The sequence below is a fragment of the Myxococcus sp. CA023 genome (assembly GCF_010998615.1).
GTDB lineage: Bacteria > Myxococcota > Myxococcia > Myxococcales > Myxococcaceae > Myxococcus.
Genome location: NZ_JAAEAH010000031.1, coordinates 1 through 57,671 on the forward strand (window position 1 = coordinate 1; position 57,671 = coordinate 57,671).

The window sequence follows — 57,671 nt, forward strand, 5'->3', positions numbered from 1 at the left end:
GCCTGGGGCGGCGTCTGGGGGGCCGCCTGGGGGCCGCTGAGGGTATGCACGGCGCGGCGTAGCGAATCCTCCAGGTCGCGGGCCGGCGGGGCCACGGCGGACAGCATCTGGTTGGCGCTGCGCGCGTGGCGGCTCTGACTCTCCGCGGCCAGCTTGAGCTGGGTGAGGGCCTCGCTGACCAGCCGGCGGGCGTCCTCCAGCTTCTGCCGGGCCTGATAGTAGGCCACGTCCACCATGTGCTTCTGGAGCGTCAGGCGCTGCTCCTCGGTGATGCCGGAGAGCTTCTCCGCGCGCCGGAGGTAGTAGAGGCCCTGGTCGACCCGGGCAGGCTCGTCCGACGCGATGCGCGGGCGGGCCAGGCCCTCCAGGACGGGGAACAGGGCCTGGTCCAGCTCGTCCCGGTCGGTGAACTTGCGCGTCAGGAGGGCCGAGACGTCCTGGCCTTCAATGGCGACGGGGGCATAGGCGTCCGCCAGCCTCGGGTCCCCGGTCCGGTAGGGGACCGCGCCCATGGGGGCGTTGCGGCCCTTCATCACCACCAGTTGCCCGTCATGGAGGGCCAGGGTGAAGGTGCGCGCGTTGAGCTGGGAGAGGAGGAAGACGACCACGCCGCCCAGGCCCAGGATGAGAGTGAAGATGAGGAGCCGCGTGAAGGTACGCCGCGCCCGATAGCCGAATCCCTGTTGTGCCGTTCCGTTCATGTCGCCTGCCCTCCTGACGTGCGAGCGCGAGGCCCATTTCCAGCCCCGGCGCTTAACTTGGGGCGCGCCTGCCCGGGGGTATACTCCCACTCCCGAACACACCGATGCACCACACATTCCGCCGCTTGGGGCCCAGCGAGCTGCTGCCCCGCTACATTTTCGCGGAGAGCCTCTTCGCACGTCGACGGGTCCTGGAAGTCGATGCGGTCGCCTCCACCGGGGGCGAGAGCGCACGCTTCCTCGTGGAGAGAGGTGCGCGCGCGGTCGTGTCGTGCGACAGGGATGTAGCGGCGGTCGAGGCCGCGCAGAAGGCGCACGGCGGTCCCGCCTTGCGCTTCCGGGCCAACATCTACGACGACTTCGAGTCGGGCAGCTTCGATGTGGTGCTGGTCGCGGACCTGGCGCCGTACGTGAAGGCGCCGGAGCTGCTGGCGGAGCTGGCGCGGCTGGTGACGAAGCAGGGCTTCCTCGTGGGCGGCCTGCGCAATGTCGCGGGGCTCGCGTTGCCCCAGTTGCTGGAGGCCGAGGAGGGCGTGCCGCCCACCTATGGTCAACTGCTGGACGCCCTGTCGGTCCACTTCGCCAATGTGGAGGTGGCCACCCAGTCCCCGGTGTTGGGCTACCAGCTCGCCTTCGAGCGGGGCGAAGGGCTCCAGGTGGACGGCACCCTGGTGAATCACAGCGAGGCCGCCTACTTCCTGGTGGTGGCGGGGCAGGACCCGGCGCGCGTGGTGGATCCGACCTGGGTGCAGCTGCCTCCCGAGCCGCTGGCCTTCACTCGGGGCAAGCTTGATGAAGTGGTGGCGCGCGCGAAGTCCTGGGAGGAGCGCAGCGGCCGGCTGAAGGAGTCGCTGACGAAGCTCCGCGCGGAGCTGACGGACCGGGAGGCGGAGGCGGCGTCGCTGCGTCCCTCCTTGGAGACGGCCCGTGATGAGGTCGCCCGGCTCACCGCGCAGCTGGAGCAGGCGCGGGGGAGCCAGGAGGCACAGCGCGAGCGGGACGACCTGTCCGGGAAGCTGCGGCGCCGCGAGCTGGAGCTCCAGGTGGCGCAGGAGCGGCTGGCCGACGCGGACCGGCGGCTGGCGGCGCAGCGGCTGGAGGTGGAGGCCGCGCAGCGTGCTCAGGCGGACGCGGGCGTTCAGGTGCTGGCGGCCCAGGAGTCGCTCCGGCTGGAGCGTGCTCGTCGTGAGGAGACGGCGGCTTCTCTAGAGGAGGCCCGCGAGCGGCTGACGCAGGCGTATACGCAGGTGCGGGACCTCCAAGAGGAGCAGGCCACGCTGCGCATCGAGCGCGAGCGGGACCGGCTGGCGGCCGAGCGCGCCGTGGAGCAGTCCGAGGACCGTCGGCGTGCCGCGGAGGCCGCGCGTGAGCGGGAGCTGCGCATCGCGGAGCAGTACTCGGCGGCCCTGGCGGCCGTGGAGCACCTGAAGGCCGAGGCGGCTCGGGCGGCGGAGACGTCCCGGGACGCGGGCGCCGCCGTCTCCGTGAAGGATGCGGAGCTGGCGCGCACGGCTCGGGAGCTGGTGGACGCGCGGCAGCGGACGGCCTCGGCGGAGGGGGCTCGGAAGGACGCGGAGTCGCGGCTGGAGTCGCTTCAGGCGGAGGTCCGGGGCCTGGAGACGGAGCTGGCCGCCGCTCGCGAGTCGCAGTCCCGCCTGGGCCAGGAGGTGGAGGCCCTGACGCACGCGGAGGCTTCCGCGCGGGCCACGGCGCAGAAGTGGGAGGAGTCGCTTCATCACGCCTCGCAGCGGTTGGAGGCGCTGGAGGCGGAGCGCGCTCGGACCGAGGAGCGCCTGGGGCAGGCGCTGGAGTCGGAACGGGACGCGCTCCAGTCCCGGCTGACGTCGCTGGAGCGCGAGCTGGAGGACGAGCGGGCTCGGGCGACAGCGCTGGAGCAGCAGGTCCTTGATGAGGTCTCCGCGAAGGGCGAGGTCGAGGCCCGGTGGCAGGAGCTGGCGGAGGAGCGCGCGGCCCTGGTCCGGCGCGTGGTGGAGCTGGAGGCCGAGGCTTCCTCGCACGCTCGTACGGGACGGCAGTCCTCGGAGCGCGCGGCGGAGCTGGAGTCCGCGCTTCAGGCCGCCCGCGAGGAGCTGGAGTCCGCGCACCTGGAATGGCAGGTGTCGGAGGAGCAGCTCGGGCGCGTTCGCGGGGAACTGGACTCGGAGCGTGAGGCCCGGGCCGCGGTGGAGGAGGCGCTGCGGCTGGCGCGTGGGAAGCTGGAGAGCGCGGCGCAGCGGCTGACGGACGCCGAGGCCACGCTCTCGCGGACCCGTGAGGCGTTGGACGCGGAGGTTGCTCGGCGCACGGCGCTGGAGAACTCCCTGGCGGAGGTCCGGGACTCGCTGGACTCCGAGCAGGAGGGGCGGGCCCTTGCGTTGGAGGCGCTGCGTGCGCAGCTCGAGGCCGAGCAGGCGCGGCGCAGCGATGCCGAGGCGACGCTCGCTGAGACTCGGGCTGGACTGGATGAGGCTCGCCAGACGCTGACCCAGGTTCGGGACGCGCTTGCTTCCGAAGAGGAGCGGCGCGCTCGGTGGGAAGCGGCGCTCGGGGATGCGCAGGCGCTGCTCCAAGTGGAGGGGCAAGAGCGCGCGCGGTTGGAGGTGGCGCTCACTGCGGAGGCGGAGCGACGGGCTCAGGCGGAGGACTCGCTTGTAGTGGTTCAGGCTCGCCTGGATGAGGCGCTGGCGCTGCGCGCGCGGACCGAGGCGGAGCTGGTCTCGGCCCAGGAGGCGCTGGTTCGGCACGAGGCTCAGGGCCAGACGGAGCTCGCTTCCGAACGTGAGGAGCGTGAGCGGCTGGCCGCGGAGCTCACCGCGATGCGGGAGCGTGCCTTCGGCGCGGACGAGGTCGTCACCCGGCTCCAGGCCGAGGCGGCTTCCGAGCGCGAGGCGCGTGCCCAGGCGCAGGAGGCGCTCGCAGCGGAGCGTGAGGCGCTTGCCCAGGTTCGTGCGGACCTGGACGTCGAACGCCAGGGGCGCGGTGATGGCGAGGCCGAGCTGGCTCGCGTGCAGGGGTTGCTTGGGGGGGAGCAGCAGGCTCGCTCGGGGGCGGAGGCCGCGCTGGCTCAGCTCCGTGCGACGCTCGGGGCGGAACAGCAGTCGCTGGCCGATGCCGAAGCTTCCCTGGCCGAGGCGCGTGCTGCGCTGACTGCGGAACAGCAGACGCGCGCCGAGACCGAGGCCGTGCTGGCGCAGTCTCGCGAGGCGTTCGCGGCGGAACAGCAGGCTCGCGCGGAGACTGAGTCCGTTCTCGCACAGGCTCGCGCGGCATTTGAGGCGGAGCAGCAGGCTCGTGCCGAGCTTGAGACGGCCCTGTCGCAGTCGCGTGAGTCGCTGACGGCGGAACAGCAGACGCTTATCGAGCTTGAGACCGCACTGTCGCAGTCTCGTGAGACGCTCACAGGGGAGCAGCAGGCTCGCGCGGCCATCGAGGCCGCCCTGTCCCAGGCCCGTGAGGCACTTGCCGCGGAGCAGCAGGCTCGCGCTCAGGCTGAGTCTGCACTGGCGCAGTCGCGTGCGACGCTCGAAGCGGAGCAGCAGACTCGCGCCGATACCGGTGCCGCGCTTGGACAGACTCGCTCGGCACTGGAGTCCGAGCAGCAGGGGCGTGCCGAGGCCGAAGCCGCGTTGGCGCAGGTCCGCGCGGTGCTCGAAGCGGAGCAACGCACGCGAACCGATGCGGAGTCCGCGCTGCAAACGCTGCGCACGGAGACGTCCGAGCGCGACCAGGCCCGGCAGGAGCGACTGGCTGCCGCCGAACGTGTCATGGCCGAGCAGGAGCGCGCGCTCGAAGCGCAGCGCCTGGCGGCCGAGGCTCGCGAGCAGGAGCTTCGCGATACCGTGACGCGCCTGGAGTCGGAGCGGGCGTGGGCGGAGGACACCGCGAAGGAACAGCGCTCGGCGTTGGAGTCCCGGCTCTCGGAGGCGCGCGCGGCGCAGGAGTCGGACGCGGCGCGTGCGGTCGCGTTGGCTCAGTCCCTGGCGGACCTTGAGTCGGCCCGAAGCGCGGCGGATGCCCAGCTCGCCGAGCGTGCGGGAACCATCGGCGCGCTGGAGACGCAGGTCGCCCAGCTGCGTGAACAGGTCGCGGAGCGTGAGGCGGAGGCGGGCCGTGTTAGTGAGGCCGCCACCGAGGCTCGCGAGGCGCTGACCCGGCAGGAAGCCGCCGCGCAGGAGCGACTCTCCGCGGTCGAACGTGCGCTGGACGGCGCGCTTGCTCGGGCGGAGCGACAGCAGGGCGAAATCGAAGCGCTGACGGCGGAGCGAGACCGCGAACGGACGGCCTTGGCCGCGGCGCAGCAGGAACTGGCGCATCTGGGCGCCGCGCGGCAGGAGAGCATGCGTCTGGGGGCACAGCTCCAGCGCGCCATGGCGGCCCTGAACGAGCGGGGCATGCACATCGCTCGGCTCGATGCCGAGTTGGTGGATGCGCAGGACCGGCTCGCGGCGCAGCGGGAGAACGCCGAGTTGCTCATGGTGCAGCTCGAGACGGCGCGGCGCTTCGCGGGCAAGGCCACCGCGATGGAGAACTCGCTCGAAGCCGAGCGCGCCGCGCTGGAGACGCTGCGGACCGAGCTGGCCCGCGCGACCGAGGCCGCCGCCACGGAGCAGGCGAGGGCGAACGCGCTGGAGGCCCAGCTTACGGACTCCGCCGATGGACTGACGCGCGCCCGTAGCGAGTTGGAGGCCCAGCGCGCCGAACTCGAAGGGAAGGTCGCGGCCGCCGTCTCGCGTTCTGATGCTCAGCGCGCCGAACTCGAGGCGCAGCTCGCGGAAGCTGTCTCTCGTTTCGATGCGCTACGTGTGGAGGCGGCGCAGCAGTTCGCGGAGGCTGCTGTTCGCGCCGAGGCCGAACGCACGGCGCTGGAGGCCCGGCTGGCGGAAGTCGCGGTCCACGCCGATGCACAGCGCGGCGCGTTGGAGGCTCAGTTGGCGGACGCCGTGGCCAGCTCCGAGGCGCAGCGTGGCGAACTGGAGGCCCGGCTCGCGGAGGCCATGGCCCACGCCGAGGCACAGCGCGCCGAGTCGGTGACCCGGCTGGCGGACCTCAACGCTCGACTCGAAGCACAGCAAGCGGAGCTGGAATCGCGGCTCACCGATGCCTCCGCGCGGTTCAACGCGCAACTGGCGGAGGCCAGCGACCGCGCGGCCCAGCTCTCCGACACTGCTGACCGCGCCCAGGCGGACAGGGCCACACTGGAATCCCACGTCGCCGAGCTCACGTCCCAGCTCGATGTGCTCCGCGCCGACCTGACCGCCGCCACGGAGCGGGCGGCCACGCTTCAGTCTGCCCAGGAGCGCCTCGCCCGAGCGGACTCCGACCGCGAGCGCCTCCAGTCCGACCTGTCCGTCGCCCGCGCCGCCCGGGTCCGCCTTGAAGGCCGCGTCACCGCCCTGGAAGCCGCGTCCACCGACGCCGTCCGGATCCTCGACGCCGAGCGCGCCGAGCGCACCCGCCTGTCCCAGGCGCTCGAGGTGGCCACGCAGCAGCTCCAGCAGCACGACGGCAGCGCGGCCGGGCAGCTCGCATTGCTCCAGACCGAGCGCTCCCTGCTCGATGAACAGCTCCGGGGGCTCGAAACCCGGCTCCAGTCCCAGAAGGCCCGCGTGGACGCGTTGGAGGCGGAGCGCACCGAACTCCTGGCTACCGTGGAGTCCCTCAAGGTGTCCTCCCAGCCCGAAGACGTGCTGGAGATGGCTGCGGAGATGGAGCTCCTCCAGTCCCTGGTGGAGGACCTCCAGCAGAAGCTCGCGGACCGCGAGGCCGAACTGGCCGCGGCGCAGCGGCCGGCGTCCCGCGCGGACAGCTTCGCCCTGTTGGACGTGCCCGAGCCAGCCAGGAACGAGCTGGTCCCTCCATCCGGGACGGAGCAGGGCGCCAAGGCCCCGGCCCGGCGCCCCCGAGGCGCGGTGCCCGCGCTGGACCTGCCGCCCCAGAAGACGCCGCCGAAGCCGGACGAGCGCGGATAGCCGCTCGCGACTAGGATTGCGCCTGTGGAAGCTCGCGAGCGCATCTTCAAGTATCAGGGCCTGGGCAATGACTTCGTCGTGCTGGACCGGCGCGGCTCCGGCGAGGACATCGACGCCGCCACGTCGCGGTGGATGTGCGACCGGCGCCTGGGCATCGGCGGGGACGGGGTGCTGGCGCTGCTGCCCTCCGAGCGTGGCGTCGCCCGCATGGTCGTGCACAACGCCGACGGCAGCATCGCGGAGATGTGCGGCAACGGACTGCGCTGCGCGGTGAAGTTCCTGGTGGACGACTTGGGCCAGACGCCAGGCCACCTCGACGTGGAGACCGGGGCGGGCGTGCTCACCTGCTACCCCTCGTACGGCGAGGGCGGCGTGGTGGCCGTGGACATCTCCATGGGCCCCGCCCGGCTGGTCGCCCCCAACCTGCCTTCGGGCGTCACCGGCCAGCCCTTCCTGGATGCCTTCGTGCCGGGCCATCCGCCCCTGCGCGCCTACGCGGTGAGCATGGGCAATCCCCACATGGTCCTCCTGGACCAGCCGCTGGAGGATGCCTCGCGCCTGGGGCCCCTGCTGGAGCACCACCCGTCCTTCCCGGACCGCACCAACGTGGAGTTCGTCCGTGTGGACTCGGACGGCCTCACCGTGGTGGTCTGGGAGCGAGGCTGCGGCCTCACCCAGGCCTGTGGGACGGGCGCCTGCGCGTCCGCCGTGGCCGCCGTGCTGGCCAAACGGCTCCCGGCCGATGCCTGGCTGCGCGTCACCCTGCCAGGGGGAGACCTGCGCATCCGCGTCCCCGCCGACCTGTCCGACATCCGCCTCCGTGGACCGGTGGCCTTCGTCTTCGAGGGCGTTGTCGCGGTTCCCTCGGGCCGGTAACCTCCCGCGTTCCTCTCGCTCCCAGGTCAGAACGCGCCGTGGCCGGACCCATCCTCGTCGTCGACGACGACCTGTTCTTTCGTCAGCTCGCCAGTGACTTGCTCACGCATAACGGGCATCGCGTGGTGGCCGTGGAGAACGCAACGCTCGCGCTCGAAGAGGCGGCACGCACGGCGTTCGACCTGGTCATCACCGATGTGGTGATGCCGGGCGTGGACGGCTTCTCTCTCACCGCGCGCTTGCGCGAGCGGGACCCCGACCAGGAGGTCATCCTCGTCAGCGAGCGCACCGACATCCGGAACTCGGAGGTGGCGCTGCGCTCGGGTGCGGCGGACTGTCTCACCAAGCCGGTGGACGCCAACGACATGCTCCTCGCCGTGGACCGGGCGCTGGAGCGCGCGTCCCTGCGCCGCGAGCGGACGCAGCTTCGTGACGAGAACCTGGAGTTCGCCCGCTTCCACAACCTGCACCAGCGCTGCCTGGAACTCCTGTCCCATCCCGACCTGGAGTGGCTCCAGGAGCGGCTCACCTCGGAGCTGGCGGCCATCTGCGACGCGCAGAGCGCCGCGCTGTGGGTGGTGGACGACCGGGGAGACCTGGTGCTGCGGGCCTACCGCGGGCTGCTGGACCGGCAATTCCTCGCGGAGAAGATGAGCCCGGAAGGGCCGCTGTCCGGACGGCTGCGAGAGGCCCAGCCTTGGCTGGCCCGCGATGAGCGCTCGTCGGTGATGTACGTGCCCCTGGTGGCGTCGGGGGAAGTCGTCGGGTTGGCGCAGCTCTCCGACCCGCTGTCGGGAGACTTCCGGCCCGAGCATTCGCGCGATGCTCGCGTGCTGGGTGACTTCGCTGCGGTGGGCCTGAAGAACGGCCGGAAGATGCTCGCGCTCCAGCGCCTGGGCCTGAGAGACCGCGAGACGGCGGCGTACAACCTCAGCTACTTCACCGACTACGCGTCCAAGGAAATCTACAAGGCCCGGCGCTACGGGCGGACGTTCTCCCTGCTGACCTTCTCCATCGACAACCTGCCGCTGGTGCGCGTGCGCCAGGGCGCGGCGGACGCGAAGAAGGCGGTGCGCGGCATCATCAAGGCGCTCAGCAAGATCATCCGCGACTCGGACGTCATCGCGAAGGCGAGCGACCAGGAGTTCTACCTCCTGCTGCCGGAGACGGACTTCTTCGGGGCGCTGATGTTCGTGCGCCGCGCCGTGGCCGCCGTGCGCGAGGAGCCCGAGGCCATGGAGGTGGACCAGCGCCTCCCGCTGGCGATGGTGGGCGGGGCCAGCACCTTCCCCAAGGACGGCGAGGACTTCGACGAGCTGGTGCACCGCTGCCGCCGCCGCATGGACGAGCGGCGCGCGTCGTTGCAGCGCCGGCTGATGCTGGACGGGCTGCCCTTCTGGGACGAGGTGGACCTGCTGCTGGGCACGCCGAACAGCCCCCGGCTGCCGGTGGACGAGCGCTCCGAGCCGAGCCGCCGGGGCAAGGTGTCCGACGTCCTCTTCGACGAGCTCCAGGCGGAGATTGCCCGGGAGATGATGCGAGACCCAGGCTCGCGTGGCCTGCTGTACGTGGGCGGGCCGGAGATTCGCACGGACCTGAACATCGCCGCCGGGCTGGAGTCCGCGCCTCCAGATCTGGCGTCGCGCATCTACCTCCTGGGCCGCCGCGTCGACCTGGAGTCACACCCCGCGCTGACGCCCGTGTTCCTAGAAGGCGACGACCGCATCGCGCGGCACGAGTTCATCCTCTGGCTCTCCGAGAACGCGGCCTACGCGCTCATCCAGCGGCGGGGCCACGGAGCGACGTGGGGGTTCCACACCTCGGACACCGCGGTGGTGGACGGGCTCATCTCCAAGCTGCAGGCCGAATACGACCTGCAGCCCTACTGACACGAAGCGGAGCGCCACCGTGGCCCCGGTCCGGAAAATCCTCATCGCCGACCCTGACCTCGAGTCCGTGCGCTCGCTGTCGCGGGCGCTGCGCACCAAGGGCTATCAGGTGCACTACGCGCCGGATGGCTCGCGGGCCCTGGAGGTGGCCGTGCTGCGCCACCCGGACCTCACGCTGTTCGACGAGGCCTGCCGGCTGCTGGACGCGCGCACCTTCATCCAGATTCTGCGCACCAACCCGCGCACCGAGGACATCCCGGTGGTGCTCACCACCGCGAGCTTCGAGTCGGACCGGCTGCGCGGCCTGCGGGACGGCTACCTGCGCAAGCCCTTCAACCTGGACGAGGTGCTCAGCCGCATCGAGCACATCTTCCGGCGCAGCGAGGCGGCCAAGGACCTCAAGAGCGAGCAGCAGGAAATCGAAGGCTCGCTCAGCCAGCTCAGCATCCCGGACCTGATGCAGTTGTTGGGCATGAACCGGCGCAGCGGCCGGCTGACGCTGGAGCGCGGCAACGACCGGGGCGAGATTTCCGTCGTCGAAGGCCGCCCGGTGAATGCGAAGCTGGGGCGCGTGGAAGGGGAGAAGGCCCTGTTCCGTCTGCTGGCGTGGGTGGACGGGACGTTCACCTTCTCGCCCGGAGGCAACACGGCACGGCCGCGCATCAACCGCGGCATGGATGACGCGCTGCTGGAGGGCATGCGCCAGTCGGACGAGGTGAACCGGCTGATGCCCGGCCTGCCGCCGCGCCACACGCGGCTGATGCTGGCGCCGGACGCGGACCTGCAAGGAGACCAGCATCCGGTGACGCAGCAGGTGGTGGACCTGCTTCGCCAGCCACGCGCCCTGGGCGAGGTGCTGGACCTGGCGCCGGCCACCGACCTGGAGGTGCTCAACGTCCTCACCACGCTCATGCAGCGGGGCGTGGCGAAGGCCGCGGACGGGGACGGCGTGGAGGCTGCGTCCGGCGAGCTGCTGGGCGCGGCGGAGGTGCACGCGCTGCGCGGCCGGATTCTCCGCACGCGAGCGCCCGCGAAGGTGGCCACCGCGAAAATCTTCGTGTGCGGCAGTGGCGCGAGCGCGGCCCGGCGGGTCCTCTCCCGCATGCCCGGCATGGAAGCGCTGTCGGCCGAGCCCACCGCGGTGAAGAGTGGTTTCGGCACGCTGGGGCGCCTGGTGCTCAGCGAGGTGCTGCGCCTGGACTTCTGCGTGTTGCCTCCCGCGGAGGCGGCGCGGCCGCTGTGGCGTCCCTTCACGGCGGGCGCCATGGGCGCGCTGCTGATGGACGTGGCCGAGCCCTCCGTGCGGCTCGCGCACTACCTGGCCTGGGAGGTCCGGATGCCGGTGGTGGTGGTGGGCGCGGAAGTCCCCGCGGCGTTGCAGGGGGCTCCCGCGGGAGCCCTGGGCGCGGCGGATGACCTGGCGGACGCGCTGCGTTCGCTGCTGGTCCAGGCGCTCAACCCGGCGCCCACGCTGCCCGGCGTGCCCCAGGTTCAGCGGGCCGCCGCGTCCATCGTGTAGGGCGAGGCCGCTTCAAAGGCGTGAGAGAATCTCCGCCTTCTTCTGCGCGTATTCGTCCTGCGTGATGAGTTCGTTGTCGAGCATCGACTGGAGGTCCTTCATGGCCTTCACCGGGTCCGCGGGGGCCACGGTCCTGGCTTCGGAAAAGCCAGCGGCGCCCGCGAGGAGGGCTTGGATGCTCTGGGGGCGCTGCTGATCGACGGGCCCCAGGACGACGAATCGCTGAGGGTCATTCGGATCGATCTTCACCTTGAGGCGCACGCCGGGCTCCAGGATGAAGGCCTTCCAATCATGCGCCCGGCTGCGGTGCTGCCGCCTGTAGGTGGGGAGGCCCGGCACCTTGAACTCCAGCAGGAAGTCGTAGACGTAACTCTTGTTGATCTGCATCGACGTGCGCTCCATCCGGAGGATGGTGGCCTCGCCGGCGGTTCCGTGCTCTCGGAGGCGCTGCGTCTGCGCGTGCGAATAGAAGAAGTACCCCGCCACGCCGAAGCCGACGAGCGAGAGGAGAATGAAGGGCAACATCGCCAGGACCGCGGTCAGCACCAATCACCTCGATGCGCGTTCTCAGATACGCGCGAGAATCTGCGCCTTCTTCGCCTCGAACTCTTCCGGGGTGATGAGTCCCTTATCCATCAGCGACTGAAGGTCCTGCATGGCCTTCACCGGATCCCCCGCGGACGGCATGCCCTGTAGCACGAAGGCCCCGACAGGCGCCGTCATGACCGCGCCGACGATGGCGACCTTGCTCGGTTCGTTCCGGTCGACCTTGACGTTCAGACGCATCCCCACGCCCAGCGACCCGATGCTCTGGTGCGGGCCCAGCCGCTTCCTCACCCGCGCCTGATACGACGCGCGTCCACGCTGACGGACCTCCAGGAGCAGTTCGAAGACGGGACGGCGGTTGACGCGCAAGCCCGTGTCCCTCAGCTCGAGCACCGTGGCCTCGGCGTCCTCGCCATGCTTGAGCACATCTCGCTCCACCATCGCGTCACGGGTGAAGCTCCCGATGACCCAGGTGGCATAGAGAAAGATGCCGCCGAAGAGGAGGGTGACGAAGATCTCGGTCGGAGTGGCGGGGACCAGGGCGTCCATCTGGCGGAAACCCTACCATTCTCCCTCGACGCGCTGGCCGGGGCCGTCACCCTGGCAGCCAGCGCATGGCCTCCGGCAGCCGCCGTTGCCAGTCCCGCTCGGGGTCCGCGTAGCTCAGGGAGAGGTTGGTGCACCAAGTGTCGAAGAGCGCGGACTCTGGATGGGCGAACACGTTCTGCCCGTTCTGCATGGAGAGGACAGGAAAGGACCTGTCAGGTGAGGCGTCATACGCGTCGGGTGTGTAGATGCGAACAGTGCGTGTGCGCCCCTCATGCGGGGAAGCGAAGTCTCGGAGGCTGTGGACGTATCCCATGGGGTCCGGAAGTTGGAACCTGCGGAGGAGGATAGGTTGCGGCCCCTGCACCGGCGACTTCTCCCAACCCACGGGATTCTCACGTCGTTTCCTCGGTGGATGAACCCAGCGCTCGGGCTTCTGGAGGTGTAGGCTCAACGGGTATCCCAGGACTCACACGAAGACCCATGCAGCAGAAACTCGCCGCAGACATGTCGACCACCGCGGGCCGCGCACAGGCCGGGCAGAGCCCGGTGGCGCTCTCCGTGCCTGCCTTGACGATTGTGTCCCATCCCCAGCCGCAGCGCATTGGCGAGCGGCTGTTGCTGGAGGTGCTCGCGTCCCAGGGGCGCACGGCGGCCCTGTCTCGCAACGCGCCGGACTTCTCCCGGCCCGGGGGGCTCATGGCCCTCCCGTTGGGAGACCCATTCCTCAGCCGCAAGCCGGTGGAGTTCGAGCCCGGCCCACGAGGCGGCCTCCGGATGTTGGTGCCAGAGGACGGCACCCAGGTTCGCGTGGCGAACGAGCCCGTCGTGGGCGGCCGGGAGTTCTCTCGCGAGGAGCTGTCCGATGGAGTGCCGCTGGTGCTGGCCGACCGCGTGGTGCTCCTGCTCCACCTGGCTTCGTCCTTCCGCCAGCCGGGCGTGCTGGACCTGGGCATCGTCGGCCACGGTGAGGGCATCCACCGCGTGCGCGAGGACATCATCCGGGTGGCCGACCTCGCCGTGCCGGTGCTCATCCGCGGCGAGACGGGCACGGGCAAGGAGTTGGTGGCGCGCGCCATCCACGCCAGTGGTCCCCGCCGCGCCGGTCCCTTCGTCAGCGTCAACCTGGGAGCGCTCGCCAAGGAGCTGGTCGCCGCGGAGCTCTTCGGCGCGCAGCGCGGGGCCTATACGGGCGCCAGCCGGGACCGGGAAGGCTTCTTCCGCGCGGCCGAGGGCGGGACGCTCTTCCTCGATGAGGTTGGCGAGGCGCCGCCCGAGGTGCAGGCCGCGCTGCTTCGCGTGCTGGAGACGGGCGAAATCTATCCGGTGGGCGGCCATACGCCGGTGCCTGTCGACGTCCGGCTGGTCTCCGCCACGGACGCGCATCTGGAGGCCCGAATCCAGGAGCGCACCTTCAAGGCCCCGCTGCTGCACCGGCTGGCCGGCTTTGAAATCCTGGTGCCTCCGCTGCGCGAGCGCCGCGAGGACGTGGGCCTGCTCTTCCACCACTTCGCTCGCCAGGAACTGGAGGCCATGGGGGAGGGCGGTCAACTGACGTCTTCGGACCCGCGCGCCGAGCCCTGGCTGCCCGCGGCCCTGGCCGTCCGCTTGGTGCGCCACGCGTGGTCCGGCAACATCCGCCAGCTGCGCAACGTCACCCGTCAGCTCGTCATCGGCAGCCGGGGCACTCCGGGGCTGCGCGCCGATGCGCGGCTGGAGCAGGTGCTGGACGCGGACGCGCAGCCAGTCCCCGGGCGTCCGTTGACCGTGCGCACGGGCGAGGAGGCGGGCGATGGCGCGAAGGCACCGCGGCGCAAGCCCGCGGACGTGGGTGAGCAGGAGTTGCTGGAGGCCCTTCGCGCCTGCTCCTGGGACCTCAAGGCCTCCGCGGACTGGCTGGGCATTCCCCGGCCGTCCGTCTACGTCCTCATCGACAAGAGCTCGCTCCTGCGCACCGCGCGCGACTTGAGCCCCGAGGAAATCACGCGCTGCTTCCACGAGTGCGAGGGCGACCTCGACCGGATGGTGCAGCGGCTGGAGGTCTCCAAGCGCGCGCTCCAGCGGCGGGTCCGGGAGCTGGGCCTCAGTGGTGGGTAGTGTTGGCTGACACGTCAACCCGGACCTGGTGGGTTCGGTTGACGCGTCCATTTGCCTTTTCGGGGGGCTCGGGTGTCGATTGTCGAGGGGGGCCGCGCGCCATTCCTGGCTGGTACGGTGTCTGCAACTCACAGCCCGCAGCAATCCTTCTCATTGCCCCATTGGGGGTACGGGAGCCGCGCCCATGACCGTTGTCACCGTCACCATCAAGAAGTCGGGGGATCTGGTCTACGAGCCCAGCAACAAGGTCCGGCGGGGGCAGCCCGTCCGCTTCGTGCTCGACCAGATTAACGGTCCTTTGTGGGCGAAGGTGAATCCGCCCGCGTGCCTGGTTGCAACGAATCCCGTCACCCTGGACCGGACCTCCGCGGCGCCCCCCATCTACGAGGATCCGGTCTCCGAATCGGCCGCGTTCATGACGTATGCGTTCACCGTGGAGGTCCCTCCCGTGCCGGAGAAGCCGCACTTCGGAGGCGAGGCCGAGACCAAGAACGGCAACCTCGACGTGACGACGGATCCACCGAAGCTCTGAGCCGGCCTGACGTGTCATGCTGAACCTCGTGGGTGGGGCTGACGCGTCCACCTGAGGCTGAGGGCATGCGCCGGTGGTGAATCTTCGAGGGCGCTGTGAACCAGACCTGTCTGGTATGGTGTGTGCAAATCACAGCAGGCAGCAGTTCATCACACGCCCCAGCGGGGCACAGGAGCCACGGCCCATGGCCATCATCACTGTTCTCATCAACAAGTCCGGGAACCTGAGCTACATCCCCAACAACAAGGTTCGGCACGGAGACACGGTCCGCTTCGCCATTGAAATGATTGGCGCCTCATCGGACGTGACGGTGAATCCCCCCGCGTGCCTGGATTCGACGGCGTCGTTCAGCTTGAACAACACCTCTCTGTCCGCCGCCCAGCGCGAGGACCCCGTTTCCGACGGGGCCGCGGTCGGCTCGTATCCGTTCACGGTGGACGTTCCCAGCGCCTCCGAGGCGCGCAGCCACGGGCTCGAGTTGGAGACGAAGAACGGCAACCTGGACGTGACGACGGACCCGCCCAAGGAGTACTGAGCTACGTCAGGGCGTAGGAGGGCCGGCCAGCGGCTCGCGAGCCGCGCCGAGCCGGCCTCTCCATTCGGATTCCAGGTGAGGGTTGCGGGCCAGTGCTTGCCGCAACACCTCCTGGCCCTCGATGCGCCAGGCCTGCCGTTGCTCGGAGGAGGCGCGCGTCTCCGCCAGGGCGAGCAGCCCGCCGCCGCGAAGCGCCTGGGCCCGCGCCCACCTGGGCCGGTCCGCCAGGACTTCCGCCACGAGCGCGAGTCCCTGGTTCAGCAGCGGCGCGGCGTTCTCGTTCCGCTGCTGACGCCACGCGGCCCAGGCGAGCTGGAATCTCGCGGTGGCCAGCCGGTAGTCATGCCGGCGCGGCTCCAGGGACAGGGCTTGCTGGAAGGCCTGCGACGCGAGCTCGAAGTCCGATTCCTGAGCGGTGCCCCGGTGCGCCAGCCAGCGGGCCTTGAGCGCGCGGGCCTCGCCCGTGTTGCGCCACGTGTGGCCCTGGCGGGGATTCAGCGTGGTGGCCCGCGCCAGGGACTCCTCGGCCTTCGCCAGCTCCGCCCGCGGGTCGCCGCCGGTCTCCATGCTCCACGTCGCCAGCAGTGTCTGCACGCGGCCGAGGTTGGCCCAGAGGTCGGCGTCCTGGGGCTGGAGCGAGAGCGCCTGACGGTAGGCTTCCACGGCGGCGCGGCCACTCGGTTCTGGATTCTCCCCGCGCGCGGACTGGAAGGTGGCGTTCAGGGTCCACACCTCGCCCAGGTTGTTGTGGGCGTACACCTGTCTGGGCGCCAGCGTCCGGGCTTCCTCGAAGGCCGCCTGCGCCTGCTGGAGCAGGGGCTCGGGGGCGCCGCCTTCCTCCCAGCGTTGCTCGGCCTGCCACAGCAGCGCCGCGCCCAGCCCGTTGTGGAGCGGGGGGAGCTTCGCGTTGATGCCCAGCCCCTGCCGGAACAGGGCCAGGGCCTGCTCCAGGTCCGCCTCGAAGGGCTCGCCGTGGCTCCAGCGCCAGCGCGCCAACTGCTCGGAGATTTCCGCGCCGCGGAAGCTGGCCACGACGTTGCCGGGATTGAGCGCCAGCGCCTTTGCCAGTGCGTCACGGGCCCGCGTCAAATCTCCCGCGGCGTCGGTGGCGCGTGGATTCGAAGCGCGGCGGCGCAGGGCGTTGCCCAGGTTGATCCACGCGTCGGCCTGGTTCTCCCGCACGCGGATGGCCTCCAGGTACGCGTCAATCGCCTTGCCCTGGTGCTCCAGCGGGTCCACGCCGCGCTCGGCTTCCGCGTCCGCCCACACCTGATAGGTCAGGCCCAGGTTGGCGTGGAAGGCATAGTCGCGCTCCTCGGGGCGCAGGCGCTCGAAGGCCTCGATGGACAGACGAAGCTGCTCGCTCGGGTCCTGCCCGCGCTCCTGGCGGTAGCGGGCCCACAGCCGGTGGGTGATGGCGAGCTCCAGCGCGACACGGTCGCTGGGCGGCGCCAGGGCCAGGGCCTCGCGCGCGGCGTGGATGGACTTCTCCAGCAGCGGCTCGGCGTCCTCGCGTCCCTGGCTGGCGCGCTGCTCCGCGAGCCGGCGGTGCAGGCGGGCGAGGACGACCAGCGAGCGGTGGTAATCCGGCGCGGCGGCGAGCGCGCGGGTCGCCGCCTCCACGCCGCGCTCATAGTGGGGCAGCACGTTGCCTTCGCCGTACAGCTCCATCACCAGCGCGGCCAGCTCCAGGCGCGCCAGGACGTAGTGGCCCATGGGCTGGCTCTCCGCGGTGGCGACAGCGGCGGCATAGGCGCGGCGGCCCGCGTCCAGGTCCTCCTGCGAGCCGGCCTTGTCGCCCTGGTGCCAGCGCTGCGTGGCCCGCGCCAGCAGCACGTCGCCTTGCAGCAAGGGCGCTTCGTAGAACCAGGGCTGCGCGCGGCCCATGGCTTCCAGGTGGGTCAGGGCCTCTTCGTGGCGGCCCTCGTAGAAGGCGAACAGCGCCTTCACATACAGCGGTGGGACGGGGACATCGGGGCCTTCGGCCTGGCGCAGGTAGGCCAGGGCCGGGTCCCGGTAGTTCTGCTCCAGCTCCTTGCGGCGGACCTCGCGCTGCTCCGGGCTGCGGCGCTCCACGTCCAGCAGCAGCCGCTCCTGGTAGAGGTCTCCTAGCACCTGCGCCAACGCCCAGGCCACCCGGGGCTCGCGGTAGCCCTGGGCCCACGCGGCCTCCAGGCGCTTGCGCGCGGCGTCCCGCTCATCCAACACGAGCAACGCGCGGCCCAGGGCGTACTGGCCGGGGCCCAGTGCGTGGGGGCCGGCTTCGCGCACCTCGGCCTCCAGCGCGTCCATGCTGGCGCGCAGCTCGCGCCGGTCTTCACGGGTGTCGTGCAGGCGGGACAGGGCGGAGTAGCGCGCGGAGGCCTCGATGCGCTCCACCCGTTCGGTGAAGCGGCGCGTGAGGCGTTCGCGCTCGGCCACCTCGCCGCGGGCGATGCCCGCCTGGATGAGTGCCAGCAACACCACCGTCAGGGCCGCGGAGCCCAGCGTCAGCGCCACCCGGTGCTTGCGGGCCTTGCGGCGCAGGCGGTAGCCCAGTCCCTGTCGCGCGAGGACGGGCTCTCCTTCGAGGAACCGCTCCAGGTCCTCCGCCAGCGCCCGCGCCGAGTCGTAGCGGGCGGGCCGCTGCTTCTCCAGGCACTTGAGGACGATGGCTTCCAGGTCCGACGGAATGTCGGCATCGAGCGCGCGCGGCGGCGCCGGCTCTTCATGCTGGAGCCGGGTGATGACCTCCGCCTCGGTGGCGCCGGTGAAGGGCGGCCGGCCGGTGAGGAGCGAGTAGAGCGTGGCGCCCAGCGCGTAGATGTCCGCGCGCCGGTCCAGGCGTGACACTTCGCCGCGCGCCTGCTCCGGGGCCATGTAGTGCGGGGTGCCCTGCACGGCGTTGGGCGCGGCACCTTCCTCGCGCCAGTCACGCGCCAGACCGAAGTCCATGACGAAGGGGGCCAGCCCGCCGTCCTCGGTGCGCTCCACCAGGATGTTGCCGGGCTTGATGTCGCGGTGGATGAGGCCCGCGCCATGGGCGGCGTGCACGCCCTCGGCGGCCTGGCGCAGCACCAGCACCTTCTGCTCCACTGTGAGCGAGCGCGCCAGTTGTCCCAGCGGCTGGCCGTCCACGAAGCGCATGGCGATGTAGCCCCGGCCGCGCACCTCGCCGACCTCGTACACCTCGCACACCCGCTCGTGTCGGACGCGGGCCTGCGCGCGGGCCTCGGAGAGGAAGCGCCGGGCCAGCTCCGGGTCGTCCCCGCGCACGAACTTCAGCGCCACGTTGCGGCGGAGCATGGGGTCATACGCCAGGAACACCCGGCCCATGCCACCCTGGCCCAGGAAGCGCACGGGCTGGTAGCGGTCCCAGTCCGGCACCGGGAAGGTGGGGCCGTCCGGCTCCACGGCGGGGGGCGGGGACACGCCCGGGGTGACGGGCGTCAGGGTGGCGGCCTCGAGCGGCCGGCCGGCGCTCGGGTCCGTGCTCTCGGAGGCGAGCTCGCCACGGAGCGCCACCAGGGAGTCCTCGGACAGCCGGCCTCGCTCCCGCAGCAGCTCCAGGGGGCCACGCCGCAGGCGAAGCGCTTCCTCACGCAGGACCGCCACCTCCTCGCCGGAGAGCAGTCCTTCGTCCATCGCGAGGAGGAGCTCCTCCTCGTACGTTTCATTCAATCGCCCCGCCACGTGCACGGCCCCAGCATACGGGCTGGCGCGTGGCGGGGGGAAAATCCGCCGGGAGGCCCACGAGGCCGGCGGAGGGGGCCTCTGAGGGGGTTGTGGACCTCCCGGCGGAAAGGTGTAGCGGTCAGCCCTTAGCCGCGCTTCCTCCGGCGGAGGCCGAGCAGGCCCAGGAGCGCCAGCCAGGACGCGGCGGGTGCCGTGCTGCAGCCGCCACCGGCGAAGGCCCGGGTGAGCTCCACCGTCCACGAGTACGCCGCGGGGGTGCTGTCCACGTTGCCCGCGCGGTCCGTGGCCCGCACGCGCAGGGTGTGCTGACCCTCGCCCACGTCATAGCTGTCCCGGCAGGGCTCGAAGGGGCCCCCGTTCAAGCTGCACTCGTAGGTGACGTCCTCCTCGGAGGCGCCGTACTCGAAGGTCGCCGTCCGGTTGCCGCCGCGCGAGGGCGGCGTGCGCGGGAGGCGCGTGTCGGGCTCCTGGGTGTCGATGATGAACCCGCTGGGCGCGGAGGGCTCGCTGGTGCGGCCCTCGCTGTCGGTGGCGGTGGCCGTCACCGTGTGCGGGCCATCCTCCAGCGGCTGGGCCGGCGTGCAGGTCCACGCGCCCACGTCGTTGGTGGTGGTGGTGCAGAGCACCGTGTCGCCCTCGTACACCGTCACCACCGTGCCCGGAGCCGACGTGCCGCTCAGGGGCGGCGTCGACGTGTTGAGCACCGCGCCGTCGGCGGGCCCGGTGATGACCGGCGGCTCCGTCGTGGTCAGGGTGATGGTGAAGGTGACGGGCGTGGAGGTGGGGCCGGGGTTGCCGCCCGGAGGCGTGGCGGTGGCCGTCACCGTGTGCGGGCCTTCGGCCATGGGCGTGGTGGGCGTGCAGCTCCAGTTGCCCGCCGCATCGGCCGTGGTGGTGCAGAGGGCGGTTCCGCCCTCGTACACCGTCACCTCGTCACCCGGGGCCGCCGTGCCGCTCAGCACGGGCGTCTGCGTGTCCAGCACCGCGCCCGGCGTGGGGCCGGTGATGACCGGAGGCGCCGGCGGCGAGTAGTCGACGATGAAGTCCACCGTCGTGGACGTCTGCGGCGCGCCCGGGAAGGTGGAGGTGACGACGGCGGTGTGCGGCCCTTCCTCCAGGTCCGTCGGCAGCGTGCAGCTCCAGTTCCCCTCCGCGTCGGCGACGACCGTGCACACCGGCGCGGGGTTGCCGTCCAGGTACACGTCCACGGTGGCGCCCGGCGTGGCGGTGCCCTCCAGTTCCTCGCCAGCGGTGCCGCCCGGCGTCGGGGACGTGACGACAGGGGCCGTCTGGCAGATGGACAGCGCGTCCACGCGGTACGTCACCGCCGTGTCGGAGTTGTTGGCCAGGTTGCAGTCGGTGTCGACCAGCGCGATGCGGACGTCACCCGTGGCCGCCTTGAAGTCGCGGGACAGGGGGAAGCCCAGGGGCATGGCCTCGGCGCGCGTGGCCGAGCCCGGACCGCTGCGGGGCGTGTAGCCCAGCGAGAAGCCCTGCACCTGCGTGCCCGCGTTGGCGCTGACGCCGATGACGCCGGGGTACCAGTTGGTGCCACCCGAGTAGCTCACCGCGCCGGACACGTACCGGATGCGGTAGCGGCCCGGCACGTCCAGTCCGGCCTGGATGGCCGCGTCGGGCAGCACGGGGGCGTCGATGTCCGACACCTGCGTGCAGTTCGCGTTGCCCTGGCGGGTGATGAACACGCTCACGTCCGCCGTCTGGCACGCGGCGCCGCTCTCCACGGTGCACGTGGCCGAGCAGCCGTCCCCGTTGGTGGTGTTGCCGTCATCACAGGCTTCGCTGTCCGCCTTGATGCCGTCACCACACGTCACGGCGCACACCGACGGGATGCCGGTGCAGCCGAACCCGTCCTCGATGGCGCAGGTGGTCGAGCAGCCGTCGCCCGCCGTGGTGTCGCCGTCGTCGCAGAGCTCACCCTCGTCGAGGATGCCGTTGCCGCAGACGTTGGGGCTGATGCAGGTGTTGGTGGTGGGGTTGCAGATGCCGCTCTCGCAGACGCCGGACGCATTGCAGGGCTGGCCGTCCTCCAGGAGGCAGCGCGAGGAGCAGCCGTCGCCGTTGTTGAGGTTGCCGTCGTCACACACCTCGGCGCCTGCGCGGGTGCCGTCGCCACAGGTGGTGGCGCAGGTGCTGGGCGCGCCGCTGCATGTATAGCCGTTCTCCACGCGGCAGCTGCCGCTGCAGCCGTCGCCCGCCGTGGTGTTGCCGTCGTCGCACTGCTCGCCCGGGTTCAGCGTGCCGTTGCCGCAGGTGAAGAAGCACTGGTTGCCAGCGCCAGGGCAGCTCCAGCCCGGCTCCACCGCGCAGGTGGCGCCGCAGCCGTCGCCCGCCGTGGTGTTGCCGTCATCACACGCCTCGGCGCCCGCGCGGGTGCCGTCGCCACAGGTGGTGGCGCAGGTGCTGGGCGCACCGCTGCACGTATAGCCATTCTCCACGCGGCAGCCCGTCGAGCAGCCGTCGCCCGCGGTGGTGTTGCCGTCATCGCACGTCTCGTTCGCGTCCAGGGCGCCGTTGCCGCAGCTCGCGACACAGACGGAAGGACCGGAGTCGGGCGTGCTGCAGGCGTAGCCATCCTCCACGCGGCACTCGGTGCTGCAGCCGTCCTGCGGGTTCAGGTTGCCGTCGTCACACTGCTCGCCCGGGTCCACGTCGCCGTTGCCGCAGGTGAGCACGCAGGCCTGGCCCGGAGCGGGGCAGGCGTAGCCCAGCTCTAGGGTGCAGGCGTTGGAGCAGCCATCACCCAGGGTGGTGTTGCCGTCGTCACACAGCTCACCCGCGTCCATCCGGCCGTTGCCGCACAGGGGGGCGCAGGTGGACGGAGCGCCCTGGCACTCGTAGCCGCGCTCGATGCGGCACGCCGAGGAGCAACCGTCCGAGTCGTAGACATTGCCGTCATCGCACTGCTCGCCCGGGTCGATGGCGCCGTTGCTGCACGTCATCACGCAAGCCTGGCCCGGGGTGGGGCAGGCGTAGCGGGACTCCACGCGGCAGCTCGCGTTGCAGCCGTCGCCCGCCGTGGTGTTGCCGTCGTCGCACTGCTCGCCCGGGTTCAGCGTGCCGTTGCCGCACGTCTGGGCGCAGGTGCTGGGCTGGCCGGTGCAGCCGTAGCCCGCCTCGATGCCGCAGGTGGCGGAGCATCCGTCACCGTCGGTGGCGTTGCCGTCGTCGCACTCCTCGCGCAGGGACACGGCGCCGTCGCCGCAGCGGTCGTCGTACGCGTCCACGAACAGGTAGCGGAAGGCGTTGGGCTCGGTGGCGGCGTTCTCGTTGCACAGCTCGATGCGGTTGAGGCCCGCGCGCCACGGGGCGTTGGTGCCGAACTCGCGGAAGATGTTCTTCTGCCAGGGCTGGCCCGCCGGCTCGTTGACGACGGTGGGCGTGAAGTTCTGCCCGTTCACCCGCGCGCTGTCGAACTGGTTGTCGTTGAAGGTGGCCAGCCGCAGGCGGAACTGCGAGACGTTGGTCGTCGAGGGCACCATGAAGTCCTGGTACACGCAGACGGGGGCGCCCAGCGGCGCCTCCATGAAGCGGGCCGTCTGGATTTCCTGGGGCCAGTCGTCGGCGTTCCGCGGACCGGTGGCCGCGCCCGTGTTGGTGCCGCTGTAGAACCAGTGCGGATCCGGGCCGACCTCCAGCCGGCGGTTGTTCTCGTCCACGCCGGTGTTGAAGACCGTCACGCCCGCGCGCACGCAGCGGCTGGGGCTGCCGGCGCAGGCGAAACCAGGCTCCACCTCGCACAGGCGGTTGCAGCCGTCGCCCTCGAAGCGGTTGCCGTCGTCGCAGACTTCCTGCGCGTAGGACGGGTGGGCGCGGTTGTCGAACACGCCGTTGCCGCACTGGGACAGGTCACAGGTCGCCGTGCAGTCGGAGCCGGGGACGTTGCTGTCACACGCCTCGCCGGAGTCGACGACGCTGTTGCCGCACAGGCTCGCCAGCGAGCAGGGGCGCCCGGGCACGTGGCACAGGTAGCCTGCTTCGATGGTGCCGGTGGCGGAACAGCCGTCGCCGCTGGTGGTGTTGCCGTCGTCACATTCCTCGCCGGGCTCGAGCTGGCCGTCTCCGACGAGGGATGCGGTCCGGCTCACGAGCACGGGCTCGGTGGGGGGCACGGCTGTCCGGGCACCGCCCGAATCACAGCCGGTCAGGGATGAGAGCAGCGCGAGACAGAGCGCCGCCGTCTTGAAGAGGACACGCGTTTTCATGGGGATGTCTGCCTCGGTTCTCAGTGGGTGTCGGGAGAGGGCTCGCCCTGCTGCGTCTGCACGCCCTCTGCGTCGCCGACGATCTTGAACTCCACGCGGCGGTTCTTCGCGCGGCCCTGGGTGGTGTTGTTGTCCGCGATGGGCTGGGTGGGACCGAAGCCCTTGGCCTCCAGGCGCTCCCGGGCCACGCCCTTGCTCACCAGGTAGCGAACGACGGCGTCGGCGCGGCGCTGGGACAGATCCAGGTTGTAGTCAGGGTTGCCGCGGTTGTCGGTGTGGCCCTCGACACGCACCTTCTCCACTTCCGGGTGGGCGATGAGGATGTTGGCCACCGTGTCGAGCAGCTTGTTGCTGCGCGCGATGATGACGTCCTTGTTGTTCTCGAAGTAGACGGCCTCGAGCAGTTGGATGCGATTCTCGCCAATCTGCGCGAGCTGCTTCTCCTTGCAGCCGTGGTTCTTCGCCGGGCCAGGCTCGGTGGGGCAGTTGTCGAGCCGGTCGACGATGCCGTCACCGTCGGTGTCCTTGTCCGGGCAGCCGCGGTTCTCCTTGGGGCCGGCCTCGTTGGGGCAGCGGTCGGCGGTGTCGAGCACGCCGTCGTTGTCGTTGTCCGGGTCGGGGCAGCCGTCCTCGTCCTGGAAGCCGTCCTTGTCCTCGGCCTGGTCCGGGCACTGGTCCTTGGCGTCGGAGATGCCGTCCCCGTCCGTGTCCGGGTCATCCGGGCAGCCGTCCTGGTCCTCGAAGCCGTTGAAGTTCTCCGCCGCATTCGGGCAGCGGTCCGCCAGGTTGGGCAGGCCGTCGCCGTCGTCGTCCCCGTCCGGGCAGCCATTCAGCTCCGACAGGCCCTCGACGGTGGGGCAGCGGTCGGCGGCGTTCTTGACGCCGTCGCCGTCCAGGTCGAAGTCCGGACAGCGGGCGGGGTCATGGGGCTGACCCGCCATACATGCATTGGGCGTGGAGGAGGGGACGCCGAAGTTGAGGCCGGCGAGCACCCGGAACGAGGGCGTGCCCGGCGTGCTGCCGAAGCCAGGGCCACCCATGGCGTAGACTTCCGTGCCCGCGGGCATGGGAACGCGCACGCCCAGCAGCACTTCCATCGACTCCGGCGCATCCGCGACGGGCAGGGTTCCGCGCACCACCAACTCCTGGCGGAAGCCGAGCAGGCCGGCGGACAGGTTGACGCCGCCGTTCAGCTCCGTGCCCAGCTCGTCGAGGTGCGGCTGCGTGTTGGGGGACAGCGCATACGTCTTGGTCCGCACCAGCGCGCCCAGGTCGGCGCCCACGCGCCACGTGCCACCCAACTGCTTGCCCAGGCCGAGCCGAGGCGAGAAGACGAAGCCCTGGTCCCGGGTGAGCGTCTCCGTGCTGCCAATGGGCAGGGCCGCGCCGAGGTGCAGGCCCAAATCCATCAGCCCGCCGCGCTGCTCGGAGAGGATTCCCGCGCGCGCCTGGACCCACGGCGTGCCAAGCGCGCTTGTGGACGGCGTGGCGACGCCCAGCGCCGCGGTGTCCGGTCCCCACTGGGACACGATGGGCACCTGCGCGCCGAGCTCCAACCAGTCGGTGATGGCATAGGCACCACTGAGGTGCACCGTCACGCGGTTGGAGACGATGACACCTTGCTGCGCTCCACCGGAGACGAGCACCAAGGGCTCCTTCTCATAGTGTCCGGTGAAGCCGAGGCGGTACTCGCCGCGGGACATGAGGTCGCCGGTGGACAGCACCAGGCTGTCGCGTGCACCGGGATTGAGTTGCAGCCGCTCCAGCTCGATGCCGGGGATGCGCTGCGCCTGGGCCTGAGCCGTGACCGCCCAGAGGACGGCCAGACCTCCAAGCCATGGGTGATACGGATGTGAAGACAAGAGTTCCTCCCCCTCAACGTGGCGCCGGAAAAGCGCACGTGGGCGTCCGCCATGCTTGAGACGCGGAGTGTTTTGCACGCAACGCGCCACGTCTGCCGCGGGGGGGGACCTCAGAGGTGTGTGAGAGGGACCTGGGAAGTGGGTTGGGTCCGGAGGGGGGCGGTTGACGTGTCAGCGCCGTGTCGCGCCGCCGCCTGACGCGTCAATGACGTGTCAGGCGAGGTCCCGGCCCTGGACTTCGAAGGTGGGGTGGGGGGCGCCCCGAGCCTCGTGACGCGCCGCGCTAGGTTGGGACAGAGACATTGCGGCGTTCCCAGGTTGTTGTCGCCATCGGGATTCCACCAAGATTCAAGGTCCTTGGGGACGCTGACGCTCAGTGCATCACCGCTCCTGTGGGAGCAGTTCCTCGTGGGGGCACTCGACGGGGAGGCCGGGTTGCGCCCGGAGTTGCGCTCCATCCTCCCCCGCTGGCAGCGCTCACGGTCGCTGGGCGCCCCGAGCACCGGACAGCCGGACGAAGGGCCCAGTGTGGGCAGCCTGGCGCTGGTCGAGCGCCGGGCCCGGCTGGAGCCGGTGTGGCACGAGCTGGGCGGCATGCTGGAGATGTTGTCGGCGGCGCCCCTTCCTTCGGGGCGGGTGGCGCTGCTCGCGGACCGCGAGGGCGTCATCCTGGCGACGCGCAGCTCGGGCGGGGACTTCACCCACCACGCGGATTACGTGCGCCTGGTGGAGGGGGCCTGCTGGGATGAGACGTCTCGCGGGACGAATGCCATTGGCACTGCCCTGGCGGAGTCCTCCGCCGTCGCGGTGGTGGGGCCGGCGCACTACGCACAGCGGCACCATGGGCTCGTCTGCTACGCGGCGCCGGTCCATGACCCCTTTGGAGAGCTGGTGGCCGTGCTGGACGTCACGGGGCCGGCTGGCGCGGCGGAGCCGCTGGTGCTGGTGGCGGTGGCCAGTGTGGCCCATGCCGCCGAGGCGCGGCTGCGCGAGGTCGCCTGGGCCCGGGTGGCCGCGGCGGCGCGGGGGGGATTGGAGTCGCGCCTGTCGCGTGAGGATGGCCCGGTGCTCGTCGTCGAGCCGATGGGGCGGGTGAGTCGCTTCAATGCGGCCGCGCGCGCGTTGCTCGGTGGGCAGGGGCCGATGGCGGTGGAGGCGGCGCTCGGTGTCTCGTGGCGGGCGCTGACGGACGCCGCGTTGCGAGGCGTGGCGCTGGAGACGCGTCTTGCTTCACAGGGGCCGGCCTGGCGCATCCACGCGGAGGCGGTGGGGACGGGGGATGGGAGCTCGGCGCTCGCGGTGCTGGTGCGGCTGGAGTCTTCGGGTGTCCGAGCCCTGGGCATGACCCCTGGGAGCGCGGATTCACGTCCGGCGGTGGCGGAGCCTTCCTCTGCGGGCCGTGCGCCTCGCACGCTGTCCCGGGACCTGTGGGGGGCGGATACGGTGGTGCCACCTGGACCGTGGGCGGCGCTCAAGGGGAACGACCCGCAGCACCGCGCCACGTTGCGAGAAGCGGAGCGGTTCGCGCCCACGAGCTTGCCGGTGCTTCTGCTGTCGGAGACGGGCACGGGCAAGGAGCTCCTCGCTCGCGCACTGCACTCGGCCAGTACGGTCGCCACGGGGCCCTTCGTGGCGGTGAACTGCGGCGCGCTGTCGCCCGCGTTGCTGGAGAGTGAGCTGTTCGGCCATGCACCTGGTGCCTTCACCGGCGCGCGTGTCGGCGGCGCGGAGGGAAAGCTGGCGGCGGCGGACGGCGGAACGCTCTTCCTCGACGAACTGGCGGAGATGCCGCCCGCGCTCCAGGTGTTGCTGCTTCGGGTGCTGGAGGACGGTGCCTATTCGCGCGTGGGAGAGTCCCGCGTGCGGCGCTCGCGCTTCCGCCTGGTGGGCGCCACCTGCAGGGATTTGGACGCGGCCGTGCGCAACGGCACGTTCCGCTCCGACCTCTATTTCCGCCTTCAGGGCGCGGTGCTGCGGCTGCCACCGCTGCGCGAGCGCAACGACCTGCCGGAACTGGCCCATGCACTCCTCCGGCGGTTGTCGGAAGAAGAAGGCCTGGCCACGCCGAGCATCTCCGCCGCCGCGCTCACCCGGCTCGCAGCCCACCCCTGGCCCGGCAACGTGCGCGAGCTGAAGACAGTGCTGCGGTTGGCGCTGGTGCGCGCGGGAGGCGCCCCCGTGTTGGACGTGGACGCCCTGCCGTCAGGCCTGGGAAGCCCGCTCTCGCCCGGGGCCCAGGTAGAACCACGGCCCGCCGTGCCCGCCGCGCCGCTTTCTTCCAGTGCGCCGCGTCAGCCGAGCGCGGGTGCCGCCGCCGGCCCGTTGCGCGAGCTGGAGGCCCGCGCCATCCAGGAAGCACTGGCACTCAGTGGCGGCAACGTGGCGCAGGCCGCCCGGCGTCTGGGCATCGCACGGAGCACGCTCTACCGGATGGCGGAGCGCTTCGGCATCACGCTGCCCTCGCGCGCCTGAACGTTCACTGGAGGACGGTGTCCATCGCGCGACGCACCTGTCGCGCTCCGCGCCATGCGTGTCCGGACAGGTGTCGCAGAGCGGGACACGACGCGCCGCAACGTCGACGGACGCGAGCACTGGCACGCGCGCTGCTCTGGGGTGGCCCGTTCACCCAACCTCCCAAGGAGAGCGCAGTGATCTACGCCGCCCCCAATCAGCCCGGCTCCAAGGTGCAGTTCAAGCCCCGCTACCAGAACTTCATTGGCGGGCGCTGGGTCGAACCCGCGCGTGGTCAGTACTTCGAGAACATCAGCCCCGTGACGGGCAAGCCCTTCTGTGAAGTAGCCCGCTCCACGGCCGAGGACATCGAGAAGGCGCTGGATGCGGCCCACGCGGCCCGGCTCTCCTGGGGCCGCACCTCGCCGACCGCCCGAGCGAACATCCTCAACAAGATCGCCGACCGGATGGAGCAGAACCTGGAGATGCTCGCGGTCGCCGAGACGTGGGACAACGGCAAGCCCGTGCGTGAGACGCTGGCCGCGGACATCCCGCTGGCCATCGACCACTTCCGTTACTTCGCTGGGTGTATCCGCGCGCAGGAAGGCGGGGTGAGCGAGTTGGACCACGACACCGTCGCCTACCACTTCCACGAGCCGCTGGGCGTCGTGGGGCAGATCATCCCCTGGAACTTCCCGCTCCTGATGGCGGCCTGGAAGCTGGCCCCGGCGCTGGCGGCGGGCAACTGCGTAGTCCTCAAGCCCGCGGAGCAGACGCCCTCCAGCATTCTTCTGTGGACCGAGCTCATCCAGGACCTGCTGCCCGAAGGTGTGCTCAACGTCGTCAACGGCTTCGGCGTCGAGGCGGGCAAGCCGCTGGCCAGCAGCCCGCGCATCGCGAAGGTGGCCTTCACCGGCGAGACGAGCACGGGCCGGCTCATCATGCAGTACGCCAGTGAGAACCTCATCCCCGTCACGCTGGAACTGGGCGGCAAGAGCCCCAACATCTTCTTCGAGGATGTGATGGCGCAGGACGACGACTTCTTCGACAAGTCGTTGGAAGGCTTCGCCATGTTCGCGCTCAACCAGGGCGAGGTCTGCACCTGCCCGTCGCGCTCCCTCATCAGCGAGCGCATCTACAGCCAGTTCATGGAGAGGGCGCTCGACCGCGTCCGCAAGGTGAAGCCGGGCAACCCGCTGGACACCGACACCATGGTCGGCGCCCAGGCGTCCAACGACCAGTTGGAGAAGATCCTCAGCTACATCGACATCGGCAAGAAGGAGGGCGCCAAGGTCCTCATCGGCGGCGAGCGCGTGGCGCTGTCCGGCGACCTGAAGGACGGCTACTACGTGGCGCCCACCGTGTTCCAGGGCCACAACCGCATGCGCGTCTTCCAGGAGGAGATTTTCGGCCCCGTGGTGAGCGTGGCGACCTTCAAGGACTTCGACGACGCCATCCGCCAGGCCAACGACACGCTGTACGGCCTGGGCGCCGGCGTGTGGACGCGTGACGGGAACACCGCCTACCGCGCGGGGCGCGCCATCGAGGCGGGCCGCGTGTGGACCAACTGCTACCACATCTACCCCGCGCACGCGGCGTTCGGCGGCTACAAGCAGTCCGGCATCGGGCGGGAGAACCACCGGAAGATGCTGGACCACTACCAGCAGACGAAGAACCTGCTGGTCAGCTACAGCCCCAAGGCCATGGGCTTCTTCTGATGAGTGGCGCCGGTGCCGGCCCCGGCACGGGCGGACAGGACGGCGCCACGGTGGTGGCCCGGGTGGACGTGACGCCCGAGGCCGCCGCCGTCATCCGTCAGCTCCGCGCCACGCACGGGCCCTTGATGTTCCATCAGTCGGGAGGCTGCTGCGACGGCAGCGCGCCCATGTGCTACCCCGTGGGGGACTTCCGCGTGGGCCAGCGAGACGTCTTCCTGGGCGAGCTGGAGGGCTGCCCCGTCTACATTGGCGGCGCGCAGTTCGAGTACTGGCAGCACACGCACCTCACCCTGGACGTGGTGAAGGGGCGGGGCGCCGGCTTCAGCCTGGAGTCCCCGCTGGGCGTGCGCTTCCTCACCCGCAGCCGCGTCTTCACGGACGAGGAATACGAACGGATGAAGAACGCGCCGCCGCCCCGGCGTGGACCTCCGGAGTAGCCGTTCCGGCGTCAGCGCGTGGGGTGGGACGACGGGCTTCTCCCTGGACTTCAACCCCATGCTCTGCGCGGGGCAGGGGCCCAGACCGCGCGGCGCATCGCGGCCTGGGCTCCTCGCGCGATCGCTGCTCAGGCGGGCGCGGAGCCGTTCCTCTCCACGCGGTGGTAGCTGGCCACGGTGAAGGACGCGGTGACGGTGAAGGGCTCGGGCAACATGTCCGCGCGCCGCCGCAGCTCCTCCGTGGAAGCATGGAACGCGCTGGGCCCCATGGCCGCGATGTGGAACGCGTCGTCGCGCGTCAGCCGCAATGTCAGCTCCAGCGATTCCTGGACGCCTGGCTCGAACGTGGTCCGCAGCCGTGTGTGGAGCCGCTCCTCCTTTCGCGCGTCGACGCTCAGCAGCCCCATGGGTTGGATGAGCTGTGTCAGGTGCTGGTCCGTGGGTGTCACGATGAGCAGTGCGCCTCGGCGATTCAGGACGCGGTGGAACTCTGGGGCGTTGCGAGGAGCGAAGATGCTGAGCGCCAGTGCAACGCTGTGATTCCGGAGGGGCAACGTCCGCTCGCCGTCCGCGATGAGGGCACCCGCACGGGCGTGGGCCCTGGCGGCCCGCCGGGCAGCGAAGCGGGAGATATCGATGGCGAGCCCCGTCAGCGCGGGGCACCGGTCGAGTACACGGGCCAGGTAGTGCCCGGTACCCGCTCCCACATCGAGCACGCAGCCCGCTGTCGCATCGGCGCCGGTGAGCCGCGCGGCATGCTCCGCCAATAGCGCGGCCAACGGTTCGTAGTGGCCTCGCGCGAGGAATGCCCCTCGCGCGGCGACCATCGACTGGGTGTCGGCATTGCCCGGGGCCCGGTGGCCCGGCAGGAGGTTGACATAGCCCTGCCTGGCGACGTCGAAGCCATGGCGCGCCACACAGCGCAGCGCCGTTGCTTCCTGGCGAAGCGGTGACTGGCAGATGGGACAGCAGAGCAGTGGAAGAAGGGGCGGCGGAAAGCGGGGCGAAGCGGACGCTGACATGCGGAAAGGGCTCCAGAGGCTCGTGGCGGCGCATGGCCGGGAACGAGTCGCGGGAGGCCCTCAGGCGCGGGGTGTCAGGACCCTGGCAGGAGCGCTCGGCAGCCCGCACGCGCGTGGAAGCCGCACACGCATGACGGAGGTTCGTCACGCACGGTGCTCACGCCAGGCGAGGCCGTGGCTCAGGAACAGGAGCGCGGCACATCGCGCCCGGGCCTTCCGCGACGCGGAAAGCGGGCACGAAGGCAGCAAAGAGACCGGGGAGGCCCTACCAGGGCACACATCGCCTGGAACGGACGCAGTGCTGCGGCGTCCGAACAGCGCGGAAGCAGTCCGCTTGCTGCCGCGCTCAGCCGCGCAGGCGGCGCAGGGACACGGGGGCCAGGTGCCGACAGGAATCCATGGCGAGGAGCCTATGCCGCTTCGTCGAACACTTCCAGCGCGTCACGCACGCCGGGCAGCGCGGTGAGCAGCTCGAATTCGTCGGACTGGAGCATGGAGACGCGGCGGCCGGAGAGGCGCTCCATGAGGAGCTCGATGCGGTGTTCGCCCTTCCCAGTCGCGTGGCGGAAGATTCGCGCGCGGAAGCCCTCCGCGTGGCACGCGAGGATGTCCTTCTGGAGGCTGCGCAGCCGTCGGACGACCTTCAGCGCCGCTCGCCCCTCGGGGGTCTCGAACGTGTGGAAGTGCCGGTTCCGCGACAGCGGCTTGCTGGGGTCATGGAGCCTCTCCACGAGGCGCCGAACGAATGGGTCCATCGACGAAGGAGGATAACATCCGGTACCCTGCGCCTCAGCGATGCACCGTCTTTTTCGAATCAGACCGTGGACCCTGGCGCTCCTTCCGCTGCTTGCTTGCAAAGAGCCGGAAGTTGCCGCCGCGGAGAACCAGGCCAAGCGGGCCCAGGCAGCATTGACCGAGGCCCGCGGCCACCTGTCCAGTGGACAGGCCAACGCCGCGCTTGCCGCACTGAGCAGGGCCGCCACCGCGGCGCCTGACAGTCCGGAGCCGCACCTGCTCATGGCGCAGGCCCACCGCATGGCGGGCAACGAGGGCGCCGCCATCCTGGCCTTGAAGCAGGCCGCCTCCATGTCGCCGGGCTCGGACCCCACCATCCAGCGCCAGCTGGCCGACATCTACCTCCAGCAGGGCCTCACCAAGGACGCGCTCGCGGCGCTCATCAGCATGCGGGATGCGGGAAACCTGCCGGACGCGGACGTGCTGCGGCTGGCCCGAATCCAGGCGCGTGAGGGCATGATTGATGCCGCCTTCAAGACGCTGGAGAACATCCTGCGGGAGAACCCGGACGACGCCGAGGCCAAGTCCGTCGAGGCCGAGGTGCTCTGGCTCAAGGGCGACGAGCTCCTGGCCGCCAACCTCATGGACCGGCTCCTCAACCAGGACCCGGCGCTGGCCTCCGCGCGGCTGCTGCGCGCGCGCTACTTCCTGGTCAGCGGCTTCCCGGACCTGGCCGAGTCAGACCTGAACGCCGTGAAGGGCGCTGACGCGGAGCGGCCGGAGGTGGTGACGCTGCGCGCACGGGTGCTGCTGGCCCTGGGCCGGGCCGCGGACGCGGAGGAGGCCCTGCGCGGGCTGGTGGAGGCGCAGCCGCAGAACGCCGACGCGCTGGCGTGGCTGGCGGAGACGGTGCGGGTGCAGGGCCGCCGCGCGGATGCGCAGTCCCTGGTGGACCAGGCGCTCCAGCTCAACCCGCGGCTGGCCCGGGCGCAGTACGTGCGCGGGCGCTCCCTGGAGGAGCAAGGGGACCGCCGCGGCGCGGAGGAGGCCTACCGCTTCGCGCTGTCCGCGGAGCCCCGCTTCGCGCCCGTTCACGCCCGGATGTGGCGCATCCACTTGAATGCGGACCGCATCACGGACGCGGAGACGTCGCTGGAGCTGCTGCTCAGCATGAGCGAGGCCACCATCGAGGAGAAGGCCCAGCTCGCCGCCCTCTATGCGCGGATGCAGACGAAGGTGACGCAGGGCCTCAAGCTCATCGACGAGGCCCTGAAGCGGGAGCCGGAGAACCCGGACTACCTCCGCACCCAGAAGGCGCTCAACACGCTGCTGCCGAAGCCCAAGAAGAAGTCCTCGGGCCCGATCATCATCCGCGGCCGCCGCTGACCACCGCCCGCGGCGCGGCCTCCGGTCCGGGAAGGCCGGGGGCATCCGCCACCACGCGCTCCAGGGCCTTGAGTCCCTTGCGCTGGCCCACCGCCACCACCGTGAGGTTCTCCCGGTTGAAGTAGCGCCGGGCCACCTCGCGCACGCGCGCGGCGGACTGCGAGTCCACCAGGTCGGCGCGGTGACCAAACGACTCCGGCGTGCGGAACAGCTCCGTGCCGCCGAACCAGCCGGACAGCTCGCCCGGCGAGTCCTGGGAGAACTCCAGCAGCATGCGGTGCCGGCGCTTGGCGCGCGCCAGCTCCTCTTCGCCCACCTCGTTCTCACAGAGCGTGGACAGCACGCGGAAGGCCTCGGTGATGACCGTTGCGGCCTTCTCCGGCGCGCTGGCGGCCTCAATCTCGAGGAGCCCCGCGTCGTGGTACGCGTCCAGCGACGCGCTCACGGAGTACGCTAGGCCGCGCTTCTCCACGATTTCGAACGGCAGCCGCGACGACAGGCCGTCATCCAACACGCGGCGGATGATCTGCAGCGCGGGGTAGTCCTCGTGCTGCTCGGGGACGCCGCGGAAGTTGAGGCGGAACTCCGTCTGCGACTCGTCATGGCTGACGAAGTGCAGGCGCGGGCCGGGCGGAGTGAGGGGCGGCGGCGCCTCGACGCTGGACGGGCCGCGCGGGAGCCGGGCGAAGGCTCGCTCGGTCATCTCCAGGACTTCCGAGTGCTTCACCCGGCCGGCGGCGGTGACGACGATGTTCCCCGCGACGTAGTGCTGGGCGAAGTGCTCCAGAATCTGCGGGTGCGTCATGTTCGTGACGGACTCGCGCGTGCCGGCGATCTTCAGGGCCAGCGGGTGTCCGGGGAAGAGCAGGTGCTTGGACAGGTTGTCCAGGTCGATGTCCCGGCCCTTCTCGTCCACCTCGTCGAGCATCTCCTCGAGGATGATCTGCCGCTCCACCTCCATGTCGGTGAGGCGGGGACGGGTGAGCATGTCGCCGATGATGTCCAGGCCCACGCGCAGGTGCGCGGGGTGGATGGGCGTGTAGTAGTACCCGTGGTCCCGGGTGGTGACGCCGTTGAGGTTGCCGCCGACCTCTTCCACCGCCGCGTTCATCTTCACGGTGTCCGGCCAGCCCTCGCTGCCGCGGAAGAAGAGGTGCTCCAGGTAGTGGCTGACGCCATTGCTGACGAGCGTCTCGTGGCGGCTGCCCGTCCGCACGTAGACGGCGAGCAGGGCGGTGTGGAGGTGGGGCGTCTCGATAGTGACGACGCGCAGCCCGGAGGGCAGCACGTCCCGGTACGTAGTGAAGCTCATGCGCGAGGAAGCCTTAACACGAAGGCCGTCCCCTGGCCGGGAATACTCTGGCAGGAGAGCGAGCCACCGTGCACCTGGAGGATTTGCTGACTGACGGCCAGGCCCAGGCCCGTGCCCCCCTCCTTGGTGGTGAAGAAGGGCTCGAAGAGGTGCTGTCGGATATCCTCCGTCATGCCCTGTCCGGTATCGCGCACCGTGACTTCCACGGCGTCCTCCGCCGGACGGGTGATGATGGTGAGGCGGCCGCCGGACGGCATGGCCTCGCGGCTGTTTCGCAGCAGGTTGAGGAAGACCTGCCGCAACTGGCCTTCGTCGGCGAGCACGTGCGGGGTATCCAGGGCGAAGTCGCGCACCACTTCCACGCCGGCGCGCTCCAACTCCTCGCGGGTGAAGTCGAGCACGGTGTCCAGCACGGCGGTGACGTCGCGCGGGTCCAGGTCGGGCCGGGGCGGGCGGGCCATGCGCAGGTACTGCTCGGTGACATCCGCCAGGCGGTCCACCTCCTGGGTGACGGCGGAGATGAGGTCCTTCACCTCGGCCGCGTCCTCGGGGGTCGCGAAGCGGGCGGCTTCGAACCCGTCCTGGAGCAACTCCACGTTGAGGCCAATGGAGGACAGGGGGTTGCGCACCTCGTGGACGATTTGCGCGGAGATGCGGCCCACGGCGGCCAGTTGCTCCGCGCGCATGAGGGCCTCGGCCTGGGCCTTGAGCTGGGCCTCGCGCGCCTGGAGCGAGCGGGCCATCTGGTCGAACTCCCGGGCCAGGACGGCCACCTCGTCGTCGCCGCGCACGCCTAACTGAGCGTTGTAGTCACCGCGGCCGATGCGGGACACGCCGCGGATGAGGTTGCGCATGGGGCGCAGCGTGCGGGCGGACCAGGCGGTGGCGCCCACGCCCACGGCGATGGCGGCCACGGAGAAGCCGATGATGAAGAGGCCGGTGGTGCGCTCGCGCTCCTCGGCGCCGTCCACGCGCTCGCGGATGCGGTTGGACAGGGCGGCGCGCAGCACGCGAATCTCGCGGCCGATGGAGTTCTCCTCCTGCCGCAGCGCGGCGGTGGCGACGGCGACCTGTTCCCGGTCCGGATTCTCCGTGGACAGGACGGCGAAGACGGCCTCCGCGGCGCGGCCGTAGTCGCGGTAGCGGGTCTGGAGCTCGCCGAAGCGGTCCTCCAGGCCCCGGATGAAGGGCCCCTCGCTGTCGGGGGCGGAGGCCAGCACCTCATGCGCCTTGGCCTGGGCGGCGGCGAGCCGCTGGGTCATGAGGGGTGAGTTGTAGGTCCGGGCCAGCCGGATGAAGGCGCGGCGGATTTCGACGTTGCCCTCTTGAATCAGGCGCTCGGTGTCCTTCTCCTGGGTGGCGTGGAAGGTCTCCAGCTCCGCGGCGTCCTGGGAGAGCTGGAGGTAGCCCTGGCTCACCAGCCGGATCTCCAGCCGGTTGCGGTGGAGCTCCGTCACGCTGAACAGGGACACCAGCCCGAAGGTGCCGAGCACCACGGCGTAGCCCAGGAAGATGCGTGTCGCGAGGGAGAGCTTCACGGGCATTCCTCGCTACGTGGCGGGCCGTCCAACCGCAAGTCTCGTCTCCAGGGGGCGCAGGCGCCTGCTCGGGGGCCGCCGAGGGGGAGGGGCTACCTCCAGTGGGTCTCAGCGTACTCCAGGGGGCGCATCCCGACACGTCTCGACTGCGCTGACTCGGTCTTCCAGGACCCAGGGCTCGGGAAGGTCAAGAGCTTGGTTTGTGCGAGACCTTGTCCACCGGGACGTCGGACTGGTTTCTCGGCGCAAACTCCAAACAGATGGCGTGTGGATTTGTATGGACGATTGCAGAAGTGGTGGAAATTTTAATGTTGTATGGGGTTTTGTTTGGCTTTCTGGCGGGTGTCAAGGTGTTTGTGTCTGTCTTCTGGTTGGTTCTTGTTTGGAGGGTGGTTTGAGTTGTTTGATGTGGATCGTGCTATGTCGTGTCTGGGATCTCCGGTTGGAGCAAATTGCCGCATCCTCTGTCACGACAACTATGACCTGAAGGCAGATGGCGACGGGTCGTCAAACTGGCTTCTGGCGGCGGAAGCTTGATGGTGTTGCATATGGCGAAGCTCAGGGGTTTTGTTGGAGCGGCGGTGCTGGTGATGCTGTCCGCGTGCGGTCCTGCGGAAGAGCAGCTTTCTGGCGATGGTGAACTCTCCTCAAGCAGCATTGAGTTGAGCTCCGTCATTCCGGTTCCCGATGCGGAGATGTTGCAGGCGCTGACGAGTTCATGCCAGCCTGCGAGCGAAGGGAACTGCATTGGCGCTGGCTACCTGGCCTGTACTGACTGGTCTGCTCAATACGAGTGCGCACCGAAGACGGCTTGCGACCCGATGAACCCTATCTGCAAGACGCGCGTCGACGGGCAGTTGGTGACGACTGGTACCGAGTACCAGGATCGCAACAGCTATCGCGTGTGCTCCAATCCGCAGGGCGGAACCTGCACGGAGTACCGGTTTGATCGCGCTAGGACGTGCGGGTGCGGTGGCGGGTATCCCGTCTCCGAGATCTGAGACGCGGCTCATCCGCGACGGGGAGGCGCTGGCGCCACTGTTCGCTTGATGCCCAGATAGCATTCGGCCCGGCCCCTCGTGTGAGGAGCCGGGCCGTTTTCCTTCCAGCGCCCGCGGGCCTCAGTGGGACGCGGCGGGCGTGGGCACCGCTTCGTCCTCACCCGTGGCCCGCTTCGCGTCGCCGCGGAGCTTCTGCATCAGCACGTAGAGCCCGGGGATGAACACGAAGTTCACCACCGTGGACACCAGCATGCCGCCGAACACCGCCGTCCCCAGGGAGTTGCGGGACGCCGCGCCGGCGCCGGAGGCCGTCATCAGTGGCACCACGCCCAGGAGGAAGGCGATGGACGTCATCAGGATGGGGCGCAGGCGGACCTCTGCCGCCTCCACCACCGCGTCGATGGCGCTCTTCCCGCCCTCCCGGAGCTGCTCGGCGAACTCCACGATGAGGATGGCGTTCTTGCTGGCCAGGCCGACCAGCATCACCAGTCCCACCTGGCAGAACACGTCGTTGGCGAACCCGCGCGCCAACTGCAGCCCCAACGCGCCCATGATGGCCAGGGGCACGGAGAAGATGATGACCAGCGGCAGGCTGAAGCTCTCGTACTGCGCCGCGAGCACCAGGAAGACGAAGAGCAGACCCAGCGCGAAGATGATGGCCGTCTGCCCGCCGCTCTCCTTCTGCTCCAGGCTGAGGCCCGTCCACTCCGCGCTCATGCCCTGAGGCAGGTGCTGCGTGGCCAGCGCTTCCATGGCCTCCAGCGCCTGGCCGGAGGACACGTCCGGCGCCGGCTGCCCGTTGATCTCCGCCGAGCGGAACAGGTTGTAGTGGCGGATGACCTGGGCGGACACGGTGGGCTCCACCTTTACCAGCGACTCCAGCGGAATCATGTCCCCGGTGTCGCTGCGCACGTAGAAGGCGCCGATGTCCGACGGACTGTCGCGGAACTGCTGCTCCGCCTGGACGTACACCCGGTAGGTGCGGTTGGCGTAGTTGAAGTCGTTGACGTACTGGCTGCCCATGTAGACCTGCATGGTGCCGAACACCTGCTCAATCGGCACGCCGAGCGCCTTCGCCTTCTGCCGGTCCACCTCCACGTCGAGCAGCGGCGTGTCCGCGTTGAAGGTGCTGAAGGCACCGCGCAGTTGCCCGTGCTCGTTGGCCTTCGCCACCAGCATCTGCGTGGCCGCGGCCAGGTCATCCAGCGAGCTGGTGCCGTCGATGTCCTCGACGATGTACTGGAAGCCGCCCACGCTGCCGACGCCTCGGATGGCGGGCGGCTGGAAGGGCATCACGCGCGCTCCGCCGATGCGGCTCAGCGGGGCACGCAGCCGCTCCACCAGCGCGGCCACCGACTGGTCCTTGCCCTTGCGCTCCTCCCAGGGGCTCAGCGACGTGAAGATGGTGCCCATGTTGGGGCCGCTGCCCATCATGGAGAAGCCGCCAATGGCGAACATGGCGCGCACCTCGGGCTGCGCCTGCAAGATCGCCTCCGCCTCCGCCAGCACCTTCTCCGTCTGGGCGAGCGACATGCCCTCGGGGCCCTGGATGGAGATGATGAGGTAGCCCTGGTCCTCGTCGGGGATGAAGCCCGTGGGCGCGGCGCGGAACAGCAGCGCCGTGCCGCCGATGCACGCCAGGAAGGCGAGCAGGACCAGGACCGGATACTTCAGCAACTTGCGCAGGTTCCGCCCGTAGATGGCCTTCGTGCCGTCCAGCACCGTGTCCACCCAGCGGAAGAAGACCCACTTCGGTCCCTCGTGGTGCCTCAGCATCTTCGCGCTGAGCGCCGGGGTGAGGGTGAGGGCGCAGAAGGTGGACAGCGCCACGGAGGCGGCGATGGTCAGCGCGAACTGCCGGTAGATGGCGCCGGTGGTGCCCGGGAAGAGCGCCACCGGGACGAACACCGCCACCAGCACCACGGAGATGGCGATGACCGCGCCGGTCACCTCTTTCATGCCCTCGCGCGCGGCCTGCACGGGGGACAGGCGCCGCTCCACCATCAACCGCTCGATGTTCTCGATGACGACGATGGCGTCGTCCACCACCAGACCCGTGGCCAGCGTGAGGCCGAAGAGGGTGAGGGTGTTGATGGAGAATCCCATCAGGTGGACGAAGGCGAAGGTGCCGACGAGCGAGACGGGGAGGGTGAAGGCGGTGATGAGCACGCTGCGCCAGCCGTGCAGGAACAGGAAGATGACGAGGATGACGAGGACGATGGCTTCCACCAGCGTCTTGATGACCTCGTTGATGGAGGCGCGGACGGCCAGGGTGGTGTCGGTGCCTGTCTGGAACTGCATGCCGGGCGGGAACTGCTTCGACAGGCGCTCGAGCTCCGCGTACACGCCGTCGCGCACGTCCAGCGCGTTGGCGGTGGGCAACTGGAAGATGCCCAGGCCCACGCCCGTCTTGCCGTTGAAGCGCAGGACGGTGCCGTAGTTCTCCGCGCCCAGCTCCACGCGGCCCACGTCCTTCACCCGGATGCTCGTGCCATCCGTGTTCCGCATCAGGACGATGTCGCCGAACTCCGCCGGCTCCACCAGCCGGCCCCGGGCCCGCACCGCGATCTGGTAGGGCTGGTCCTCGGTGGACGGCGGCTGGCCAATCTGACCCGCGGCCACCTGGAGGTTCTGCTCCTGGAGCGCGCGCGTCACGTCCTGGGGCGTGAGCTTGCGGCGCGCCAGCTCCGTGGGGTCCAGCCACAGGCGCATGGAGAACTTGCGCTCGCCGAAGATGCGGACGTCACCCACGCCGGGCACGCGCTTGATGGCGTCCTTCAGGCTCACGTCGGCGTAGTTGCTGAGGAACTTGGCGTCGTAGCGGTTGTCCTCGCTGAACAGGCCCACCGTCAGCAGCATCTGGCTGGAGGCCTTGTTGACGACGATGCCCGTCTGGTTCACCTGTGAGGGCAGGCGCGCCGCGGCGCGGCTGACGCGGTTCTGCACGTCGACGGCGGCCACCTCGATGTCGCGCGTGGCATCGAAGGTGATGGTGATCTGGCTGGTGCCGTCGTTGCTGCTGGTGGAGGTGATGTAGCGCATGCCCTCCACGCCGTTGAGCTCCTGCTCCAGCGGGATGGTGACGGCGCTCTCCACCACCTCGGCGCTCGCACCCACGTAGGTGCTCGACACGGTGACTTGTGGCGGCGCCAGGTCCGGGTACTGGGCGATGGGCAGCGTGGGGATGGCAATCAGGCCCACCAGCGTCAGCAGGATGGAGCAGACGATGGCGAAGACGGGCCTACGGATGAAGAAATCGACGAACATGGTGCTTTATCCGGCCCTTCGTTCAGCGGCTCCCGCCGACAGTGCCGCCACCATTGCCAGAGGCCCGGGGCGGGCCGCTATCAGTGGGGGCGTTGGGGGCGTTGGCCTGCTTGGGTTTCACCGCCATGCCATCACGCAGCGCTTGCAGCGAGGACACGGCGACCTGGTCGCCCGACTGGAGCCCGCTCTCCACCACGTAGGCCATCTCGCCCAGCGCGCCGAGCGTGATGGGGCGGCGCTCCACCACCGTCTTCCCGTCCTTCGCCAGGACCACCAGCGCGAAGGGCTGACCGCTCTGCCGCACGATGGCGAGCGCGGGAACCTGCAGCGCATCCCGGGCCGAGTACACGAGCCGCGTGCGCACCAGCTCGCTGGGCCGCAGGCCCACGGTGTTGCGGAAGGCGGCCTTCACCTCCACCAACTGGGTACGCGGGTCCGCCTGGGGCGCGATGTAGAAGACGTTGCTGGTGAGCAGCACCTTGCCCGTGCCGTCGAGGATTTCGAGCGCGGTGTCGGGCTTCATCGACCGGGCGCGCGGCGACGGCACCGACACGCTCACCTCGAGCACGTCCGCCTGCGCCACGCTGGTGAGCGGCGTCGTCATGCCCACGTAGTCACCCAGCCGCACCAGCACGTCGCCCATCGTGCCCGCGAAGGGCGCGCGCACCACGTGGTACTGGAGCTGCACCTGGCGCTGCGTCACCTGCGCGGCGGATGAACGCGCCGCGGCCTGGGCTGCCTCCACCTGCGCGCGGCCCTGCTCCAGTTCCTGCGCGCTCGCGAGCCCTTCCTTGTAGAGCGCCTCGGTGCGCTCCAGCGTGCGGCGCGCCAGCTCCAGGCTCACCTGGGTGGAGCTGAGCTGCGCCTGCGCGCTGTCGAGCGCGGCGGTGCCTTCGCGCGAGTCCACCTCGATGAGTGCGGCGCCGGCCTCCACCTTGTCACCGGGACGCACGTGAATCTTGCGCACGTAGCCCGCGACCTGGGGCAGCACGTTGACGTTCTGCCGCGACGTCAGCGAGCCCAGGTACTCCCCCGTTTCGCGCACCTCGCGCGGGGTGAGCGTCACGACTTCCACCTCGCGGAGCGGAGGGGGCGGCGGGGCGGCCTTCTGGCCCGAACAGCCCGCCACCACCGCCAGCAGGGTGACACCCCACATCGCCTTCATCTGATGATTCACCAGTCGCACCGCGCCTCCGTCAGGAATGCGTCCAGGCGCGCCTGGACGAGCTCGAATTCACGCAGCACCAGGGTCAGCTCCGCCTGGCGCAGGGCCGCTCCGCTTTGCACCAGCTCGAGGCTGCTGCCGCGGCCCACTTCAAAAGAACGGCGGGTGAGGCGATCGGTCCGGTCCGCGAGGTCGCGGGACGCCACCGCCGTCGTCACCAGGGCCTCGGCCACCTCCACGGCGCGCCGGGCCTGGGCCACCTGAATCGACACGTCGCGGCGGGTGCTCTCCAGCGCCTCCGCCGCCTGGCGCTCGAGCCCCTCTCGCTCGCGAATCAAGCCGCCGCGCAGGCCGCCTTCCCAGATGGGGACGGAGAGCACCGCGGACACACTCCAGATGGCCACGCGGCCGAAGCCGGGGTCCGTGGTGAGGCCCACTGCGGTGCTCGACAGGCCCAGCGTGGGCAGGTAGCCGGCGGTGGCTTGTTGGCGGCTGTCGCGCGCGGACTCCAGCTGCGCGCGCGAGGCCACGAGGTCCGTCCGCTCGTTCATGTCCTTCAAGGGCGTGCAGGCCCGCTGTGTCTCGTTCACCAGCCCCTGGAGGTTGAAGTCCCGGCTGACGCCAACGGCGTTGCCGAAGCCCACCGCCAGACCCAGGGCCTCACGGCTGCGCCGCAGCTGTTCGTCTCCCGCGACGAGGGCGCCGCGCGCCACCGCCACGTCCTGCTCCACGCGCACCACGTCCAACTGGTTGCCCGCGCCCAGTTCATAGGTGCGCTGCGCGAGCGCGAAGCGCTCCAAGGCCTGCCGCAGGCCCACGCGGTTGATCTCCGCTGCCCGCTCCGCCGCCACCGTGGACACCAGCACCTGGGCCAGCCCCCGCGTGAGCAGCCGCCGCGTCTCGCCCAGCGTCGCCGCCGCGCCTTCCTCGGCGGCCACGGCCGAGGCGCGCCCGCGCCAGGCGCTGACGTCCACCAGGGATTGCGTCACGTTCGCCGTGGCGGTGATCAGCGGCGTGGAGGGACCGCGGGTGTCGCCGCCACCAATGCCCACCAGCGGCGTACCGCCAGCGCCCACGGGGAGGTCGGGGTTGAGGAGGTCCACACCGACACTGGACGACAGACGCGCATTGGGTAGCAGCGCAGCCAGGGCCTGCCGGGAGCGGCCAGCGGCGCGCTCCACGCCGGCTTCGGCGCTTCGGAGGTCGGTGGAGCGCTCCCGGACGAGCGCGAGCGCCTCGTCCCAGGTCGTTACCTGCCGCTGGGCGGGGGCAACGGGGGTGAGCATCGCGTCCTCCACCTTCGGCTGGAAGGGGACGGGCGCAGGAATGGACGGTGACGGCTCGGTCAGCGTCGACGCTGCGACGAGCGCCAAAAGAATGACGGAAGAGGATGCCATACGAGGAGGAAGAAATGAGGGAACTGCGTGTGGGCTGAAAACTTCCCCCCCGTTGTGACCAAACGCGTCGCGTCGATGTAATTGACAACGGTTGTAGTCTGCAACCATCTTTAGGGGGAGATGACTGTCCCGGAGCAAATGGCCTCGCTGCGGCGCGCCGTCCGCCGCCGCCTCACCGAGCGGCTGGGCGAGCGGACCAGCAGACCCTTCATGCAGTTGTTGGCGCTGAAATCCATTGCCGACGGTGTGCGCAGCCAGTCCGCCATCGCGGAGCGGCTGATCGTGGACGCACCCGCGGTGAGCCGGCTCGTCGCTCGCCTGGAGGAGGACGGCCTGGTGAAGCGAAGCACCGCGGAAGATCGCCGGTGTGTGCGTCTGGAGCTGTCCCCGGCCGGCCAGGCCGAGCTGAACCTGCTGCGCGACGCGCTCCTTTGGATGGACGAGGAGCTGCTTCGCTACCTCTCGACGCGGGAGATGGAGGAGTTCAAGCGCCTCATGGCCAAGCTCCAGACGGGCCTCATGCAGGCCCGGGGCCCGGTACCGCTGGACAGCTGCGGTTCGTCCGACTCCTGATGTGGAAATGACGAAGGGCCCGGCCCTGGAGGTCCTCCAGGATGCCGAGCCCTTCAAGGTGCCCATAGAGGGGCGGGTGCGTCAGGCCTGCGCGGGCTTCGACTCCGCGTTGGCCGGAGCGCTCTCGGGCGCCTGCTGCTCGGTGTCGGCCGGGGCCTCCGTCTTGGGGGTGGCCTGGGCCTCGGCCTCGGCGCGCACGCGCGACGTCTCCTCGGTGCGCTGGTCGCTGGCGGCGACCTCCTCGGGCGTCAGCTCCGTGCGGTCGGCGAGCATGCCCGTCTTCTTCTCCAGGTCCTTGATGGCCCGGCGAATCAGGTCGCGCTCCAGGAGCGTGCGGTTGAGGCGCTTCTCCAGGGCCTTGTACTTGTCGCGGCTCAGGTCCAGGTCGTGCTTGGTGGCGGCATAGACGCGCTGCTGCGTCTCGTTGCGGCCCTTCACCCGGCGCAGCTCCTTCTCCAGCTCCACCGCGCGGTTGCGGTCCTTGTTCGCCGCCTGCTCCAGCCGCTCCATCTTCTCGCGGTCGGCGTCATTCAGCTCGCGGTAGCGGCGCTGGCCACGCTCCTGCGGCACCGTCTCCGTCGCCGTGGGCACCACCGGCACCACCGCGGCGATGACGGCTTCGCCCTCCTGGGCGGGCGCGGCAATCTGCGTGGCGGGCGCGGCGATGGGGGCGGGCGCGGCCGGCGCGGGCTGCGGGCGGCGGCCCTTGGACTCCATCTCCGCCTTCAGCCGCTGGTTCTCCACCAGCGCGTGGGACAGCTCCTCACGGGTCCGCTCGAGCTGCGTGGAGGCGTTGCGCTCCACCTCGGCGCGCGCCTTGGCCAGGTCCTGCGCGCTCTTGTCGGACTCCTTCTGCTCGTAGAGCTTGCGCTTGGCCTGCTTCAGCTGCTCCTTCACGTCGTGAAGTTGAGTGCGCTGCTCGTCCAGCTCCTTCTGCTTGCGCTGCAGCTCCGCCTCGGCCTTGGCACGCGCCTGGGTGTCCGTCACCAGCTCGGCGCGGGGCGCCGACGACGACGTGGACGACGAGGGAAGCGCGGCGTGCTTGGGGCCGGCGAAGAGATTGAAATAGAGCGAGATGGCGAGCCCGACAGCAAGGGCGAGGACCAGGACCAGCACGGGAACGACCTCCACGGGGAAATGCAAAAAGCGGGGCAGCCTACCGTCAGCCCCCAGGGCGTCAAGGGTCCACTGCTAGACGTGCCTCGGTTCACTCCCTGCGTCGCCCCGGCCAGCGGCCCGGCGGGCGTCCGGAGCGCCGTCCGTCGCCTCAGTACGCGTACTCCCAGCCGCCGCGCCCACCGGTGCGGGCTCCCAGGCGGGCGCCCAGCTCCCGCAGCCGGCGGACCCGCTCGGGGATGGGCGGGTGCGTGGAGAACAGGGCCATGACTCCGCCATGGTGGAGCGGGTTGACGATGAAGAGGTGGGAGGTGGCCGGGGCCCTGTCGTAGGGAATGGCCTCCGCGCCGCGTTCCAGCTTCAGCAGGGCATTGGCGAGCGCGTCCGGGTCGCCCGCCAGCTCGGCGCCCGTCTGGTCTGCCCCGTACTCCCGTGAGCGGCTGACGGCGAGCTGGAGCAGCGTGGCGGCGATGGGGGCCACCAGCAGCAGGCCCAGGTTGGCGAAGGCGCTGCCCAGTCCGCCGCGCTCGTCGTTGTCGCCCCGGCTGAGCATGGAGCCGCCGAACCAGAAGAGCATCTGCGCGGCGTAGCTGATGATGCCGGCCAGGGTCGCCGCCACCGTGCCGATGAGGGTGTCCCGGTTGCGCACGTGCCCCAGTTCATGGGCCAGCACGCCTTCCAGCTCGCGCCGGTCGAGCAGCTCCATCAGGCCCGCCGTCACAGCGATGGCGGCGTGGCTCGGGTTGCGGCCCGTGGCGAACGCGTTGGGCGCCGCCGTGGGGAGGATGTAGACCTTGGGCTTGGGCATGCCCGCGCGGGAGGCCAGCCGCGCCACCATGTCGTGCAGCCAGGGCGCCTGCTCGTAGGGCAACGGCTTGGCGCCGTGGATGGCCAAGGCAATCCGATCGCTGAACCAGTAGGAGCCGAAGTTCATCACCACCGCGAAGAGGCCGGCGAAGAGCAGGCCTCGCGGGCCGCCCAAGCGGTCGCCGATGACGAGCACCAGGGCCGTGAGCCCGGCCAGCAGCACGGTCGTCTTGAGCGTGTTGCCCAGCCGGTGCCAACCGCCTCCGCCGTGCAGTGCTGGCCGGTCCGCACCGGCGCGGGCCGTATCGTGGGAAGAATTGAGCGCCATGGCCGCCTCGTTTCCGGAGGCCCTGCGGGGCCCTCTGGAAACGTAACCAAGCGCGAGGGCTCGGCAATGACGGGGGACGGCACGCCCCCCGGGGACAGGGGGCAGGCGGCCTGGATGCAACGGGGCACCCTCCACCCAGCCCCTTGCCCCTTACCGCTCCTACGGGCGCTCGGCCGTCGCGCCGCGCAGCGGAGAGCGCAAGCGGATGGGCGGCGACTCCGGCGCGGGGCGGATCCACCGCTTGGGCGCGAGGCCGTCCACCTCTTGAGCGAGGTCCACGTCCGGGTCCACCAGCAGCTCGGCGGGGCGGCCATTGAGCGACACCTGGGCGTCGACGTGGACCTGGACGCGGCCCTTGCCCTGCGCCTCGAAGTCCCGGGCGATGTGCCGCGCCAACTGGAGGATGAGGTCCGGCTGCACCGACATCTCCCGCTCCTGGAGGCGGGTGAGGTATTGGCTGGGCGCGACGTGCCACTCCCGGTCCGACGCCGGGTCGCGGACGATGAATGTCACGCTGCCGTTCTTCTCGCGCGCCATCACTCGCCAGGAGAAGCGCATGCCCTGCTCGTGCCACAGGACGTTGCCGCCGTAGAGGTGGGTGCGCAGCGGAATGGCGACCTGCATGACGGCGTAGGTCAGGGCCAGTCCGAGCGCCACCTGTCCCTTCCAGCCGGGAGCGCTCAGGGCGGGCGTCACGGGCGTTTCTGAGGCGGCCGAAGTCGCGACGGACGTCCGCGCGAGGCAGGCGCGCAGCCCGTGGAACAGCCGCCGTGGCCAGGAGGCTTCGAAGAAGACCAGGGCCCCGGTGACCATGATGACGGGGAACATTCCAATGGGAAACAGCGCGGAGGTGGCCGCGTGGAACCCGAGCACCACCACATAGGCGAAGGGCCGCAGCTTCCGGGTGAGGAGGAAGGCGACGATGGTGGTGTCGAAGAGGAATCCCGACCAGGCCGCGACGTAGGCGACCCAGGGCTCGTCGAGCATGGGACCGATGACGGGCAGGCTCGTCCGAGCCGACAGCCAGATGCTGAGTGGCTGGGCATGGAGCAGCCAGTCACCGGTCAGCTTCGCCAGCCCCGCGAAGACGTACACCACGCCCACCTGGAAGCGCAGCAGCAGCGTGCACCACGAGGGCAGCCAGTCACTGCGCAGCGCGGGCTTGCGCCAGGCATCCACCGAGAAGGCCCGGTGCGCCGGCACGACGAGCATCAGCCCGAGGAGCAGGCTCACCAGGTAGTAGTGATTGAGGTAGTTGCTGACGTCCACGAGCTGGACGTAGGTGAAGGCGACGAACAGCAGGCCCACTGTCACGCGGTAGAAGAGGCCCGCCGCCATGCAGAGCCCGAGTAGCGCGAGCACCGCGAAGACAGTGTGCATCCACGGCGCCGGCAGCGCGGGCACCCAGCCGAAGCCCCAGTAGGTGAAGTGGAAGCGGGGGCCGGTGAACAGCACGTCCACCCAGCCGAAGGCGAGGAACCGGACCGCTGAGACGAAGATGAGCAGCCCCAGCGCCACGCGGAACGCCACCAGCGCCGCGATGTCTCGCGGCGCCAGCAGCACCTTCCAGATGCGCCCGGACGCGGGGCGCTCGCAGGACGCCACCTCAGTCATTGTCCCCCTCGACGGACTGAGGCAGCTCCAGGTCCAGCACGGTGACGAGCTCCGTCTTGAGCACATCCGTCACGCTCTTGATGGCGTCGTACATCGTACGCATCGCGGCCTTGTCCTGAGCCAGGACCGTCGCCAGGTCTTCACCCGGAACAGCGTCGATGCCCGCCGCCGCCGCCGCGTTGCGCTCGCGCAGCTTCGCCGCCAGCGCGTCGGCGCCCGAGGCCTCGAGCAGGTCGTCGAAGCCCGTGCCGGAGAAGTTCTCGCCGCAGCCTTCCGTGATGCGCCGGTAGCCCACCAGGTTGGCCCGGATGTTCGCCTTCGAGCGCGCGGCGAACTGCGACTCCAGGTGCTCCGGGCACGTCGACGTGGAGCAGTCACGCAGCGCCAGCGGCCGTGCCACCTTGAGGTCTTTCACCTCGCGCTCGAAGTAGAAGATGGCGTCGCTCACGGAGTTCAGCGCCGCCTGCGTGGAGGGGTACACGGCATTGCCGGAGCCCGCCGTCGTCAACGTCCGGCCGAAATTCTCCCCGTCCGGGGCCCACGCGTTCACCAGCGCGTCCGCGCGGCGGTGGACGTCGGCGGCCACCACGGCGGCGTACGCCCGCTTGCGCGCGGCCCGCTCGTCCGCGGACAGCGCCGCCCACGTGCCCTGGGACACGATGACGGAGGTGCCGGGGCAGGCGGTGTCGTTGCCCTCGAAGAAGAGCAGGTACTCCAGCGCGTACAGGCCGCGGCGGCTCACCAGTGAGCCGTCGAAGCTCTCCGACTCGTAGCTGCGGTTGACGAGCTGCTCCTCGAGGGCGCACCGGCTGACCAGGGGCCACGAGTAGATGTTGTCGCGAATCTCCGCGCCGCCCGGGAGGCTGCGGGGCGCGGCGGGACCGAACTGCATCACCTCCGCCATCTGCCACACGTCCATGGCCTGGTGGTAGGCCTCGCGCGCGGCGTCTCGCGTGGTGGCATCCGGCGTGGCCGCGTGGGCCGCGACGGCGCTCTCCAGCGCGGTGGCCGCGGACTGGAACTCACGTGCCGTCTGCAGCACACAGGCTCCGGACGACTCCAGCAGCGCGGCGCGCGTCGCGGCCACCGTGTCGCCCGGATTGTCCGTCCCTGCGTCCGGCGGAGTCACCTTGTCCGACTTGCACGCGGACAGCGAGAGGAGGGCGGGCACCGCGAGCGCGATGGCACGCGCACGCAGGACGGAGAGGGGGCGCGATGACTCGGTGTTCATGTCCGGGCTCGCTAACACGCCGATGTTGTTAATGACAATCAACTTCAAAGTTTGCGGGAGAAACGTGCGAGTTTCCACAGGTTGGGTGTTGACCCGTCGCGGTCTTCCGGAGTACGAGGCGGACACGAAGAAACTGATAACGATTATCGTTTGCAGTTCGACGAGTTCCTGAGGAGGGGAAAACATCATGTTGAAGACGGTGAAGCACCGTAGCTTCCTGGTGCGTGGAGCCGCGTTGGCGCTCACGCTGGCGTGCATGACGGGCTGTGGCGACGACGACGAGCCCACTCCGACGCCTGACGCGGGCACCAACACGGACGCCGGTACGGACGCGGGCACGAACCCGACGCCTGACGCCGGCACTGGCGCGCTGGACAGCGACATCGCGGTGGTCCGCTTCAACGAGGACGGTACGCACGACACGACGTTCGGTGCGGGCGGCGTGACGCACGTGGACTTCAGCACCGGCCGCGACGGCACGCGTGACTCGCTGTGGGACGTGCGCGTGGACGGCACGGACCGCATTGTGCTGTTCGGCAACAAGCGCGCGGATGGTACGCGCGTGGACACCGACCGCGTGGTGGCCCGCCTGACGGCGACGGGCGCACTGGACACGACGTTCGGCTCGACCGAGACGCCCAACGGGTTCAGCGTCCTCAACCTGTCCAACCTGAACGACGGCATGCGCTACGGCTTCATCCAGCCGGACGGCAAGATCATGACGTCCGGCTACACCTCCATGCCCACGGGCGTGGGGGCGCAGGCGGCCAACCGCATCGTGCTGCAGCGCCTGAACGACAACGGCAAGGCGGACGACGCGTTCGGCTGGAAGGGCGTCGTGACGTCCGCGCCGTTCCAGGCCCAGAGCGAGACCAACCCCGAGTGGGGCATGGCCGAGGCCTACGCCGCGGGCATGCAGTCCAACGGCAGCTACGTGACGACCGGCTACGGCCGCTCCGCGTCCTCTGGCAAGGTGGACCTGGTGTCCTTCCGCTACACCTCGACGGGCGCGCTCGACCCGACGTGGGGCACCGGCGGCGCCGTGGCGCTGGACCTGGTAGGTGACGACGACCGCGGCCGCAACCTGGTGGTCCTGAACGACGACCGCGTCCTGCACGTGGGCAGCGGCTCCCTGGGCGCGCAGAACATCCAGGCCCTCCTCCTGATGCAGACGCCGGACGGCCAGCCGGACACGACCTTCGCGCCGGAAGGCTACAAGACCTTCAGCCTCGACCGCCCGGAGCAGGCCTTCTTCGGCGTGGCCAAGTCGACGGACGGCAACTGGGCCGCCGCGGTGGGTTACCGCGCGGGTGGCAACCAGAACGCCGACGGCATCCTCGCCATCATCCCCACGAACGGCTCGGCGGAGGAGGTCATCATCAAGGCCACGCCGATCTCCACCACGGAGAACGACCGCTTCTGGTCCGTCGCCTTCGACTCGACCAACCGCATCTACGCGGCGGGCTTCGTGACCGAGGGTGGCGACAACGGGGACAACCAGATGGTGGTGGCGCGCTTCACCACCGACGGCAACCTCGACACGACCTTCGGCACCGGCGGCATCGCGAAGATCAACGTCGCGACCGCGGGCACCGAGGAGGCCGCTCGCGGCATCGCCATCCAGTCGGACGGAAAGATCGTCATCGGCGGTCCCATTGAGAAGAAGTAATCGCTGACGCAGTGTAGAAGCAGGAGCCGGGGAGGGCGGTCCGCGCGCGGGCGGGCCTCCATCCCCGGCTCCTGGCTTCTTGAGTCGACGGACATCCCGGTCGAGACAAGGTCGAAACGCTTCAGATGGCACTGTTCGAGCAGAAGCTGATGTGGGCGCGGAGCTGGACACTTCCGGCGCTCTTGCTGGCATGGGCCTCCCCGGCCGCGGCGCAGTCCGAGCCGCCCCAGGACGCCGCCGCCGTGGCTCCCGAGTCGTCGCAGGTGCAGGACGCCGCCGCCGTGGCTCCCGAGCCGTCTCAGGTGCAGGACGCCGCCGCCGTTCCTGAAGCGCCGCAGGCGCAGGACGCCGCCGCGGAGACGCAGCAGGCCGAGCCCGCGCAGGCGCCCGTGGGCGACGCGCCGCTAGCCACCGAGCCTCCCGCGGGCGAGCCGCTGGTGCTGGAGCCTTCACCCGAGGCGGTGGAGAAGAAATTCGAGAGCGTGGTCGTGGGCACCTCGGAGGCGCGCACGAGCGGCTCCATCCACGTGCTCAAGCCCGCGCAACTGGAGCGCTTCGAGCGCGATGACCCGGCCGCCATCCTCCAGACGGTGCCCGGCGTGTACTCCCGCGGCGAGGACGGCTTTGGCCTGCGGCCGAACGTGGGCTTGCGCGGCGTCAATCCGGACCGCAGCAAGAAGGTCACCCTTCTGGAGGACGGTGTCCTCTTCGGCCCCGCGCCGTACTCCGCGCCGGCGGCCTACTACTTCCCGCTGGCCACGCGCATGCAGAGCATCCGCGTGCTCAAGGGGCCCTCGGCCATCCAGCAGGGACCGCAGACGGTGGGCGGCTCCGTGGAGTTCATCACCCGGGACATCCCCGCGTCCGAGTCCGCCTGGCTGGACGTGGCGGGCGGCGAGTACCTCTACGGCAAGGCCCACGGCGTCTTCGGCGCCAGCACCGAGCGCGCGGGCTTCCTGCTCGAAGGCCTCCACCTGCGCAGTGACGGCTTCAAGGAGCTGGACACCGTGGGCGGCAACACGGGCTTCACCCGCAACGAGTGGATGGCCAAGGGCCGCTACCTGCTCGTCCCCGAGGGCCCCGTGCGCCAGACGCTCCAGCTCAAGCTGGGCTACTCGGACGAGGACTCGAACGAGACGTACCTGGGCCTGAGCAGCGCGGACTTCGCCGCCGCGCCGCTGCGCCGCTACGTCGCGAGCGCCCTGGACCACATGAAGTGGCACCGCACGCAGGTGGTGCTCAGCCACGAGCTCGAAGCGGGCGGGCTGGCCGTGACGACGTCCGTCTACCGGCATGACCTGAGCCGGGCGTGGCGCAAGGTGAACCGCTTCCGCGGCGCCTCCATCGCCAACGTGCTGGCGGACCCCACGAGCGCGCGCAACTCCATCTATTACGGTGTGCTCACTGGCGAGCTGGACACGTCGTCGTCCCAGGACGCGCTGCTCATCGGCCCCAACGACCGCACGTATGTGTCCCAGGGCCTCCAGAGCATCGCCCGTTGGACGGCCACCACCGGGCCGCTGAGCCACAACTTCGAGCTGGGCGCGCGCTTCCACTACGACAGCATCCGCCGCCTCCACACCGAGGATGCCTTCCTGATGCAGGGCGGTCAGCTCGTGCGGACCAGCGAGCCCACGTACACGACGGCCGACAACAAGGACTCCACGCACGCCATCGCCCTCCACGCGACGGACGCCATCGGCTGGGGGCCCCTGGTGCTGACGCCGGGCGTGCGCATGGAAATCATCCGCTCGGCGTCGCGGAACCACCTGACGGGCACCGAGTCGAGCGGTGCGCTGGAGGTGCTCATGCCGGGCATGGGCATCTACGGCGCCCTGACGCGCGAGCTGGGCCTGTTCGCGGGCGCCTATCGCGGCTTCTCGCCCCCGGCGCCCGGACAGCCGGACGCGGTGCTGCCGGAGAAGAGCATCAACTACGAGGCCGGCGCGCGGTGGACCCGCCGTGGCGAGCGGCTGGAGGCGGTGGGCTTCTTCAACGACTACTCGAACCTCACCGACATCTGCACGTTCTCCAGCGGCTGCCTCAACGATGACCTCGACCGGCAGACGGACGCGGGCAAGGCCTATATCTACGGCCTGGAAGTCTTCGGTGAGAAGACCTTCCGTCCGGGTGGGGGCGTGACGTTCCCCATCTCGCTGTCCTACACCTTCACGCGCACGCGGCTGCGTGAGGACTTCCAGTCGGCGGACCCGCAGTTCGGCAACGTGCGCGCGGGCGACGAGCTGCCCTACGTGCCCCAGCACCAGCTCTACGCCACCGCGGGCGTGGAGACGTCCTGGGGCGGCCTGGCCCTGAGCGCCTTCTATGTGGATGCCATGCGCGAGCAGGCAGGGCAGGGCGAGGTGCCTCCGGAACAGCTGACGGACGCGCTGCTGACGTTCGACGTCAACGCGAGCTGGAACTTCTCCCGCTGGGGGCAGCTGTACTTGAGCGCGCGCAACATCCTGGACGAGCAGGCCGTCGTGTCGCGCCGTCCCTACGGTGCCCGGCCCAACGCGCCTCGGACCGTCATCGTGGGCGTCAAGCTGGGCATCTGAAGCCCGGACACCACCGCGGGCGGCGTCTCGCTTCTAGAGGTAGAAGCGGTCCGTCACGCCCGCGGTGCGTTGGAGGATGGCGCTCCAGCCCAGCCACAGGGCGATGCCGCTGGCATCCGCCCGCGCTTCCGCACCCAGGGCTCCCAGCGAGCCCGTGCACCCGGCCAGCGTGAAGCGTCCTGAATCGGTCAGGTGTGTGAGGAGGGCGCGCAACGTGGGCATCCCACGCGACTCGAAGCGGTTGGTGACGTCATCGCGACCCATGAAGTCCGGGTCGTCGAGCGCCCCATCGAGGAAGCGCTCCAGGGCCCACCAGAAGAGGTACACCTCCGCCTTGCGGCCAGACGCCACGGCAGCGGCGGCGATGGACAGGCCTTGATGCACGCGGTCGTAGTCGCCGCTGTGCAGGAAGACAACCACGTGGGTCGGGGGGGCGCTCACGCGGCGCTCATACCGCCCACGAGGCGCCAGCGTCCACCCACACGCCGAGACTGACCGCCCGGCCCCTTTGGCTTGCGCCTGGGCCGCCGTGCTTGCTAGGAAACCCCGGTCATTCGGGCACTTACGCGCCATGGCACCTGGGCGGACCGGACTTCAACGAGATGGGCGACGACATCACAGCCAGACGCAAGGACGCACATCTCGACCTTTGCGCGACGGGTGACGTCGAACCCAGCGGAAACAGCACCCTGCTGGAGTGCGTCAAGCTGGTCCACTGCGCGATGCCGGAGATGTCCGTGGAGGACGTGGACCTGTCCACGGCGTTCCTGGGCAAGCGGCTGCGCTACCCGCTTCTCGTCACCGGCATGACGGGTGGGACGGAGCGTGCGGGCGCGGTGAATCGCGACCTGGCGCTGCTCGCCGAGCGCCACGGCCTGGCCTTCGGTGTGGGCAGCCAGCGCGCCATGTCGGAGGACGCCTCGCGGGCCGCGTCCTTCCAGGTGCGGCAGGTGGCGCCCACGGTGGCGCTCCTGGGCAACATCGGCATGTTCCAGGCCATCGGGCTGGGCGTGGATGGGACGCGCCGGCTGGTGGACGGCATTGGCGCGGACGGGCTGGCGCTGCACCTCAACGCGGGCCAGGAGCTGACGCAGCCGGAAGGCGACCGGGACTTCCAGGGCGGCTACCGCGTGGTGGAGCTGCTGGTGAAGGCCTTTGGCGATCGGCTGCTGGTGAAGGAGACGGGCTGCGGCATTGGCCCGGACGTCGCGCGTCGGTTGGTGGACCTGGGCGTGCGGAACATCGACGTGTCCGGTCTGGGCGGGACGTCCTGGGTGCGCGTGGAACAACTTCGCGCGTCGGGCGTACAGGCACAGCTGGGGGCGGAGTTCAGCGCGTGGGGCATCCCCACGGCGGCTGCGTTGGCCTCCGTGCGCCGGGCCGTGGGCCCGGATGTCCACCTGGTGGCGAGCGGCGGCCTGCGCACGGGGCTGGACGCGGCCAAGGTGCTGGCGCTGGGGGCGAACCTGGCCGGCATGGCGCTGCCGTTGTTCCGGGCGCAGCAGGCGGGTGGGCTCGAGGCGGCGGAGGCGGCGCTGGAGGTCATCCTGGCGAGTCTGCGGCAGGCGCTCGTGCTGACGGGAAGCAGAAGCTGCGCTGAACTGAGACAGCGGCCCCGGGTGGTCACCGGAGAGTTGAAGGATTGGTTGGCGGCGCTGTAGAGGGTGGCCGCGCCGAAGTCTGGAAGGAAGAACATGTCTGACACCGTGACGTCCCGGCTTCCCGGGTTCCACAAGCTGCCGATGGAGGAGCGCCACGCGCACCTCTCCCGCATGTTCCGGCTCACGCCCGAGGACGTGCAGCAGCTGCTGGGCTCGGAGGCGCTCCAGCCTGTCCTGGCGAACCAGATGATTGAGAACGCGGTGGGGACCTTCTCCCTCCCGCTGGGTCTGGGCCTCAACCTCCAGGTCAACGGACGTGACTACCTGGTGCCCATGGCGGTGGAGGAGCCGTCCGTCGTGGCGGCGGTGTCCTTCGCGGCGAAGATTGTCCGGGAGGCGGGCGGCTTCATCGGTGAAGCCGACCCGTCGCTGATGATTGGCCAGGTGCAGGTGTCGCGCTACGGCGACCCGACGGCGGCCACCGAGCGCATCCTGGCGCACACGGAGCAGATCCTCGCGCTGGCCAACAGCTTCCACCCGGCCATGGTGGCGCGTGGCGGCGGGGCGAAGGACGTCGAGGTTCGCGTGCTGCCGGCCCCCGAGGGCCCGCGCGGCGAGCCGTTGCTCATCGTCCACCTCATCATCGACGCCCAGGAGGCGATGGGGGCCAACCTCATCAACACCATGGCGGAGGGCGTGGCGCCGCTCATCGAGCAGATCACCGGCGGCAAGGTGTACCTGCGCATCCTCTCCAACCTGGCGGACCGCCGGCTGGCGCGCGCCATGTGCCGCATCCCCATCCCGCTGCTGGCGGACTTCGAGATGCCGGCCGAGGAGATCGCCGAGGGCATCGCCCAGGCCAGCCGCTTCGCGGAGGCGGACCCGTACCGCGCGGCCACGCACAACAAGGGCGTGATGAACGGCATTGACGCGGTGGCCATCGCCACGGGGCAGGACTGGCGCGCCATTGAAGCGGGCGCGCACGCGTTCGCCTGCCGCAACGGGCAGTACCGGCCGCTGTCCACCTGGTACCTGGAAGAGGGCCATCTGGTGGGCCGCATCGAGCTGCCCATGGCGTTGGGGACGGTGGGCGGGCCCATCAAGATCCACCCGGGCGTGCAGATGGCGCTCAAGCTGATGCAGACCACGTCGGTGCGAGAGCTCGCCATGGTGTTCGCGGCGGTGGGGCTGGCGCAGAACTTCGCGGCGCTCCGGGCGCTGGGCAGCGTGGGCATCCAGAAGGGCCACATGGCGATGCACGCGCGCTGCGTGGCGGTGACGGCGGGCGCGCGGGGCGACTGGGTGGAGAAGATCGCCAACCTGCTGGTGAAGGCGGGCCACGTGAAGGTGGAGAAGGCCCGCGAGCTGCTGGCCAGCCTCCCCGCCGAGGATGCCGCGGCCGCGACCGGCACCACGGTCTGACGCCGTGGCTCCTCGTCCTGAATCCTTGTCGGCCTTTGGCGCCGGCAAGGTCATCCTGCTGGGTGAGCACAGCGTCGTGTACGGGCACCCGGCCCTGGCCGGGCCGTTGTCGCAGGGCGTGACGGCGCGCGGCGTGCCCGCGAAGGCGTGTCAGCTCGCGTTGCCCTCCACGCTCAGCCGCCCGCAGCGGGCACAGCTCACGGCGGCGTTCGCCCGTGCAGCGGAGGTGACGGGCGCGCCGCCGGTGAAGGTGTCGCTGGAGGCGGACCTGCCGCTGGCGGTGGGCCTGGGAAGCTCGGCGGCTTTGTCGGTGGCGTGCGCGCGGTTGCTGCTCCAGGCGGCGGGGAAGATCCCCACGCCGAAGGACTCGGCGCGTGTGGCGTGGGCGATGGAGCAGGAGTTCCACGGCACGCCGTCCGGCGTGGACCACACCACCAGCGCGGCGGAGCAGTTGGTCCTCTACAGGCGCAAGCCTGGGGCCGCCAAGGGGACGGGGCAGGTGGTGGAGAGCCCCAAGCCTTTGCATGTGGTGGTGACGCTCGCGGGCGAGCGCAGTCCCACGAAGAAGACGGTGGGCGCGCTGCGGGAGCGGCAGGCCCGCTGGCCGTCGCGTTACGAGCGCTTGTTCACGGAGATTGGACGGGTGTCCTCGGAGGGCGCGAAGGCGGTGGCGGCGGGAGATTTGGAGGCACTGGGCGACGCGATGAACGTCAACCAGGGCCTGCTCGCGGCGCTGGGCCTGTCGTCGCCGCCGTTGGAAGAGATGATCTACCGGTTGCGGGAGCTGGGGGCGCTGGGCGCCAAGCTGACCGGAGCCGGTGGAGATGGTGGGGCCGTCATCGGCCTGTTCCTGGAGCCCAAGCCCGTGGTGACGAAGCTCACCCGGATGGGCGTGCGCTGCTTCAGCAGCCAGCTCGCGGGACCGCGGGCGTCGTGAGTCTTCCCATGAAAGCCACAGCTCTGGCGCATCCCAACATCGCCCTGGTGAAGTACTGGGGGAAGCGGGATGACGCGTTGATTCTGCCGCACCAGTCCAGCCTGTCCCTCACGCTGTCGCCGCTGTCGGTGACGACCACGGTGGAGTTCGGCGCCGCGAGCGACCAGGTGGAGCTCAACGGGCACACCGCGAAGGGCAGCGAGCGCGACCGCGTGTTGCGGCTGCTGGAGTTGGTTCGTGCCCAGGCGAAGGCCGACCTGGGCCCCGCAAAGGTGGTGTCGCGCGGGGACTTCCCCATGGCGGCGGGATTGGCCAGCAGCGCGGCGGGCTTCGCGGCGCTGGCGGTGGCGGGACGCGCGGCGGCGGGGCTGCCGTCGGAGCCCCGCGTGGCCAGCATCCTGGCGCGCATGGGCAGCGGCTCGGCGTGCCGGAGCGTGCAGGGTGGGTTCTGCGAGTGGCAGCGCGGCGAACGTCCGGATGGTGAGGACAGCTTCGCGGTGCAGCGCTTCGACGCGGCCCACTGGCCGGACGTGCGCATGGTGGTGGCGATTCTCGACCGCGGCGAGAAAGAGGTGAAGTCGCGGGACGGGATGAAGCTCACGGTGGACACCAGTCCGTACTACCCGGCGTGGGTGAAGGACGCGGAGGCGGAGGTGGTCCAGGTGCGCGAGCACATCGCCCGGCGAGATTTGCAGGCCCTGGGCGAGCTGTGTGAGCGGAACGCGTGGCGGATGCACGCGACGTCCTTCGCCGCGAATCCGCCGCTGAGCTACATGAGCCCCGGCACGTTGGCGCTCATCCAGCACCTGAAGGAGCAGCGCAAGAAGGGCATCCCGGTGTGGTTCACGCTGGACGCGGGGCCCAACCCGGTGCTGCTGACGGACGCCGCGCACGAGGTGGCCGCGGAGGCGCTGGCCCGCGCGTGCGGCGCGGTGGATGTGATTCGCTGCGTGCCCGGTGGTGACGCGGAGCTGAAGGCGGAGCACCTCTTCTGATGGAGCGCGCCCTCTCCGCGCCGGGCAAGCTGTTCCTCTCCGGGGAGTACGCCGTGCTGTGGGGCGGCGTGGCGCGGTTGGCCGCGGTGGCGCCGCGCACCGCCGCGTATGTCCGCCGCCGCGCGGATGCCCGCGTGCACGTGTGCCTGGAAGAGGGGACGCTGGCGGGGAGCACCACGCCGCTGGGGGTGCGCTGGGAGCGTGAAGTCCCGGCGGGGTTCGCCTTCGTTGCGCGGGCGCTGGACGAGGCGCTGCGGGCACATGGCCGCGCGAGTCAGGGGTTCGACCTGGCGGTGGCGCCGTCCGCGGTGGGCCCGAACGGGCAGAAGCTGGGCATGGGCGGCAGTGCGTGCGCGACGGTGCTGGCGGCGGAAGGCGCGCGCTATGTGCTGGAGGAGCGTTACGACGCGCTGAAGCTGGC

Annotated in this window: 38 protein-coding genes and 1 pseudogene (1 of these 39 running past the window's edge); 20 read left to right on the plus strand and 19 right to left on the minus strand. The window is 70.4% G+C overall.

Going from position 1 to position 57,671, the window contains the following annotated elements; translation table 11 throughout:
• Positions 1-701 (minus strand): IF-2 protein (locus F8M74_RS15355; RefSeq protein WP_228565829.1); only part of this gene is annotated, 701 nt, incomplete at its 3' end.
• 104 nt (positions 702-805) lie between these two features.
• Between F8M74_RS15355 and F8M74_RS15360 the strand changes: the two genes are divergently transcribed.
• From F8M74_RS15360 to F8M74_RS15375, 4 genes are read left to right on the plus strand one after another with little or no spacing between them, the layout of a single operon-like run.
• Positions 806-6,670, plus strand: a complete 5,865-nt coding sequence (locus F8M74_RS15360) for a methyltransferase domain-containing protein (protein WP_141255006.1) — start codon at positions 806-808, stop codon at positions 6,668-6,670.
• Positions 6,671-6,694: 24 nt separating this feature from the next.
• A complete protein-coding gene (dapF, locus tag F8M74_RS15365; protein WP_141255007.1) occupies positions 6,695-7,546 on the plus strand; it encodes a diaminopimelate epimerase in 852 nt (283 codons plus the stop codon).
• Positions 7,547-7,584: 38 nt separating this feature from the next.
• Entirely contained in the window at positions 7,585-9,435 is a 1,851-nt protein-coding gene (locus F8M74_RS15370; protein ID WP_141255008.1) for a response regulator, read from the plus strand.
• Between the two features lie 19 nt (positions 9,436-9,454).
• Positions 9,455-10,954 (plus strand): DUF4388 domain-containing protein, encoded by a 1,500-nt coding sequence (locus F8M74_RS15375; protein WP_141255009.1) that lies wholly within the window; start codon positions 9,455-9,457, stop codon positions 10,952-10,954.
• Between the two features lie 12 nt (positions 10,955-10,966).
• On the opposite strand, the gene F8M74_RS15380 is transcribed toward F8M74_RS15375, so the two are convergent.
• From F8M74_RS15380 to F8M74_RS15390, 3 genes and pseudogenes are all read right to left on the minus strand, one after another.
• Positions 10,967-11,500, minus strand: coding sequence for a DUF3592 domain-containing protein (locus F8M74_RS15380; protein WP_141255010.1), 534 nt, complete (start codon positions 11,498-11,500; stop codon positions 10,967-10,969).
• A gap of 21 nt (positions 11,501-11,521) precedes the next feature.
• Positions 11,522-12,049: an SHOCT domain-containing protein gene (locus tag F8M74_RS15385; protein WP_141255011.1), complete on the minus strand. Its 528-nt coding sequence runs from the start codon at positions 12,047-12,049 to the stop codon at positions 11,522-11,524.
• 115 nt (positions 12,050-12,164) lie between these two features.
• Positions 12,165-12,362: pseudogene (locus tag F8M74_RS15390) on the minus strand (alpha/beta hydrolase); the annotation flags it as partial.
• 167 nt (positions 12,363-12,529) lie between these two features.
• On the opposite strand from F8M74_RS15390, the gene F8M74_RS15395 reads away from it, so the two are divergent.
• From F8M74_RS15395 to F8M74_RS15405, 3 genes are all read left to right on the plus strand, one after another.
• Entirely contained in the window at positions 12,530-14,143 is a 1,614-nt protein-coding gene (locus tag F8M74_RS15395; protein WP_141255012.1) for a sigma 54-interacting transcriptional regulator, read from the plus strand.
• Positions 14,144-14,327: 184 nt separating this feature from the next.
• Complete coding sequence (locus F8M74_RS15400) at positions 14,328-14,675, plus strand: hypothetical protein (protein ID WP_141255013.1); 348 nt, start codon at positions 14,328-14,330, stop codon at positions 14,673-14,675.
• Between the two features lie 184 nt (positions 14,676-14,859).
• Complete coding sequence (locus tag F8M74_RS15405; protein WP_228559787.1) at positions 14,860-15,210, plus strand: hypothetical protein; 351 nt, start codon at positions 14,860-14,862, stop codon at positions 15,208-15,210.
• Between the two features lie 6 nt (positions 15,211-15,216).
• Here F8M74_RS15405 and F8M74_RS15410 read toward each other — a convergent pair whose 3' ends face one another.
• The 3 genes from F8M74_RS15410 to F8M74_RS15420 all read right to left on the minus strand — a co-directional run bounded on the left by F8M74_RS15410 (position 15,217) and on the right by F8M74_RS15420 (position 24,970).
• A complete protein-coding gene (locus tag F8M74_RS15410) occupies positions 15,217-18,888 on the minus strand; it encodes a serine/threonine-protein kinase (protein ID WP_141255015.1) in 3,672 nt (1,223 codons plus the stop codon).
• A 122-nt stretch (positions 18,889-19,010) separates the two neighbouring features.
• Positions 19,011-23,108 (minus strand): DUF4215 domain-containing protein, encoded by a 4,098-nt coding sequence (locus F8M74_RS15415; RefSeq protein WP_141255016.1) that lies wholly within the window; start codon positions 23,106-23,108, stop codon positions 19,011-19,013.
• Positions 23,109-23,128: 20 nt separating this feature from the next.
• Positions 23,129-24,970 carry an OmpA family protein gene (locus F8M74_RS15420; protein WP_141255017.1) on the minus strand — a complete coding sequence of 614 codons (1,842 nt, stop codon included), beginning with the start codon at positions 24,968-24,970 and terminating at the stop codon, positions 23,129-23,131.
• A gap of 357 nt (positions 24,971-25,327) precedes the next feature.
• Here F8M74_RS15420 and F8M74_RS15425 point away from each other — a divergent pair, with 357 nt between their 5' ends.
• The 3 genes from F8M74_RS15425 (at position 25,328) to F8M74_RS15435 (ending at position 29,576) form a co-directional block, all read left to right on the plus strand.
• Positions 25,328-27,442 (plus strand): sigma-54-dependent Fis family transcriptional regulator, encoded by a 2,115-nt coding sequence (locus F8M74_RS15425; protein WP_141255018.1) that lies wholly within the window; start codon positions 25,328-25,330, stop codon positions 27,440-27,442.
• Positions 27,443-27,618: 176 nt separating this feature from the next.
• Positions 27,619-29,139: an aldehyde dehydrogenase gene (gene adh, locus F8M74_RS15430; protein ID WP_141255019.1), complete on the plus strand. Its 1,521-nt coding sequence runs from the start codon at positions 27,619-27,621 to the stop codon at positions 29,137-29,139.
• Positions 29,139-29,576, plus strand: a complete 438-nt coding sequence (locus F8M74_RS15435) for a DUF779 domain-containing protein (RefSeq protein WP_141255020.1) — start codon at positions 29,139-29,141, stop codon at positions 29,574-29,576. Before adh ends, F8M74_RS15435 begins: the two co-directional genes overlap by 1 nt.
• 128 nt (positions 29,577-29,704) lie before the next feature.
• Here the strand turns inward: F8M74_RS15435 and F8M74_RS15440 are convergent, their stop codons facing one another.
• Both F8M74_RS15440 and F8M74_RS15445 read right to left on the minus strand, forming a co-directional pair.
• Positions 29,705-30,598, minus strand: coding sequence for a putative RNA methyltransferase (locus F8M74_RS15440; RefSeq protein WP_216619964.1), 894 nt, complete (start codon positions 30,596-30,598; stop codon positions 29,705-29,707).
• Positions 30,599-31,008: 410 nt separating this feature from the next.
• On the minus strand, positions 31,009-31,353 hold the full coding sequence (locus tag F8M74_RS15445) for a hypothetical protein (protein WP_011555013.1): 345 nt from the start codon (positions 31,351-31,353) through the stop codon (positions 31,009-31,011).
• A gap of 40 nt (positions 31,354-31,393) precedes the next feature.
• Here F8M74_RS15445 and F8M74_RS15450 point away from each other — a divergent pair, with 40 nt between their 5' ends.
• Positions 31,394-32,719, plus strand: a complete 1,326-nt coding sequence (locus tag F8M74_RS15450) for a tetratricopeptide repeat protein (RefSeq protein ID WP_141255021.1) — start codon at positions 31,394-31,396, stop codon at positions 32,717-32,719.
• Here F8M74_RS15450 and F8M74_RS15455 read toward each other — a convergent pair.
• Complete coding sequence (locus tag F8M74_RS15455; protein ID WP_141255022.1) at positions 32,700-34,031, minus strand: pitrilysin family protein; 1,332 nt, start codon at positions 34,029-34,031, stop codon at positions 32,700-32,702. The two genes, F8M74_RS15450 and F8M74_RS15455, sit on opposite strands and share 20 nt — an antisense overlap.
• Positions 34,028-35,575 carry a HAMP domain-containing sensor histidine kinase gene (locus F8M74_RS15460; RefSeq protein WP_141279522.1) on the minus strand — a complete coding sequence of 516 codons (1,548 nt, stop codon included), beginning with the start codon at positions 35,573-35,575 and terminating at the stop codon, positions 34,028-34,030. The genes F8M74_RS15455 and F8M74_RS15460 overlap by 4 nt, the downstream gene beginning before the upstream one ends.
• A 542-nt stretch (positions 35,576-36,117) precedes the next feature.
• Between F8M74_RS15460 and F8M74_RS15465 the strand changes: the two genes are divergently transcribed.
• Positions 36,118-36,570, plus strand: coding sequence for a hypothetical protein (locus F8M74_RS15465; RefSeq protein WP_228559791.1), 453 nt, complete (start codon positions 36,118-36,120; stop codon positions 36,568-36,570).
• Positions 36,571-36,690: 120 nt separating this feature from the next.
• On the opposite strand, the gene F8M74_RS15470 is transcribed toward F8M74_RS15465, so the two are convergent.
• From F8M74_RS15470 to F8M74_RS15480, 3 genes are read right to left on the minus strand one after another with little or no spacing between them, the layout of a single operon-like run.
• The gene (locus F8M74_RS15470; RefSeq protein ID WP_141256471.1) at positions 36,691-39,837 is read right to left on the minus strand and encodes an efflux RND transporter permease subunit; all 3,147 of its coding nucleotides are present in this window, start codon (positions 39,835-39,837) and stop codon (positions 36,691-36,693) included.
• A 22-nt stretch (positions 39,838-39,859) separates the two neighbouring features.
• On the minus strand, positions 39,860-41,023 hold the full coding sequence (locus F8M74_RS15475) for an efflux RND transporter periplasmic adaptor subunit (protein WP_141256472.1): 1,164 nt from the start codon (positions 41,021-41,023) through the stop codon (positions 39,860-39,862).
• The gene (locus tag F8M74_RS15480; RefSeq protein WP_141256473.1) at positions 41,011-42,399 is read right to left on the minus strand and encodes a TolC family protein; all 1,389 of its coding nucleotides are present in this window, start codon (positions 42,397-42,399) and stop codon (positions 41,011-41,013) included. Before F8M74_RS15480 ends, F8M74_RS15475 begins: the two co-directional genes overlap by 13 nt.
• Positions 42,400-42,537: 138 nt before the next feature.
• Here F8M74_RS15480 and F8M74_RS15485 point away from each other — a divergent pair, with 138 nt between their 5' ends.
• Complete coding sequence (locus F8M74_RS15485) at positions 42,538-42,972, plus strand: MarR family winged helix-turn-helix transcriptional regulator (protein WP_228559795.1); 435 nt, start codon at positions 42,538-42,540, stop codon at positions 42,970-42,972.
• A gap of 81 nt (positions 42,973-43,053) precedes the next feature.
• Here the strand turns inward: F8M74_RS15485 and F8M74_RS15490 are convergent, their stop codons facing one another.
• The 4 genes from F8M74_RS15490 to F8M74_RS15505 all read right to left on the minus strand — a co-directional run bounded on the left by F8M74_RS15490 (position 43,054) and on the right by F8M74_RS15505 (position 48,068).
• Complete coding sequence (locus F8M74_RS15490; RefSeq protein ID WP_141256492.1) at positions 43,054-44,088, minus strand: cell envelope biogenesis protein TolA; 1,035 nt, start codon at positions 44,086-44,088, stop codon at positions 43,054-43,056.
• Between the two features lie 151 nt (positions 44,089-44,239).
• Positions 44,240-45,223 carry a zinc metalloprotease HtpX gene (locus tag F8M74_RS15495; RefSeq protein ID WP_141256475.1) on the minus strand — a complete coding sequence of 328 codons (984 nt, stop codon included), beginning with the start codon at positions 45,221-45,223 and terminating at the stop codon, positions 44,240-44,242.
• Positions 45,224-45,382: 159 nt separating this feature from the next.
• Positions 45,383-46,837: an HTTM domain-containing protein gene (locus F8M74_RS15500; RefSeq protein ID WP_141256476.1), complete on the minus strand. Its 1,455-nt coding sequence runs from the start codon at positions 46,835-46,837 to the stop codon at positions 45,383-45,385.
• Positions 46,830-48,068, minus strand: a complete 1,239-nt coding sequence (locus tag F8M74_RS15505) for an imelysin family protein (RefSeq protein ID WP_216619966.1) — start codon at positions 48,066-48,068, stop codon at positions 46,830-46,832. The genes F8M74_RS15500 and F8M74_RS15505 overlap by 8 nt, the downstream gene beginning before the upstream one ends.
• A 187-nt stretch (positions 48,069-48,255) precedes the next feature.
• Here F8M74_RS15505 and F8M74_RS15510 point away from each other — a divergent pair, with 187 nt between their 5' ends.
• Together F8M74_RS15510 and F8M74_RS15515 are read left to right on the plus strand one after the other, a co-directional pair.
• Positions 48,256-49,737: a hypothetical protein gene (locus F8M74_RS15510; RefSeq protein ID WP_141256478.1), complete on the plus strand. Its 1,482-nt coding sequence runs from the start codon at positions 48,256-48,258 to the stop codon at positions 49,735-49,737.
• 125 nt (positions 49,738-49,862) lie between these two features.
• Positions 49,863-52,295, plus strand: coding sequence for a TonB-dependent receptor (locus F8M74_RS15515; protein WP_141256479.1), 2,433 nt, complete (start codon positions 49,863-49,865; stop codon positions 52,293-52,295).
• Between the two features lie 33 nt (positions 52,296-52,328).
• Here the strand turns inward: F8M74_RS15515 and F8M74_RS15520 are convergent, their stop codons facing one another.
• Positions 52,329-52,736, minus strand: coding sequence for a hypothetical protein (locus F8M74_RS15520; RefSeq protein ID WP_225887899.1), 408 nt, complete (start codon positions 52,734-52,736; stop codon positions 52,329-52,331).
• Between the two features lie 161 nt (positions 52,737-52,897).
• Between F8M74_RS15520 and fni the strand changes: the two genes are divergently transcribed.
• The 5 genes in view from fni to F8M74_RS15545 are tightly spaced (at most 33 nt apart) and all read left to right on the plus strand, a layout consistent with a single transcriptional unit that may run on beyond the window.
• A complete protein-coding gene (fni, locus tag F8M74_RS15525; RefSeq protein WP_141256480.1) occupies positions 52,898-53,956 on the plus strand; it encodes a type 2 isopentenyl-diphosphate Delta-isomerase in 1,059 nt (352 codons plus the stop codon).
• A gap of 33 nt (positions 53,957-53,989) precedes the next feature.
• A complete protein-coding gene (locus F8M74_RS15530) occupies positions 53,990-55,318 on the plus strand; it encodes a hydroxymethylglutaryl-CoA reductase, degradative (RefSeq protein WP_141256481.1) in 1,329 nt (442 codons plus the stop codon).
• Positions 55,319-55,322: 4 nt separating this feature from the next.
• On the plus strand, positions 55,323-56,255 hold the full coding sequence (gene mvk, locus F8M74_RS15535; RefSeq protein ID WP_141256482.1) for a mevalonate kinase: 933 nt from the start codon (positions 55,323-55,325) through the stop codon (positions 56,253-56,255).
• Positions 56,256-56,263: 8 nt separating this feature from the next.
• The gene (mvaD, locus tag F8M74_RS15540) at positions 56,264-57,250 is read left to right on the plus strand and encodes a diphosphomevalonate decarboxylase (RefSeq protein WP_141256483.1); all 987 of its coding nucleotides are present in this window, start codon (positions 56,264-56,266) and stop codon (positions 57,248-57,250) included.
• Positions 57,250-57,671, plus strand: partial view of a mevalonate kinase gene (locus F8M74_RS15545; protein WP_141256484.1) — the 5' portion only. The gene runs 658 nt beyond the window's last position; only the first 422 of its 1,080 coding nucleotides appear in the window; it begins with the start codon at positions 57,250-57,252; its stop codon lies beyond the right edge, outside the window. The genes mvaD and F8M74_RS15545 overlap by 1 nt, the downstream gene beginning before the upstream one ends.

What these genes read in the sequence shown, in the direction of transcription:
- F8M74_RS15360 (WP_141255006.1), top strand. Translation starts at nt 806, where the DNA reads ATGCACCACACATTCCGCCGCTTGGGGCCCAGCGAGCTGCTGCCCCGC.
- F8M74_RS15385 (WP_141255011.1), bottom strand. Translation starts at nt 12,049, where the DNA reads ATGGACGCCCTGGTCCCCGCCACTCCGACCGAGATCTTCGTCACCCTC.
- F8M74_RS15395 (WP_141255012.1), top strand. Translation starts at nt 12,530, where the DNA reads ATGCAGCAGAAACTCGCCGCAGACATGTCGACCACCGCGGGCCGCGCA.
- F8M74_RS15400 (WP_141255013.1), top strand. Translation starts at nt 14,328, where the DNA reads ATGACCGTTGTCACCGTCACCATCAAGAAGTCGGGGGATCTGGTCTAC.
- F8M74_RS15405 (WP_228559787.1), top strand. Translation starts at nt 14,860, where the DNA reads ATGGCCATCATCACTGTTCTCATCAACAAGTCCGGGAACCTGAGCTAC.
- F8M74_RS15415 (WP_141255016.1), bottom strand. Translation starts at nt 23,108, where the DNA reads ATGAAAACGCGTGTCCTCTTCAAGACGGCGGCGCTCTGTCTCGCGCTG.
- F8M74_RS15435 (WP_141255020.1), top strand. Translation starts at nt 29,139, where the DNA reads ATGAGTGGCGCCGGTGCCGGCCCCGGCACGGGCGGACAGGACGGCGCC.
- F8M74_RS15440 (WP_216619964.1), bottom strand. Translation starts at nt 30,598, where the DNA reads ATGTCAGCGTCCGCTTCGCCCCGCTTTCCGCCGCCCCTTCTTCCACTG.
- F8M74_RS15445 (WP_011555013.1), bottom strand. Translation starts at nt 31,353, where the DNA reads ATGGACCCATTCGTTCGGCGCCTCGTGGAGAGGCTCCATGACCCCAGC.
- F8M74_RS15450 (WP_141255021.1), top strand. Translation starts at nt 31,394, where the DNA reads ATGCACCGTCTTTTTCGAATCAGACCGTGGACCCTGGCGCTCCTTCCG.
- F8M74_RS15455 (WP_141255022.1), bottom strand. Translation starts at nt 34,031, where the DNA reads ATGAGCTTCACTACGTACCGGGACGTGCTGCCCTCCGGGCTGCGCGTC.
- F8M74_RS15460 (WP_141279522.1), bottom strand. Translation starts at nt 35,575, where the DNA reads ATGCCCGTGAAGCTCTCCCTCGCGACACGCATCTTCCTGGGCTACGCC.
- F8M74_RS15465 (WP_228559791.1), top strand. Translation starts at nt 36,118, where the DNA reads ATGGCGAAGCTCAGGGGTTTTGTTGGAGCGGCGGTGCTGGTGATGCTG.
- F8M74_RS15470 (WP_141256471.1), bottom strand. Translation starts at nt 39,837, where the DNA reads ATGTTCGTCGATTTCTTCATCCGTAGGCCCGTCTTCGCCATCGTCTGC.
- F8M74_RS15480 (WP_141256473.1), bottom strand. Translation starts at nt 42,399, where the DNA reads ATGGCATCCTCTTCCGTCATTCTTTTGGCGCTCGTCGCAGCGTCGACG.
- F8M74_RS15485 (WP_228559795.1), top strand. Translation starts at nt 42,538, where the DNA reads ATGGCCTCGCTGCGGCGCGCCGTCCGCCGCCGCCTCACCGAGCGGCTG.
- F8M74_RS15495 (WP_141256475.1), bottom strand. Translation starts at nt 45,223, where the DNA reads ATGGCGCTCAATTCTTCCCACGATACGGCCCGCGCCGGTGCGGACCGG.
- F8M74_RS15500 (WP_141256476.1), bottom strand. Translation starts at nt 46,837, where the DNA reads ATGACTGAGGTGGCGTCCTGCGAGCGCCCCGCGTCCGGGCGCATCTGG.
- F8M74_RS15505 (WP_216619966.1), bottom strand. Translation starts at nt 48,068, where the DNA reads ATGAACACCGAGTCATCGCGCCCCCTCTCCGTCCTGCGTGCGCGTGCC.
- F8M74_RS15510 (WP_141256478.1), top strand. Translation starts at nt 48,256, where the DNA reads ATGTTGAAGACGGTGAAGCACCGTAGCTTCCTGGTGCGTGGAGCCGCG.
- F8M74_RS15515 (WP_141256479.1), top strand. Translation starts at nt 49,863, where the DNA reads ATGGCACTGTTCGAGCAGAAGCTGATGTGGGCGCGGAGCTGGACACTT.
- fni (WP_141256480.1), top strand. Translation starts at nt 52,898, where the DNA reads ATGGGCGACGACATCACAGCCAGACGCAAGGACGCACATCTCGACCTT.
- F8M74_RS15530 (WP_141256481.1), top strand. Translation starts at nt 53,990, where the DNA reads ATGTCTGACACCGTGACGTCCCGGCTTCCCGGGTTCCACAAGCTGCCG.
- mvaD (WP_141256483.1), top strand. Translation starts at nt 56,264, where the DNA reads ATGAAAGCCACAGCTCTGGCGCATCCCAACATCGCCCTGGTGAAGTAC.